At 71.5% G+C, this 57,164-nt stretch carries 49 protein-coding genes and 1 pseudogene; 29 read left to right on the top strand and 21 right to left on the bottom strand.

Translation table 11 applies throughout. The annotated features are described in order from the left end of the window. Positions 1–433 precede the first annotated feature (433 nt). Genes AB0E94_RS37630 through AB0E94_RS37615 form a run of 4 tightly spaced genes read left to right on the top strand, consistent with a single transcriptional unit; the run spans position 434 to position 4,188 of the window. Positions 434–1,381, top strand: coding sequence for an ROK family glucokinase (locus tag AB0E94_RS37630; RefSeq protein ID WP_360336407.1), 948 nt, complete (start codon positions 434–436; stop codon positions 1,379–1,381). Positions 1,382–1,392: 11 nt separating this feature from the next. Further along, positions 1,393–2,070 carry an endonuclease/exonuclease/phosphatase family protein gene (locus AB0E94_RS37625; protein ID WP_360336405.1) on the top strand — a complete coding sequence of 226 codons (678 nt, stop codon included), beginning with the start codon at positions 1,393–1,395 and terminating at the stop codon, positions 2,068–2,070. Between the two features lie 25 nt (positions 2,071–2,095). Then, entirely contained in the window at positions 2,096–3,415 is a 1,320-nt protein-coding gene (locus tag AB0E94_RS37620) for an NAD(P)-binding domain-containing protein (protein WP_360336403.1), read from the top strand. After that, entirely contained in the window at positions 3,412–4,188 is a 777-nt protein-coding gene (locus AB0E94_RS37615) for an alpha/beta fold hydrolase (RefSeq protein ID WP_360336401.1), read from the top strand. Before AB0E94_RS37620 ends, AB0E94_RS37615 begins: the two co-directional genes overlap by 4 nt. Here AB0E94_RS37615 and AB0E94_RS37610 read toward each other — a convergent pair. Next, positions 4,185–5,612, bottom strand: coding sequence for a trehalose-6-phosphate synthase (locus AB0E94_RS37610; protein ID WP_360336399.1), 1,428 nt, complete (start codon positions 5,610–5,612; stop codon positions 4,185–4,187). The two genes, AB0E94_RS37615 and AB0E94_RS37610, sit on opposite strands and share 4 nt — an antisense overlap. Before the next feature lie 34 nt (positions 5,613–5,646). Then, positions 5,647–6,444, bottom strand: a complete 798-nt coding sequence (locus AB0E94_RS37605) for a DUF308 domain-containing protein (protein WP_360336397.1) — start codon at positions 6,442–6,444, stop codon at positions 5,647–5,649. Positions 6,445–6,586: 142 nt separating this feature from the next. Here AB0E94_RS37605 and AB0E94_RS37600 point away from each other — a divergent pair, with 142 nt between their 5' ends. Then, positions 6,587–7,261 carry a lysophospholipid acyltransferase family protein gene (locus tag AB0E94_RS37600; protein WP_360336395.1) on the top strand — a complete coding sequence of 225 codons (675 nt, stop codon included), beginning with the start codon at positions 6,587–6,589 and terminating at the stop codon, positions 7,259–7,261. Here the strand turns inward: AB0E94_RS37600 and AB0E94_RS37595 are convergent. Next, on the bottom strand, positions 7,258–7,947 hold the full coding sequence (locus tag AB0E94_RS37595) for a Crp/Fnr family transcriptional regulator (RefSeq protein WP_093610735.1): 690 nt from the start codon (positions 7,945–7,947) through the stop codon (positions 7,258–7,260). The genes AB0E94_RS37600 and AB0E94_RS37595 overlap by 4 nt on opposite strands. 236 nt (positions 7,948–8,183) lie before the next feature. Between AB0E94_RS37595 and AB0E94_RS37590 the strand changes: the two genes are divergently transcribed. Both AB0E94_RS37590 and AB0E94_RS37585 read left to right on the top strand, forming a co-directional pair. Continuing rightward, on the top strand, positions 8,184–9,038 hold the full coding sequence (locus tag AB0E94_RS37590) for a phosphotransferase (protein ID WP_360336393.1): 855 nt from the start codon (positions 8,184–8,186) through the stop codon (positions 9,036–9,038). A 21-nt stretch (positions 9,039–9,059) separates the two neighbouring features. After that, entirely contained in the window at positions 9,060–9,578 is a 519-nt protein-coding gene (locus AB0E94_RS37585; RefSeq protein WP_360336391.1) for a polyadenylate-specific 3'-exoribonuclease AS, read from the top strand. On the opposite strand, the gene AB0E94_RS37580 is transcribed toward AB0E94_RS37585, so the two are convergent. Further along, positions 9,535–10,176, bottom strand: a complete 642-nt coding sequence (locus AB0E94_RS37580; protein ID WP_360336389.1) for a TetR/AcrR family transcriptional regulator — start codon at positions 10,174–10,176, stop codon at positions 9,535–9,537. The genes AB0E94_RS37585 and AB0E94_RS37580 overlap by 44 nt on opposite strands. Before the next feature lie 103 nt (positions 10,177–10,279). Here AB0E94_RS37580 and AB0E94_RS37575 point away from each other — a divergent pair, with 103 nt between their 5' ends. Next, on the top strand, positions 10,280–11,752 hold the full coding sequence (locus AB0E94_RS37575) for a DHA2 family efflux MFS transporter permease subunit (RefSeq protein WP_360336387.1): 1,473 nt from the start codon (positions 10,280–10,282) through the stop codon (positions 11,750–11,752). Between the two features lie 1,045 nt (positions 11,753–12,797). Here AB0E94_RS37575 and AB0E94_RS37570 read toward each other — a convergent pair. After that, the gene (locus tag AB0E94_RS37570; RefSeq protein WP_360336385.1) at positions 12,798–14,732 is read right to left on the bottom strand and encodes a glycoside hydrolase family 3 N-terminal domain-containing protein; all 1,935 of its coding nucleotides are present in this window, start codon (positions 14,730–14,732) and stop codon (positions 12,798–12,800) included. A gap of 85 nt (positions 14,733–14,817) precedes the next feature. After that, positions 14,818–16,086, bottom strand: a complete 1,269-nt coding sequence (locus AB0E94_RS37565; protein WP_360336383.1) for an MFS transporter — start codon at positions 16,084–16,086, stop codon at positions 14,818–14,820. Positions 16,087–16,323: 237 nt separating this feature from the next. On the opposite strand from AB0E94_RS37565, the gene AB0E94_RS37560 reads away from it, so the two are divergent. From AB0E94_RS37560 to AB0E94_RS37545, 4 genes are all read left to right on the top strand, one after another. Then, positions 16,324–18,576 (top strand): ROK family protein, encoded by a 2,253-nt coding sequence (locus AB0E94_RS37560; RefSeq protein ID WP_360336381.1) that lies wholly within the window; start codon positions 16,324–16,326, stop codon positions 18,574–18,576. Between the two features lie 193 nt (positions 18,577–18,769). Then, a complete protein-coding gene (locus AB0E94_RS37555) occupies positions 18,770–19,798 on the top strand; it encodes a 6-phosphofructokinase (RefSeq protein ID WP_360336379.1) in 1,029 nt (342 codons plus the stop codon). Between the two features lie 86 nt (positions 19,799–19,884). After that, positions 19,885–20,697, top strand: coding sequence for a pyrroline-5-carboxylate reductase (gene proC / locus AB0E94_RS37550; protein ID WP_360336377.1), 813 nt, complete (start codon positions 19,885–19,887; stop codon positions 20,695–20,697). A 55-nt stretch (positions 20,698–20,752) separates the two neighbouring features. After that, positions 20,753–21,532 carry a GNAT family N-acetyltransferase gene (locus AB0E94_RS37545; protein WP_360336375.1) on the top strand — a complete coding sequence of 260 codons (780 nt, stop codon included), beginning with the start codon at positions 20,753–20,755 and terminating at the stop codon, positions 21,530–21,532. Here AB0E94_RS37545 and AB0E94_RS37540 read toward each other — a convergent pair. Further along, entirely contained in the window at positions 21,495–22,475 is a 981-nt protein-coding gene (locus AB0E94_RS37540; protein WP_360336373.1) for an FAD-dependent oxidoreductase, read from the bottom strand. The genes AB0E94_RS37545 and AB0E94_RS37540 overlap by 38 nt on opposite strands. A 153-nt stretch (positions 22,476–22,628) precedes the next feature. On the opposite strand from AB0E94_RS37540, the gene AB0E94_RS37535 reads away from it, so the two are divergent. Both AB0E94_RS37535 and AB0E94_RS37530 read left to right on the top strand, forming a co-directional pair. Beyond that, positions 22,629–23,558 (top strand): SCO2521 family protein, encoded by a 930-nt coding sequence (locus AB0E94_RS37535; RefSeq protein ID WP_360336442.1) that lies wholly within the window; start codon positions 22,629–22,631, stop codon positions 23,556–23,558. Continuing rightward, the gene (locus tag AB0E94_RS37530; protein ID WP_360336371.1) at positions 23,555–24,502 is read left to right on the top strand and encodes a DUF6879 family protein; all 948 of its coding nucleotides are present in this window, start codon (positions 23,555–23,557) and stop codon (positions 24,500–24,502) included. The genes AB0E94_RS37535 and AB0E94_RS37530 overlap by 4 nt, the downstream gene beginning before the upstream one ends. A 58-nt stretch (positions 24,503–24,560) precedes the next feature. Here AB0E94_RS37530 and AB0E94_RS37525 read toward each other — a convergent pair whose 3' ends face one another. The 4 genes from AB0E94_RS37525 to AB0E94_RS37510 all read right to left on the bottom strand — a co-directional run bounded on the left by AB0E94_RS37525 (position 24,561) and on the right by AB0E94_RS37510 (position 29,076). Next, positions 24,561–25,541: an SCO2522 family protein gene (locus AB0E94_RS37525; RefSeq protein ID WP_360336369.1), complete on the bottom strand. Its 981-nt coding sequence runs from the start codon at positions 25,539–25,541 to the stop codon at positions 24,561–24,563. Beyond that, complete coding sequence (locus AB0E94_RS37520) at positions 25,538–26,440, bottom strand: SCO2523 family variant P-loop protein (protein WP_360336367.1); 903 nt, start codon at positions 26,438–26,440, stop codon at positions 25,538–25,540. Before AB0E94_RS37520 ends, AB0E94_RS37525 begins: the two co-directional genes overlap by 4 nt. Positions 26,441–26,442: 2 nt before the next feature. Next, positions 26,443–28,296: an SCO2524 family protein gene (locus tag AB0E94_RS37515; protein WP_360336365.1), complete on the bottom strand. Its 1,854-nt coding sequence runs from the start codon at positions 28,294–28,296 to the stop codon at positions 26,443–26,445. 102 nt (positions 28,297–28,398) lie between these two features. Continuing rightward, positions 28,399–29,076: a DUF429 domain-containing protein gene (locus AB0E94_RS37510; protein ID WP_360336363.1), complete on the bottom strand. Its 678-nt coding sequence runs from the start codon at positions 29,074–29,076 to the stop codon at positions 28,399–28,401. A gap of 278 nt (positions 29,077–29,354) precedes the next feature. Here AB0E94_RS37510 and AB0E94_RS37505 point away from each other — a divergent pair, with 278 nt between their 5' ends. From AB0E94_RS37505 to AB0E94_RS37485, 5 genes are all read left to right on the top strand, one after another. Further along, positions 29,355–30,830 (top strand): glycosyl hydrolase family 18 protein, encoded by a 1,476-nt coding sequence (locus AB0E94_RS37505; RefSeq protein WP_360336361.1) that lies wholly within the window; start codon positions 29,355–29,357, stop codon positions 30,828–30,830. 60 nt (positions 30,831–30,890) lie between these two features. Continuing rightward, positions 30,891–32,297, top strand: a complete 1,407-nt coding sequence (locus tag AB0E94_RS37500; RefSeq protein WP_360336359.1) for a class II 3-deoxy-7-phosphoheptulonate synthase — start codon at positions 30,891–30,893, stop codon at positions 32,295–32,297. After that, a complete protein-coding gene (locus tag AB0E94_RS37495; protein ID WP_360336357.1) occupies positions 32,290–33,309 on the top strand; it encodes a GntG family PLP-dependent aldolase in 1,020 nt (339 codons plus the stop codon). Before AB0E94_RS37500 ends, AB0E94_RS37495 begins: the two co-directional genes overlap by 8 nt. 176 nt (positions 33,310–33,485) lie before the next feature. Beyond that, positions 33,486–34,886 (top strand): IPT/TIG domain-containing protein, encoded by a 1,401-nt coding sequence (locus AB0E94_RS37490; RefSeq protein ID WP_360336355.1) that lies wholly within the window; start codon positions 33,486–33,488, stop codon positions 34,884–34,886. Positions 34,887–34,905: 19 nt separating this feature from the next. Then, the gene (locus AB0E94_RS37485; protein WP_360336353.1) at positions 34,906–36,141 is read left to right on the top strand and encodes an IPT/TIG domain-containing protein; all 1,236 of its coding nucleotides are present in this window, start codon (positions 34,906–34,908) and stop codon (positions 36,139–36,141) included. Here the strand turns inward: AB0E94_RS37485 and AB0E94_RS37480 are convergent. Beyond that, positions 36,126–36,839: a hypothetical protein gene (locus tag AB0E94_RS37480; protein ID WP_360336351.1), complete on the bottom strand. Its 714-nt coding sequence runs from the start codon at positions 36,837–36,839 to the stop codon at positions 36,126–36,128. The genes AB0E94_RS37485 and AB0E94_RS37480 overlap by 16 nt on opposite strands. Before the next feature lie 71 nt (positions 36,840–36,910). Here AB0E94_RS37480 and AB0E94_RS37475 point away from each other — a divergent pair, with 71 nt between their 5' ends. Beyond that, complete coding sequence (locus AB0E94_RS37475; RefSeq protein ID WP_360336349.1) at positions 36,911–37,852, top strand: LysR family transcriptional regulator; 942 nt, start codon at positions 36,911–36,913, stop codon at positions 37,850–37,852. On the opposite strand, the gene AB0E94_RS37470 is transcribed toward AB0E94_RS37475, so the two are convergent. The 3 genes from AB0E94_RS37470 to AB0E94_RS37460 form a co-directional block, all read right to left on the bottom strand. Beyond that, positions 37,821–38,690 (bottom strand): deoxyribonuclease IV, encoded by an 870-nt coding sequence (locus AB0E94_RS37470; protein ID WP_360336347.1) that lies wholly within the window; start codon positions 38,688–38,690, stop codon positions 37,821–37,823. The genes AB0E94_RS37475 and AB0E94_RS37470 overlap by 32 nt on opposite strands. After that, on the bottom strand, positions 38,687–40,687 hold the full coding sequence (gene pknB, locus AB0E94_RS37465) for a Stk1 family PASTA domain-containing Ser/Thr kinase (protein ID WP_360336345.1): 2,001 nt from the start codon (positions 40,685–40,687) through the stop codon (positions 38,687–38,689). The genes AB0E94_RS37470 and pknB overlap by 4 nt, the downstream gene beginning before the upstream one ends. Before the next feature lie 135 nt (positions 40,688–40,822). Next, a complete protein-coding gene (locus tag AB0E94_RS37460; protein WP_360336343.1) occupies positions 40,823–41,554 on the bottom strand; it encodes a hypothetical protein in 732 nt (243 codons plus the stop codon). A gap of 9 nt (positions 41,555–41,563) precedes the next feature. Here AB0E94_RS37460 and AB0E94_RS37455 point away from each other — a divergent pair, with 9 nt between their 5' ends. Beyond that, entirely contained in the window at positions 41,564–41,914 is a 351-nt protein-coding gene (locus tag AB0E94_RS37455) for an Rv2175c family DNA-binding protein (protein ID WP_360336341.1), read from the top strand. Between the two features lie 43 nt (positions 41,915–41,957). Here AB0E94_RS37455 and AB0E94_RS37450 read toward each other — a convergent pair whose 3' ends face one another. Continuing rightward, positions 41,958–43,028 (bottom strand): polyprenyl synthetase family protein, encoded by a 1,071-nt coding sequence (locus AB0E94_RS37450; protein ID WP_360336339.1) that lies wholly within the window; start codon positions 43,026–43,028, stop codon positions 41,958–41,960. Between the two features lie 70 nt (positions 43,029–43,098). Here AB0E94_RS37450 and metF point away from each other — a divergent pair, with 70 nt between their 5' ends. The 4 genes from metF (at position 43,099) to AB0E94_RS37430 (ending at position 45,847) form a co-directional block, all read left to right on the top strand. Then, on the top strand, positions 43,099–44,025 hold the full coding sequence (gene metF / locus AB0E94_RS37445; RefSeq protein WP_360336337.1) for a methylenetetrahydrofolate reductase [NAD(P)H]: 927 nt from the start codon (positions 43,099–43,101) through the stop codon (positions 44,023–44,025). Between the two features lie 25 nt (positions 44,026–44,050). Continuing rightward, complete coding sequence (locus AB0E94_RS37440; protein WP_360336440.1) at positions 44,051–44,695, top strand: CDP-alcohol phosphatidyltransferase family protein; 645 nt, start codon at positions 44,051–44,053, stop codon at positions 44,693–44,695. 127 nt (positions 44,696–44,822) lie between these two features. Next, positions 44,823–45,260, top strand: a complete 438-nt coding sequence (locus AB0E94_RS37435) for an HNH endonuclease (protein ID WP_360336335.1) — start codon at positions 44,823–44,825, stop codon at positions 45,258–45,260. A gap of 95 nt (positions 45,261–45,355) precedes the next feature. Further along, positions 45,356–45,847 carry a hypothetical protein gene (locus AB0E94_RS37430; RefSeq protein WP_360336333.1) on the top strand — a complete coding sequence of 164 codons (492 nt, stop codon included), beginning with the start codon at positions 45,356–45,358 and terminating at the stop codon, positions 45,845–45,847. Here the strand turns inward: AB0E94_RS37430 and AB0E94_RS37425 are convergent. Continuing rightward, positions 45,823–47,205, bottom strand: coding sequence for an FAD-dependent monooxygenase (locus AB0E94_RS37425; RefSeq protein ID WP_360336331.1), 1,383 nt, complete (start codon positions 47,203–47,205; stop codon positions 45,823–45,825). The two genes, AB0E94_RS37430 and AB0E94_RS37425, sit on opposite strands and share 25 nt — an antisense overlap. 41 nt (positions 47,206–47,246) lie before the next feature. On the opposite strand from AB0E94_RS37425, the gene AB0E94_RS37420 reads away from it, so the two are divergent. Continuing rightward, the gene (locus tag AB0E94_RS37420) at positions 47,247–47,834 is read left to right on the top strand and encodes a TetR/AcrR family transcriptional regulator (protein ID WP_360336438.1); all 588 of its coding nucleotides are present in this window, start codon (positions 47,247–47,249) and stop codon (positions 47,832–47,834) included. A gap of 1,362 nt (positions 47,835–49,196) precedes the next feature. On the opposite strand, the gene AB0E94_RS37415 is transcribed toward AB0E94_RS37420, so the two are convergent. From AB0E94_RS37415 to AB0E94_RS37405, 3 genes are read right to left on the bottom strand one after another with little or no spacing between them, the layout of a single operon-like run. Next, positions 49,197–49,940, bottom strand: coding sequence for a succinate dehydrogenase/fumarate reductase iron-sulfur subunit (locus AB0E94_RS37415; RefSeq protein WP_360336329.1), 744 nt, complete (start codon positions 49,938–49,940; stop codon positions 49,197–49,199). Continuing rightward, positions 49,940–51,889, bottom strand: a complete 1,950-nt coding sequence (locus AB0E94_RS37410) for a fumarate reductase/succinate dehydrogenase flavoprotein subunit (RefSeq protein WP_360336327.1) — start codon at positions 51,887–51,889, stop codon at positions 49,940–49,942. Before AB0E94_RS37410 ends, AB0E94_RS37415 begins: the two co-directional genes overlap by 1 nt. A 2-nt stretch (positions 51,890–51,891) precedes the next feature. Next, positions 51,892–52,632: a succinate dehydrogenase cytochrome b subunit gene (locus AB0E94_RS37405; RefSeq protein WP_360336325.1), complete on the bottom strand. Its 741-nt coding sequence runs from the start codon at positions 52,630–52,632 to the stop codon at positions 51,892–51,894. 71 nt (positions 52,633–52,703) lie between these two features. Between AB0E94_RS37405 and AB0E94_RS37400 the strand changes: the two genes are divergently transcribed. From AB0E94_RS37400 to AB0E94_RS37390, 3 genes are all read left to right on the top strand, one after another. Continuing rightward, positions 52,704–53,612, top strand: coding sequence for a LysR substrate-binding domain-containing protein (locus AB0E94_RS37400; RefSeq protein ID WP_360336436.1), 909 nt, complete (start codon positions 52,704–52,706; stop codon positions 53,610–53,612). A 32-nt stretch (positions 53,613–53,644) separates the two neighbouring features. After that, complete coding sequence (locus tag AB0E94_RS37395; protein ID WP_360336323.1) at positions 53,645–54,403, top strand: class I SAM-dependent methyltransferase; 759 nt, start codon at positions 53,645–53,647, stop codon at positions 54,401–54,403. 95 nt (positions 54,404–54,498) lie between these two features. After that, positions 54,499–56,211, top strand: coding sequence for a substrate-binding domain-containing protein (locus AB0E94_RS37390; protein WP_360336321.1), 1,713 nt, complete (start codon positions 54,499–54,501; stop codon positions 56,209–56,211). 6 nt (positions 56,212–56,217) lie between these two features. Here the strand turns inward: AB0E94_RS37390 and AB0E94_RS37385 are convergent. Beyond that, a pseudogene (locus AB0E94_RS37385) lies at positions 56,218–57,060 on the bottom strand (FAD-dependent oxidoreductase); the annotation flags it as partial. Positions 57,061–57,164: the final 104 nt, after the last annotated feature.

Genomic DNA, 57,164 nt, shown 5'->3' with positions numbered 1-57,164 from the left:
ACGGCGGACGCCGCGACCCGGGCGGCGGGCCCGGCGGAGGAGGTGGCCGGCGAGGCGCCCACGCCCGGCGTGGAGACCGACCCGTGGGCCGCCGCCAGCGCCGCCGACGCCCGGGAGGCGGCCGCCGCGGCCCGGGCCCGTGCCGCCGCGGCCGAGGAGGCGGTGGCACGCGCCGTCGAGCAGGCGAGAAGGGCCCGCGCCGCCGGGACCCCGGACCGTGGAGCCGCGGCCCCGGTTGCCGGAGGATCACGGACGGGCGGCGACGTGTGGGCCATGGCCACGGCTGTGGAGGTGGCCGCAGACGACGCGGCCGAGCCCCGTAGCGTGGATCATGAGCTGGGCGCTTCGGCGCCCGAGGACCGTGAGCCGGGCCAGGGCGACGACGCCCGTCCCGGCGCTGCGGTGTGAACTGTTTGCAGAGGGGACGGGCAGCGTGACGCTGACCATCGGAATCGACGTCGGCGGCACCAAGGTCGCCGGTGGTGTCGTCGACGAGCTGGGCAACGTGCTCGCGTCCAACCGGCGGCCGACGCCGGCGGACGACCCGGCCGGCACCCGCGACACGATCGTCGAGGTGGCCGCCGAGCTGGTGGAGCAGTACCCGCAGGCGACCGCGATCGGGATCGGCGCCGCCGCGTGGATCGACGCCACCGGCTCGACGGTGCTGTTCGCGCCGAACCTGGCCTGGCGGGACGAGCCGCTGCGCGATTACGTGGGCAAGGCGACCGGCCTGCCCGTGGTGCTCGACAACGACGCCAACGTCGCCGCCTGGGCGGAGTTCCGGTTCGGGGTCGGCAAGCACGCCGAGTCGATGGTGATGATCACGGTGGGCACCGGCATCGGCGGCGCGATCGTGGTCAACGGCAACCTGTGGCGCGGCGCCAACGGCATCGCCGCCGAGCTGGGGCACATCCAGTCGGTTCCGGACGGGCACCCGTGCGGCTGCGGCCGGCTCGGCTGCCTGGAGCAGTACGCGAGCGGCAACGCCCTGGTCCGGTTCGGCCGGGCCGGCGCGCGACAGGAGCCGGAGCGGGCTGCCAAGCTGCTCGAACTGGCCGGTGGCGACGCCCTGGCGATCACCGGCCGGCAGATCACCGAGGCGGCCCGCTCCGGCGACGGGGTCGCGATGGACGCCTTCGCCCAGGTCGGTTACTGGCTCGGGGTGGCGCTGGCCGACCTCGCGCAGAGCCTGGACCCGCAGATCATGGTGATCGGCGGCGGCGTGATCGACGCGGGGCCGCTGCTCATGGGGCCGCTCGAACGCACGTACCGGGAGCAGCTCGCCAACCGTGACCGCTTCCCGGTCGCCGAGATCCACGCGGCCCGGATGGGCAACGCCGCCGGTGTGGTCGGCGCGGCCGACCTGGCCCGGCGCGGCTGAGGACGACGGGGATGTCCGGGGTCCCGCTGCGGGTGGTCAGCTACAACGTCCACGGGCTGCGGGACGACCGGGCCGCGCTGACCGGCCTGGTCCGTGACCTGGCCCCGGACGTCCTCGTCGTGCAGGAGGCGCCGCGCCGGTTCCGGTGGCGGCAGAAATGCGCCCTGCTCGCCTCCGAGACCGGCCTGGTGGTGGCGGCCGGCGGCCTGCCGTCGCTGGGCAACCTGCTGCTGGTCAGCCTGCGGGTGGCGATCCGCCGGACCTGGTGCATGCGTTACCCGCTCACCCCGGGCCGGCACCTGCGGGGCGCCGTCTTCGCCGAGGGCGCGGTGCGTGGCGCCACCTTCACCGTCTCCGGGTCGCACCTGGCCACCGACGCGAACGAGCGGCCGTCGCAGGCGCAGCACTGGAAGACCGAGCTGGACAAGCTCGACGGCCCGGTGATCGTCGCCGCAGATCTCAACGAGGGCCCCGGCGGCGGCGCCTGGCGGATGGTCGAGGACGGGCTGCTCGGCTCGACGGCCGACGTGCCCACCTTCCCGTCCGTGGCGCCCAGCCGGCGCATCGACGGGCTCTTCGTCAGCCCCGGCGTGACCATCGAACGTTACGAGATCATCTCGACCGAGCAGGCACGCGTCGCGAGTGATCATTTACCGATCGTCGCGGACCTTTTGCTCCCTTCCTCCTAGGCTCGCCGTCTGCGAGGATCGCCGGGTGCAAGACTCCCCGGACCTCGGAGACCGTGGCGGCGCCGTCTGCGTCGTCGGCGCCGGCGCCAGCGGCCTGACCGCCATCAAGAACCTGCGTGAGCTGGGCTTCGCGGTCGACTGTTATGAGCGTGAGACCTCGGTCGGCGGCGCCTGGAACTGGCGGCACGACCGCAGCCCGGTCTATGCCGGCGCCCATCTGATCTCGTCCCGGCCGCTCACCGAGTTCCCCGACTTCCCGATGCCGGACACCTGGCCCGACTACCCGCACCACAGTCAGGTCCTCGAATACCTGGAGCGCTACGCGAAGCACTTCGGGCTGGGCGAGCACATCTGGTACGGCATGGAGGTCAAGTCGATCGTCCCGGTCGGCGACGGCCGCTGGGACGTGACCATCCAGTCGACCGGCGGCGGCACGTCCCGGGTGCAGCGGTACGCCGCCGTGGTGATCGCCAACGGGCACAACTGGGCGCCTGTCGCCCCGGAGATCCCCGGTGCCTTCAACGGCCAGGTGATCCACGCCGGCGCCTACAAGGAGCCGTCCCGCCTGCGTGGCCGCCGGGTGCTGGTGATCGGCGGCGGCAACACCGGCTGCGACATCGCGGTCGAGGCGGCCCAGCACGCCACCCGGGTGTGGCACTCGACCCGGCGTGGCTACTGGTACTTCCCGAAGTACCTCGGCAACCGCCCGGCCGACCAGGTCTACCACCGCCGGATGTCCACGTGGCTGCGGGACCGCCGGTTCCGGAGGTCGGCCGCCGACCTGACCCGCTGGGGCGTCCCCGCGCCCGACCACGCCCCGCTGGAGAGCCACCCGATCGTCAACGGCCTGCTGCCGCACTACCTGGGCCACGGGCGGATCGAGGCGGTGCCCGACGTGACCCGCTACGACGGCGCGTCGGTCGAGCTGTCCGACGGCCGGCGGATCGAGCCGGAGCTGGTGATCACCGCGACCGGCTACCGTCCGCGGTTCGACTTCCTCGCCCCGGAGCTGCTCGACATCGACGAGGACGGCCGCCCCGACCTGCACCTGCACGCGTTCGCCCGCAAGCACCCGACGCTCGCCGTGGTCGGGCTGGTCCAGCCGTCGGCCGGGCTGTTCCCGCTGGCGCACTGGCAGAGCGTCGCGGTGGCCCGCTGGCTGCGGTTGCGCGACACCGACCCGGAGAAGGCCGGGCTGGTGCAGCGGGAGGAGTCGCAGCGCCCGCTGGCGTCCTGGTCCCGCCGGAAGGTGGTGCCGACGCAGAGGCACTGGTTCGAGGTCGACCACGTCGACTACCTGAAGGCCGTGGAGAGCCTGTTGACCCGAATGGAATCGGCGAAGTGAGCGCGCTGCTGCGATTCGAGGACTGGTCCGACCCGGTCCCGGCGGCCGAGCGGGAGGTCGTCTCCCAGTTGCCCGACGAGGACCAGGGCCGTCCGCCGCTGCTGTTCGTGCCGGGCCTCGGCCACGGCGCCTGGGCGTTCGCCGAGCACTGGATCGGGCACGCCGCGAGCCGCGGGTTCCCGGCCCACGCGGTCAATCCGCGTCCGGACGGCGATCTGCGGGCCCAGGCGCACGACGTGGTCCAGGTGGCGGCCTCGCTGCCGCGCCAGACCGTGCTGATCGGCCACGGCACCGGCAGCCGTGTGGTGGCCCGGGCGCTGGGCCGTTACCCGGCCCGTGCGGCGGTCCTGATCGCGCCGGTGCTGGACGGCTGGGCGGCTCTGGGGGCGGCGCTGCGCAGCAACCCGGCCGGGACCGTGCCGGCCCTGTTCGGCGGCCGGCTGAAGTTCTCCGGACGGCAGCTGTTCGGGCCGGACCTGCCGCCCGAGGAGGCGGCCGCGCACCTGGAGCGGATCGGCGCCCGCCCGCGGGCCGAGCTGTTCGCCCGGGACGGCCTGCCCGAGCCGGTCGGCGGGCCGCCCGTGCTGGTGGTGGGCAGCCCGGACGACCGGGTGGTGCCGCGACCCGCCCTGGACCGGGCAGCGGTCCGTTACGGCGGCGCTCCGCTGCTCTTCCCGGGCATGGGCCACTACCTGATGCTCGAGACGAAATGGGCCGAGCCGATCGACGCGATCCTGGACTGGCTGGACAAGGAGATACCGCAAGCGGGCTAGCGCCGGCGGGCCAGCGGCGGCAGCCGTTCCGCGAGCCGGCCGGTGTGGTCCAGCGCGGTCAGGTAGTCGCGCGCCCACGCCATGATGTCGTGGCCGGCCAGGTGCCGCCGCATGGCCGTCATCCGGGCGGTCAGGTCGGCGCTGTCCGCCTCCATCGCCCGCAGCAGGGTCTGCTTGAGCCCGTCCACGTCGTGCGGGTTCACCAGGAACGCCTGCTCCAGCTCGGCGGCCGCCCCGGCGAACTCGCTGAGCACCAGGGCGCCGGTGCCGTCCTCCCGGGCCGCCACGAACTCCTTGGCGACCAGGTTCATCCCGTCCCGCAGCGGGGTCACCACCATGACGTCGGCGGTCTGGTAGAGGGCGGCCAGCTGGGCCCGGGCGAACGGCTGGTTCAGGTAGTGGATGGCCGGCTCGCCGACCCGGCCGAACTCGCCGTTGATCCGGCCGACCTCACCCTCGATCCGGTCCCGCAGGCCGCGGTAGCTCTCCACCCGTTCCCGGCTGGGCACCGCCACCTGGACCATCACCGTGTCCCGCACCTTCACGAAACCGTCCCGCAGCAACTCGCTGTACGCCGTGAGCCGGTGCTCGATGCCCTTGGTCCAGTCCAGCCGGTCGACGCTGAGCAGCACCCGTTTCGGCTGCCCCAGGTCGTGCCGCAGCTGCCGGGAGTGGGTGACCACGTCCGGCCGGGTGGCCAGCGCCCGCATCTCGGCCACGTCGATGGAGACCGGGAACGCCCCGGTGCGCACGGTCCGCCCGTCGATGGTGATGGCGCGGTCGGTGGCCTCCACCTGGAGCAGCTTCTTGGCCAGCTGGGCGACGTTGTGGGCGGCCTGCTCCCGCTGGAAGCCGACCAGGTCGGCGCCGAGCATCCCGCGCAGCAGCTCGACCCGGCGGGGGAGCTGCATGTACAGCTCGGGCGGCGGGAACGGCACGTGCAGGAAGAACCCGATCAGCAGGTCCGGCCGCAGCTCCCGGAGCATCGCCGGAACCAGCTGGAGGTGGTAGTCCTGCACCCAGACGGCGGCGCCGGGCTCGGCCACCTCGGCGGCGGCCTCGGCGAACCGCCGGTTCACCGTCCGGTACGTCTCCCACCAGCCCCGATCGAACACCGGCTGCTGCACCGCGTCGTGGTAGAGCGGCCACAGGGTCGAGTTGGCGAACCCCTCGTAGTAGCCGCGCAGCTCCTCCTCGGTCAGTGCCACGGGCCGTAACCGCAGGCTGCCGAGGTCGGGCAGGGCCGGGGCCGGACCGACCCCGCCGGCCCAGCCGACCCAGGTGGCGGGGGTCTGCTCGAGGATCGCGTGCAGGGCGCTGGCCAGGCCACCTGGGCTGCGGCGCCACTCGCAGGCGCCGTCCGGGGCGGCGCTGTCATCCAGGGGCAGTCGGTTGGCGATGACGACGAGCGAACTCTGACGCATCACCGTAGGTTACTGCTCGAACACCTACGTCTGTCTATACGACGGCGCCGTCGTCGAATTCGTCGTCGTCATCGCCGGAGCGCAGCCGCCAGACCAGCGTGGCCGCCCCGCCGATGATCGCGGCGAATCCGAGAACCTGGACCAGGTTGGAGTCGACCGGGAGCAGCCGGGGGAACAGGAACAGCACGAAGCCGATCGTGATGCCCAGCAGAGCCGCCACCGCGTATTTCGAGATGCGCGGCAGGGGTGGGGGAGGGGGCGGGACATATCGCTCGTCCTCGTCGTCCTCAGCGGGCAGGCCGGCGCCGAACGTGTCGAGTCCGTAGAGGATCGACGGCTCGTCTTTCGGATCGGTGCGACGCCGGTTGTGCGGCGTGCCCTCCTCGGTGATCGAGCGGATCGGCGGGGGCGGCGGGCCGGGGTCGTCCTCGGCGGCCGGCCACGGTGTCGTCTCGGCGTCGACGGTGGTGTGGAACCCCGCGATGATCTTGGCCCACTCCTCGTCCACCTCGGCCTGCGGCTTCGGGGTGGGCGCCGGCGGCGCGGGCGGGGTGGGCGGTGCTCCGCCGGTCACCTTCTGCAGGTGCTCCTTGGCGGTCTCCAGATGAGCGCGATCCACGAACAGCCGGTCGACCGGCCGCGCAGGCAGGGTCGTCGCCCGCAGGACCGGATTGAGATCGGCCGTCGGCTGAAGGTACGCCGCTATGCCGCCGGCTGCGAGAACGTCGAGCAGATGCTCGCCGATACGTGGATCGACATCTCCCGCCGCCGCGAAGTCGGCGGCGTCGAGCCCGTTGTCGCGCCGCCCGCGACGGGCGCCACCCGCTGTCACCGATGCACACCCCCTTGCCGACCGTGCCTTGAATGGTGACACGGCAGGCACCCGTTGCGGGAGTGCGTTGTGGCGCGCCGCTCCCGCTTCGTACGCTTCCTGTCGCCCCAAACGCACGGTGGCATCCGTCGAAAGGACGTCAGTGTTCTACTGGCTGCTGAAGTTGGTGGTCCTCGGGCCGGTCCTGAAGCTCGTCTTCCGCCCCAAGGTGGAGGGCCTGCAGAACGTGCCCCGATCCGGTCCGGTCATTCTCGCCTGCAACCACCTCTCGTTCTCTGACTCGATCTTCACCCCGCTGATCATGCGGCGGAAAGTGACCTTCGTCGCCAAGGCCGAATACTTCACCGGCAAGGGGATCAAGGGCTGGTTCTCGCGGATGTTCTTCACCGGCGCGGGGACGATCCCGGTGGACCGTTCGGGTGGGGAGGCCGCCCAGGCGGCTCTGGACACGCTGCTGCGCGTCCTGAAGGAGGGCAACATCGCGGGCATCTACCCGGAGGGCACCCGCTCGCCCGACGGGCGGCTCTACCGCGGCAAGACCGGGGTGGCCCGGCTGGCCCTGGAGAGCGGCGCTGTGGTCGTCCCGGTGGCCCTGCTGAACACCGACGAGATCCAGCCCACCGGCACGCTGATCCCGGCGGTGAAGCGGGTCCGGATCCGGATCGGCAAGCCGCTCGACTTCTCCCGCTACGCCGACCAGCGCGGCGACCGGTTCGTGGAGCGGGCGATCACCGACGAGATCATGTACGAGCTGATGGCCCTCTCCGGCCGCGAGTACGTCGACGTCTACGCGTCCACGCTGAAGACGGCCGCCTAGCCGGTCATCCCGGCCCGGCGGCGGAGGGCCTGCACATCGGTGACGACGATGCGCCGGCCCTCGGTGCGCAGCCAGCCCCGGCTCGCGAAGGAGCCGATCGCCTGGTTGACGCTCTGCCGGGAGCCGCCGGCCATCTCGGCGAGCTGGCTCTGGTTGAGCTCGATGGTGATCATCGGCGCCTGGCTCTCGCCGGAGAGCCGGACCAGGGTCTTGGCCACCCGGCCGGGCAGGTCGAGGAAGACGTGATCGGCGTTCTGCTCGGTGAGCCGCCGGATCAGGCCGCCGACCGAGCGCATCACCGCGTCCAGGATGCGCGGGTTGGAGTGCACCAGCTCCATGAAGGCGACCCGGGACAGCGACAGCGCCTGCGAGTCCTCGATGGCCTCGGCGGAGGCGCTGCGGGTGGAGGCGTCCAGCAGGGACACCTCGCCGAGCACGTCGGGTGGTCGGACCACGGTGAGGACGGCGCGCTCGCCGGTCGGGGCGGTCCGGAAGACGGCGACGGCGCCCCGCTTCATGATGATCAGCGAGTCGCCGGGGTCGTGCTCGACGAAGAGGATCTGCCCCTTGCGGTAGTGGCGTGGCACTGCCGCGGCGATGACGCGCTGGCGCACCTCCGGCTCCAGACCGGCGAACATGTCCACACCGGTGAGCGCGTCGCCGGGATCCGGCATGCGATGGTCCACGGCGCTATCCCCTCCCCCGGTGAGGACACGCCGACGGCCGACGGCGCCGGCCCCACGACGCGAACGATCACTCTTAGCACGAAGCGTGCTCCGAACGCCATTTTCAAAACGGACATTGAAGCTTGCCTCGTACGATCATGTCCCTTCGGTTGCGTTCTGTAAACCGTCAATCTCTCTGAGTTACTGTCGCCCTGTCTGTCCGTCGTATTGGCGGCAAGTGTCGAGATAATCCCGCGGTGCCGGATGACGACTTTCTTCGATCGACGCTGCGTGACCAGTGGCACCTGTATCCGTCAGCGGCGGCCGAGCTTCCGCTGACCCTCCTGTCGCGTGGATGGGAGTTCGTCGCGGGCGGCGAGCCCTACGTGGCGCGACTGGTCGACATCGGCGCCCGGCACCGGATGGAGGCCGGCCTGGCGGTCGCCATGTACCTGCGCGCGCACCGGATCGACGCGGGGGAGCCGGTCCGCACCCTCGGCGGCGCGCTGACCGTGGCCACCCCGTACGGCGCGCTCGCCGTCCTGCGCCGCATCCCGGGCCGGCGTCTCGACGGACGGGACCCGATCGACCAGCAGTGGTGGGGTGAGCGCTTGGGCGCCGTACACCATGTCCTGCGGGGTTTTCGGCATCCGGGCCTGCGGCCGTGGCAGCCTCTCGACCCGGACGGATCGCATCTCGATGCGGAGCCCTGGCTCCGCGGGACGGTGACCGCCGCGCTCACCGCCGCGACCCGGCTCACGGTGACCGACCACCTCACGTCCGGGGTGCTGCACGGCGACCCGGCGCCGGAGATGTTCCTGCTCGATCCGGCGACCGGCCGGTCCGGCCTGCTGTACTGCGGGGCCGGCGGCACCGGGCCGCTGGTCCACGACGTGGCCGCCGCGGTCGCCTACGCGGGTGGCGTGGACCAGGCCGGCGAGTTCCTGGACGGCTACCTCGCGGCCGGGCCGGTCGGCGCCGACGAACTGGAGGCCGCCCTGCCGGTGCTGCTGCGGCTGCGCTGGGCGCTACAGGCCGACCTGTCCGCCCGCCGGGACTGCCCGCACGGCCTCGGCAAGGCCAGGGCGGCCCTGGAGTCCATGCCCGGATGACGATGGGCGAGGATGGGCGGGATGCCATACCGCTATTTCTATGACTGTGAATTCATCGAGGACGGCCGGATCGTCGATCTGGTCTCGATCGGTGTCGTCGACGAGTTCGGCCGTGAGTTCTACGCGGTCAGCACCGAGTTCGACGACTCCCGCGCCGTGCCCTGGGTGCGCCGCAACGTCCTGGACAAGCTCCCCTCGCCGTCCGACAAGGCGTGGCGCAGCCGCGAGCGGATCCGCGAGGATCTCTACGAGTTCCTGACCGAGCCGATCCGTGGCCGGGGCGAGCAGATGGAGCTCTGGGCGTGGTATGCGGCGTATGACCACGTGGCGCTCGCCCAGCTGTGGGGCGCGATGCCGGCCCTGCCCCGGGAGATCCCCCGGTTCACCAAGGACCTGCGCCAGCGCTGGGACGATCTGGGCCGCCCGCACCTGCCGGAGATGGCCGGCCGGCACGACGCCCTGGTCGACGCCAAGCACAACCTGGCCCGGTGGAACGCTATGACCGCGACGAGCGCATCGGGGGGACACAGCCCCGCATGACGGCCTGGACGTCGGTGTCGGTCGGCTCGGCGCCGAGCACCCCGTTGTCCGGCCGGGCCCGCAGGCCGTCGATCACCAGCTCCAGATAGCGCTCGTAAAGGCCCGGCCGGCACCCCTCGCTGTGCTGGGCCATTTCGGTCACCATGGCCATGATGATCGGGAAGTCGTGAAACCCGGCGTCCAGTCGTAGCGTGCCCTCGGCGTGGGCCCGCTCCATCAGTTGCTCCAGCAGCGGCACGATCTGCTCGCCGGCCTGCTTGAAATGCTGCTCGCCCATGCTCAGGGCGGCGTCACGCAGCCCGCGGTCGGCGGCGTGCCAGCGTGCCGAGGTGCGCAGGAAGCCGGTCAGCCCGGCCCAGGCGGAAGGTGCCGTGAGGGCCTCCTCGGCCAGCGTGACCAGGGCTTCCAGGCGGTCGGTGAAGACCGCGTCGATCAGCTCCTCCTTTGTCGGGAAGCGCCGGTAGACGGTGCCCACGCCGACCCCCGCGTGATGGGCCACATCGTCCAGCGTGGCGGCGAATCCCCTGGTCGCGAAGACCTCACCGGCGGCTTCGACGATCCGTTCCCGGTTGCGCTGCGCGTCGCGGCGAAGTGGCATGTGGCCAAGCCTACAACTAAGTGGAGGTAACTCCTCAACTTCTCCTGCTAGCCTGCCGAAGTGGAGGACGGACCTCAACTTAGCTTCGGAAGGCACCGCGCATATGAGCAGCACCGTTATTGATCGGCCACAGCCCGTACAACGTGAGACCGGGCGGTGGTGGGCTCTCGTGGTGCTGGCCCTGGCCCAGCTGATGGTGGTGCTGGACGCCACGATCGTGAACATCGCGCTGCCCACCGCCCAGGCCGACATCGGCTTCTCGGACGCCGACCGGCAGTGGGTCGTCACCGGCTACGCGCTCGCCTTCGGCAGTCTCCTGCTGCTCGGCGGCCGGCTGTCCGACTTCTTCGGCCGCAAGCGGATGTTCCTCATCGGCCTGGTCGGTTTCGCCCTCGCCTCGGCGCTCGGCGGCGCCGCCGGCAGCCTGGAGATGCTGATCGTGGCCCGTGCGCTGCAGGGCGCGTTCGGTGCGGCGCTGGCCCCGGCCGCGCTCTCGCTGCTCTCCACCACGTTCACCGAGCCCGCCGAGCGCGGCAAGGCGTTCGGCATCTTCGGCGCCATCTCCGGCGCCGGCGGCGGCATCGGCCTGCTGCTCGGCGGCGTCCTCACCGAGTACGCCTCGTGGCGCTGGTGCCTCTACGTCAACCTGGTGATCGCCGCCATCGCGGTGGCCGGCGCCATGATCAAGCTCAAGGACGAGCCGGTCGCGGCCCACGGCAAGATCGACATCCCGGGCACGATCGCCGCCGTCGTCGGCCTGGTCGGCCTGGTCTACGGCCTCGGCAAGGCGGAGACCGACGGCTGGACCGCCGGCTGGACCCTCGGCCCGATCGCCGTCGGCGTGGTCGCGCTGATCGCGTTCGTGCTGATCGAGCGCCGGGTGGACAACCCGCTGCTCCCGCTGCGCGTCGTCCTGGACCGCAACCGCGGCGGCTCGTACGCCTCGATCGCGATCGCCGGCGCCGGCATGTTCGGCATCTTCCTGTTCCTCACCTACTTCCTGACCACGGTGCTCCAGTTCACCCCGGTCAAGACCGGTCTCGCGTTCCTGCCGATGCTCGGTTCGGTCATGCTCACCGCCACCACGGCCGGCTCGTTCCTGGCCCCGAAGGTCGGCCCGCGCCCGCTCGTCCCGGTCGGCGCCCTGGTCGCGGCGGGCGGCATGCTCTTCCTGACCCGCCTCGACCTCGACTCCACCTACGCCTCAGGCGTCCTCCCCGGCCTGATCATCATCGGTCTCGGCCTCGGCCTGGTCTTCGCGCCCACCCAGAACGCCGCCACCTCAGGCGTCGAACACCGCGACGCCGGCGTCGCCTCCGCGATGATCAACACGGTCCAGCAGATCGGCGGCTCGATCGGCACCGCGCTGCTCAGCTCCTTCTACGCCACCGCGATCACCGACTACATGGCCGGCAAGCCCGCCGAGGCCATGCCGATGGCCCTGATCAGCGGATACCACACGGTCTTCTGGTGGTCGGCCGGCTTCTTCGTGCTCGCCGCCGTGGTCGCCGCGTTCCTCTTCCGCACCGGCCCCCTCGACGTCGACCCCGACGCGCCGCCCGCGATGGCCCACTGAAAAACCCGCCCGCCCGGCACCGTTTCCTTCGGTGCCGGGCCTTTTTCTGGTACGGCCAGACACCCGTCAACCGCAACCACGCCTGCCACACCTACGACGCGAGGCAGGCGACGCTCCCGGCCGAACCGCGACCGCCGGGCCGGATGCGCCACTCACCGCTACCCCGGACCCGCGTGCCGAGGCCCTGCCCGGCCGGCGATCGTGAAGCGGCCGGCCGTGACCGTTGTCTCGCGCACTCCGAGAGAGCGGTCAGGCCCAGCCGGGTGCTGCGGTCAGGGCTTAGTTGATCTTGCGCGATTCCCCGGCCGGCCGAGATCTTGCACGATTGTTCCGGCCCGCCGTGATCTTGCGCGCTTCTGCTGGCCCCCCCGTGATCTTGCACGCTTCTCCTGGCCCGCCGTGATCTTGCACGCTTCTCCTGGTCGGCCATGATCTTGCATGCTTCTTCCGGTCCTGGCGTGCATCCACGTGCAAGAACCACTTCGCGGCCTGGATCTTGCAAGTAATGCCCTGCCCGAACGCGGAATAGCCTGCAAGATCGGCCCGAGGGTGCACTTTCGTGCAAGATCCACCGCTGACCGAAAGGTCCGCGTGGTGATGTGTGGCGCGGTTTCGGACCACAGGTCGCCACGCGGTGGTCGTGCCGGTCTGACGTGTGACGCGGTCCAGACCGCGGGTCGGCACGCGGCCGGTGGGTCCGGTTCGTGTGGTGATTTGAGGTGTGGATCGGGCCGCAGGTCGGCACGCGGTGGGTGGGTCCGGTTTGTGTGGTGATCTGGGGTGTGGGTCGGACCGCGGGTCGGCACGCGGCGGGTGGGTCCGGGTTCGTGTGGTGATTCGAGGTGTGGATTGGACCGCAGGTCGGCACACGGCGGGTGGGTCTGCGGGGCTGGCTGGGGTGGAGACGTGGAGGCGGCCGGCGGGGGGGGGGGGCCGCGCCCCGGGGAGTAGGCCCCGGGGGGGGGGGGGGGGGGGGGGGGGGGGGGGGGGGGGGGGGGGGGTGGGGGGGGGCGGGGGGGGGGGCCCCCCGCCTCTCCGCTGACTGTCAGCCCAGATGCAGGCCGTGGCTGTCGGGGAACAGTGGGTTGGCGGTGTCGTTCGGGACGTCCTCGCGGGAGGCCTCCACCTCGGCCATCGAGGACGGGAGTTCGAACGGGAGCGTCCCGGTGGCGGGGCAGCGGCCGAACAGCACGTCCAGCAGGGCCTCGTCCGAGGAGCCGAAGCTGCCGGTCAGGGCCGCCGCCGTCGAGGCCAGCGGGGTGAGGACGGCCGGGCGGTCGAGCCAGACGTCGACGACCGTGGGCAGGGTGGCGGTCAGTTCCAGGACGGGGGCCAGTTCGTCGGGGGTCCACTCTAGGCGTCCGGCGTGGAAGAACGTCTCGAACCCGCCGCCGCGCGGTTCGAAGGGCGCCGCCCGCCGGACGATCGCGACGTCGGCGGCCGCCGGGTCGTCGACGACCTTCGCGTATCCGGCGGCCACCACCGGGTCGACGCCGTCCAGGTACACCGCGATCCCCTCGGCCAGCGGAAGCGTCGCCGAGAAGGAAGCGGAGCCAGCGGGAACGGAGATGGGCGCGGTGGATGGGGGAGGAGCGGAGGCTGTTGCGGTGGCGGTGGGAGAAGCAGCGGGTGAGGGAGGAGCGGCGGCGGTGAGGGGAGTGGAGGTGGGCGCGGTGGGAGTGGCGGGAACGGAGGCGGGGGAGGAGGTGGAGGGCGGGGAAGGGTGGTTGGTCAGGAGGACTATCGAGCGGCGCTGGGCGGCCAGGCCGGCGGCCCGGAAACGGGGCCGGCCGGCGATCCGGGCCGCGGCCGCCGGGTCCACGTAGCGGCGGTCGTCGAACAGGCCGAGCCGGAACTTGTCGCGGAGGATCCGGCGGACCGAGACGTCGATCCGGGACTCCGGAAGGCGGCCATCGGCGACCAGGTCGATGATCAGTTCCGGACAGTGTTCGCCGCCGAGCTGGTCGGCGCCGGCCTCCAGGATGCGCAGCACCCGGCTGTGCCGGTCCAGGTGTTCGACGCCCCAGGCACGGGCCGGCATGTCGGTTCCCATGATCATCGCGTCGGTGACCAGGCCCCAGTCGGTGCAGATCACGCCGTCGAAGCCGTACCGTCCGCGGAGCAGCCCCTCCAGGATGTCCCGGTTGAAACCGAAGCCGACCTCCTCGTAGGACGTGTCGACGGGCATGCCGTAGTAGGGCATGACCTGTGCGACCCCGGTTTCGAAGGCGCCCTCGAACGGCTTCAGGTGGTAGTCCCACATCCCGCCGGGGTAGACCTGCTCCCGCCCGTAGGCGAAGTGCGCGTCCTCACCGTCCTTCTGCGGCCCGGCGCCGGGGAAGTGCTTGACCATCGCCGCCACCGAGGACGTGCCGAGGGCGGGCCCCTGCAGGCCGAGGACGTACTCCCGGATCATCGACGACACCAGTTCGGCGTCCGAGCCGAGCGTGCCGTTGGTGCGCGCCCAGCGGGGCTCGGTGGCGAGGTCGGCCATCGGGTGCAGCGCGACACGGATGCCGGTGGCCAGGTACTCCTGCCGGACGATGTCGGCGAATTCCCGTACCAGAGAAGGGTCTTTGGTCGCGCCGAGCCCGATGGGCTCGGGCCACGCGGAGAAACCGCCGGACGCCGCGGACGCCGCGGGGTTGTCGATGACGCCGTGCCGGGGATCGGTGGAGACGGTGACCGGGATGCCGTGGCCGACGCCGGCGGCGATCTCCTGGATCCGGTTGTGCCATTCGGCGAGCCGTTCCGGTGGGACCGGCGCGAAGGTCAGGATGTTGACGTGATTGATCAACTTGTCCTGGAGCAGGGCGGACGCCGACGGGATCATCTCGTTGCCGTCGGCGATCGTGCCGTCCGGGTGGACCGCGATCATCGTGTGGAACATCAGGCCGGCCTTCTCCGCCAGGGTGAGGCGGGCGAGCAGGTCACTGACCCGATCTTCGATCGGAAGGCCGGGATTCTGGTACGGGTGCATCAGTTCTCCAAGAGAAGGTGAGCCAAGAGCAGGTGAGCGAAGGCCGGCGGATGCCCAGCGGAGGCCAGTGGGGGACCGGCGGGGGTCAGCGGGCGCCGCGGACCATGCGGACCAGCAGCGATCCGGCGACGGAGACGACCGCGCCGCACAGAAAGAGCAGGCTGTAGTTGGAGCCGGCGCCGCTGCCGACGGCGAGGATCGGCGCGGCCAGGATCGGCACGAGCGACTGGGGCAGCGCGTTGGCGATGTTGAGGACGCCCATGTCCTTGGCGGCGTCGTCCGGGTCGGGCAGCACGTCGGTGGCGAGGGCCAGATCGACGGCGAGGTAGGCGCCCTGGCCGAGCCCGAAGAGCAGGGATGCGGCGAGGAAGACGGCGAAACTGCCGGCGAACGCGATGATCACGAGCGCGGCGGAGACCACGACGCCGGCGCCGAGCACGAACGGCTTGCGCCGGCCGAGCCTGTCCGAGAGCGTGCCGCCGACCGTGGAGCCGACGACCAGGCCGCCGGTGCTGATCAGGGTGGACAGCAGGATGCCGGTCGCCACGTTGTCGGTGGTGTACCCGAACCTGTCGATCAGCAGGTAGGCCTGGTAGGTGGTGACCGACGCCAGGCCCATCCAGATCAGGAAGCGGCTGATGATGTTCCAGAAGAAGTCGGCGTGCCGGCGCGGGCTGACGTAGAAGGTGCGCAGGAACTCCTTGAACCGGTAGGGCGCGAAGTGCCCCTTCTCGGCCGGGCGGTCCTTGAGGACGACGACGAGCAGCGCCACGGTGGCGACGCCGATCGCGGACGGGACCGCGAACATCAGCAGGGCGCTGCCGGCCAGGGCGGCGGCGAGCGCGCTGCCGGCCAGGATGGCGACCGAGGTCATCAGGCCGAGGATGCCGCTGACCTTGCCCCGCTGCTGGGCCGGGATCTGGTCGGGCAGCAGCGCGGTCAGGGTGGAGAGGGTGGCGTTGACGCCGAGCTGGGCGAGCGCCCATCCGGCGGTCAGCACCGGGATGCTGCCGCCGAGCGCGACGACCAGCAGGCCGGCGAACCCGACGAGCATGCCGCCGAGCAGCCACGGGCGGCGGCGGCCGAAGCGGGACGTGGTCCGGTCGGACATGGCGCCGAAGAACGGGTTGCCGACCAGCGCGAGGACGGCGCCGACCGAGAGCACGGTGCCGAGCGCGGCGGCCTTGTCGCCGGGGGCGATCTGCGCGACCCGGATCGACATCGTCACGATGACCGGGGTGAGGATCGTCAGGTAGGCGCCGAGCTGGGCGAGCGCCATCGCGACGATGAGTTTCGCCGGCGCGTCGGGAACGCTCGGAGTAGTGGCCGGCGGGCGGGGCTGGACAGTGGTCATCGCACACCTCGGAACGAAAAAGGGGGGAGATTGCACCGGGCCGGCTCCGGTGTTGTGTTAACGCCTTGTTCGCTGAACGTATCGAGTTGATTAGCGCCGAACCAGAGCCGAAAAGGCCTGCTCAACGCTGTGATTTGCCGGTGTCTCGCGTTACTGCCGCCCGGTTTGCCCGCTCCTGGGTGTGACCGGTGTCGCAGTCAGCCGGTAATTAGGTCCAGATCCAGCAAAACTGGGTTCATGTCGGGCCGCCGGGTGCATCAGGTCCGCCGGGATCTGCTCCTGGCCGCGGTCCGCGACGCCGGCCGCAGCACCCGCTCCGACCTGGCCCGCCGCACCGGCATGGCCCGGATGACGGTCGACGGCCTGGTCGCCGAGCTGCTCACGGCGGGCCTGCTGGCCGAGGAGGCCGCGGTCCCCGACGGGACCCGCGCCGGGCGTCCCGCCCGGTCGATCACCCTCGGTCCGGCTGCGGGTGGGGTGGTGGGCGCGATCGTCACCACCCATGGCGTACGGGCTGCGAGCGCCGACCTCACCGGACGTATCCTCGCCGAACACCACCTGCCCGGCAACGACCTGGACAGCCTCGCCCTGCTGATCGCCGAGTGCGAGACCACGGTCGAAGGCCCGGCCTGGGCGATCGTGCTCGGCCTCGGCGCCGGCCAGGACCCCACTCTCGCCGCCGGCCTGCGACAGCGCCTGGGCCGCCGGGTCGTCGTCCGCACCGCCGCCGAGCTGCGCCTGCTCGGTGAGGTCGGCTACGGGTGCGCGGCCGGCCAGACCGACGTCTGCTACCTGCGGCTCGGTTCGGTGATCACCTGCGGGCTGCTGCTCGGCGGGATCCTGCACCACGGGGCGCACGGCGTGGCCGGGCAGATCGGGCACGTGCAGATGGACGAGATCGGCCCGCTCTGCCGCTGCGGCAACCGCGGCTGCCTGGACACCATCGCCTCGGCCCCGGCCATCCTCGCCGCCCTCGGCGCTCCGCTCGGCGAACCGGTCACCGCCGGGCGCGCGGTCGAGCTGTCCCGCACCGACGCGGCCACCGAGCGGATCCTCGCCGACGCCGGCCGGATGATCGGCCGGGTCGTCGCCGGCCTGGCCAACACGGTGAACCCGGCCCTGATCATCCTGGACGGGCCGCTGATCGAGGCGGGCGGGCCGATCGTCACCGCGGTCGGCGAGTCGGTCCAGCGTTATGCCCAGCCCGAGGTGGCGGCCGGCACCACGGTCCGGGCCGGGACTCTCGGCGACCGGGCCGGGCTGCTCGGCGCGCTGTGGGCGGGGCTGCGGGCGACTCCGGCGGCGCGCGGTAGCCGTACCCTCGCCCGGGTCTTACCTGCCGTGCCGGCCGAGCCGGACCGGAACGTCTCGCCGGGGGAGCGGGAGCGGGCCGTCCGCCGCGGGATCATCGTCGAAGCGATCCGGGCGACCGGTCAGGCGACCCGCAGTGAGCTCGTGAAACACACGCGTCTGCCGCGGGCCGCGGTGGCCGCGCTGCTGGACCGGATGCTCCGGGACGGCGTCGTCGAGCGCTGCGCCGCCGCCGGGCCGCGCGCCGGGCGGCCGTCACCGTGCTTCCGCCTGGTCACGCCGGGTGAGCTGCTGGTCGGCGTGGCGATCGGCGGCGACGGCGTCCGGGTGATCGCCACCGGCGGGACCGGCGAGATCAGGTGGACGGGGTACCGGGACATGCCGCCGTCGATGGACGGCCGGGCGATCATGCGGGACACCGCCGGGTTCGTGCGGGATCTGCTCGGCGCCCACGGCGAGCGGCCGGGGCCGGGGACCCGGTTCGCGGTGAGCATGCCGGCCCCGGTGCACCCGGTCACCGGGCATCTGAGCGCACGCAGCGTGCTGACCATGTTCGCCGGGTTCTCGCCGGCCGAGGAGATCGCCGCGGTCCTCGGCGGCCCGGTGCTGGTCACCAACAACGCCCAGCTCTCGGCGCTGGCGGAGAGCCGCCGAGGAGCCGCCCGGGGCGCCCGGGACGTGCTCTACCTGAGCTGCGACCAGTACACCGGGGCCGGTCTGGTGGCCGGCGGGCGGCCGCACGCCGGGGCGATCGGGTACGCCGGTGAGGTCGGGCACCTCAACGTCCGCGAGGTCGGCCCGCTCTGCCTGTGCGGCAAACGGGGGTGCCTCAGCGCGTTCCTGTCGCCCGGCTACTTCGCGGCGATCTCCGGCGACGGGCCGCCGGACGAGGGGCGGCTGCTGGCCCGGGCCGCCGCCGGGGACCGTCCGGCCCAGCGCGCTCTGCTCGACGCGGGCCGCCTGATCGGGCGTACCGTGTCGCCGCTCGTGTCGGTTTTCGATCCGGCCGTCGTGGTGGTCGGCGGGCGGTTCACCGAGCCCGGCGGTTTCGTCGTCGACGGGGTCCGGGAGGCGCTCCAGCGACACTGCGCCCCGGCCACGGCCGCCGCGCTCACCGTGGTTCCCGCAGCTCTCGGGCGGGATGTCGAGGCGCTGGGGGCGATCGAGTCGCTGTTGTGAGGTTGCCGTTCCGTCGCGGCCCCGTGACCGCATCGAAACTGTCCGGCTTTAGTGGGCCGCCGTCGGGTGGCTCAGGTGCGGCGACTACAGTTCGGGTGCGGCCCGCCCCGGGCCGGCAACGCTGCCGACGAAATCGTCCCTGGGGCCTCGACGGGCTATCCGCATCTCGCTACCCGATCCAGGGGGAAGAAAAATGCGTATCGGCGTGCTCACCGGTGGCGGCGACTGCCCCGGTCTCAACGCGGTCATCCGGGCCGTCGTCCGTAAGGGCGTCACCGCTTACGGCCACGAGTTCGTCGGGTTCCGCGACGGCTGGAAGGGCCCGCTCGAGGGTCTGACGAAGCCGCTGGGCATCGCGGAGGTGCGTGGCATCCTGCCGCGCGGCGGCACGATCCTGGGCTCGTCCCGCACCAACCCGTTCAAGATCGAGAACGGTGTCGAGCGGATCAAGGCGAACCTGGCCGAGCAGGGTGTCGACGCGCTCGTCGCGATCGGCGGCGAGGACACCCTCGGTGTCGCCACCAAGCTCTCCGAGCTGGGTGTGAACGTCGTCGGCGTGCCGAAGACGATCGACAACGACCTGAACGGCACCGACTACACCTTCGGCTTCGACACCGCGGTCAACATCGCGATGGAGGCCATCGACCGGCTGCACACCACCGCCGAGTCGCACCACCGCACCCTCGTCGTCGAGGTCATGGGCCGCCACGCCGGCTGGATCGCGCTGCACGCCGGCCTCGCCGGTGGCGCCAACGTCATCCTGCTGCCGGAGCGCCAGTTCGACGTCGAGCAGGTCGCGACCTACGTGACCAAGCGCTTCCAGGTGGAGTACGCGCCGATCGTCGTCGTCGCCGAGGGCGCCCAGCCGCTCGACGGCCAGATGGTGCTGCACAACCAGGAGCTCGACAGCTTCGGCCACGTCCGCCTCGGCGGCATCGGCCAGTGGCTGGCCGAGCAGCTGGAGGAGAAGACCGGCAAGGAGGCCCGCACGGTCGTCCTCGGTCACATCCAGCGCGGTGGCACCCCGACCGCGTTCGACCGGGTCCTGTCGACCCGGTTCGGCCTCCAGGCGATCGACGCCGTCCACGAGGGCGACTTCGGCAAGATGGTGGCGCTCCAGGGCACCGACGTCGTCCGGATCCCGCTGATCGAGGGCACCGGCGAGCTGAAGACCGTTCCGATCGAGCGGTACGAAGAGGCCGAGGTCTTCTTCGGCAGCTGATCCACCCGTCGTGATGCCGGGGGCCCGCTGCCCCCGGCATTCGGCGTTTCTCCGGCGGTTTTCGGTCGTCTTCTGAGGAGCCCGCTTTGCCCAAGCACACCGTCGCGGTCCTCGGGGCCGGCAAGATCGGTGAACTCGTCGTCGCCGGTCTGCTCCGCTCCGGTTGGCCGGCCGAGAACCTGCTGGTCACCGCCCGGCGGCCGGAGCGCGCCGCCGAGCTGACCGAGCGGTACGGCGTGCCGGTGGTCGACAACACCACCGCCGCCGAGCGGGCGGGTGTGCTGGCGATCGCGGTCAAACCACAGGACGCCGCAGCGCTCCTCGACCAGATCGGCGACCGGATCTCCGCCGACACCCTGGTGGTGTCGCTCTGTGCCGGGCTGCCGACCGCCTTCTTCGCCACCCGGCTGGCCGAGGGCACCCCGGTGATCCGGGTGATGACCAACACCCCGGCCACCGTCGACCAGGGGATGACCGCGATCTCGGCCGGCCCGCACGCCACCGACGACCACCTGGGCATCGCCGAGGACATGTTCAAGCCGCTCGGCTCGACGGTCCGGGTCCCCGAGTACCAGCAGGACGCCGTCACCGCCCTGTCCGGGTCGGGGCCGGCGTACTTCTACCTGATGGTCGAGGCCCTGATCGACGCGGGCGTCCAGCTGGGACTGCCGCGCACGGTCGCCCGCGAGCTGGTCGTGCAGACCGCGGTCGGCTCGGCCGTCATGCTCCGCGACTCCGGTGAGCACCCGGTCAAGCTTCGTGAGGCGGTCACCTCCCCGGCCGGCACGACCGCCGCCGCCCTGCGTGAGCTGGAGCGGCACGGCGTACGGTCGGCGCTGCTCACCGCGGCCGAAGCGGCTCGCGACCGGGCCCGTCAGATCGCCGAAGCGGCCCGTTGACCGCGTAGGTTGACAGTAGAAACCACCGTGCGTCTGAGTGACTGGGTGATCCGTCATGGCTTCTGAGCAGGCAGTGGAGTTCCGTGAACTCACGACCATCGACGAGCTCGAGCGACTGGTCGACGTGTTCTGCCAGATCTGGAACGCCGACACCCACCTCGACCTGATCAACCCGTCCACGCTGCGGGCCATGGTGGACGCCAGATGTTACGTGGTCGGGATGTACCTGGAGGGTGTGCTGGTCGGCGGCGCCGTCGCGTTGCGCGGGCCGCACGGCGGGCACCTGCACTCGCACATCGCCGGCGTGCACCCCAAGAGCCAGGGGCTCGGGCTCGGCTACCAGCTGAAACGGCACCAGGCCGAGTGGGCGGCGAAGGAGGGCTTCGCCCGGATCCGGTGGACCTACGACCCGCTGGTACGCCGCAACGCGCACTTCAACCTGGCCAAACTGGGCGGCCGGGTGCTGGGGTACGAGAAGAGCTACTACGGCGAGCTCAACGACGGCCTCAACGACAACGACGAGACCGACCGGCTGGTGGTCGACTGGGACGTCCACGCCGTGCCCGGCGCTGTCGGCCCGGCGCCGGTCACCGTTCCGGTGGTCGCCGACAAGTGGGATTTCGCCGAGCGGCCGGCCGCGGTGCTCGACTGCGGCGACGGGCTCCACCGGCTCGTGCCGACCCCGGTGGACGTCGAGCGTCTCCGGCTGGACGACCCGGCCCGGGCACATGCCTGGCGGCTCGGCGTCCGTGCCGGTTTCGCCGAGGCCGATGCCGCCGGGTTCGTGGTGACCGGCTTCAACAACGACGGGTGGTACGTGCTGCGGCGCCCGTGAGCGCCAGCACCTCGTCGGCGCACCCCCAGGAGAGGGTCACGCCGGCGCCGCCGTGCCCGTAGTTGTGGATGACGTGTGGATGGCGGCCGTCCGCCTCGACCCGCAACGTCTTCCGCGCCGGGCGCAGACCGACCCGGTGGTCCAGCAGCCGCGCCCCGGCCAGCAGCGGCTCGGCCTCCACACAGCGCCGGAGGATCTGCCCGGCCCGCTCCGGATCGGGCTGCCGTGACCAGTCGCCGTCGGCCCGGCTGCCGCCCAGCATCACCCGGTCGCCCTGCGGCAGCACATAGGTGGTCAGCCCGTCGCGGTCGTCGTCGTGCTCCACGAAGAACCTGTCGATCCCCGGGTTGCCGACCACCAGCAGATCACCGCGGACCGGGCGCACCGGATCGCCGGGCACCAGGGCACCGGCGTCCACACCGGTGCAGTTGACCACGGTCGCGCCGAGCCCTGGCAACTGCTCCGGGGTGACCCGGTCGCCGACCTGCACCCGCACCCCGCAGTCGTCGAGCCGGGCGGTCAGATAGGCCAGGTAGACGGCCATGTCGATCAGCGGGACCCGATACCACCAGCCGTTGGTGAACCCGGGCGGCAGCGTCGCCGTGCTCTCCACCGGCTGCACGTCCTCGGCGCCCGGCCCCGGATGCTCGGCTTTCAGATCACCCCGGCTCGCCACCACGCCCGAGGCCATCCGGACCCCGGTGACGGCCGGATCGCGGGCCAGATCACGGAAGATCTCCAGCGAGCGCAGCGACCAGTCCACCCCGCGGTCGTGCGTCACGAGATAGCAGCCCCAGATGGCGCCGGCCGCATAGGACGTGATGCCGGCCGGCGGATCGGCACTGTGCACAGTGACCCGGCAGCCCGCCTCGGCGAGGCGGATCGCGCAGGTGAGCCCGGAGACGCCGGCGCCCAGAACGACCACGTCCGCGTTGACGATCATGCATACATTTTAGGCGAACCGGACCACCCCATCGACTCTCGTTAACTTGCTGTGAACACGTATCGTGACAGCCCTGGGACGTTGCGTTATTCAAAACGGTGCGGTCCAATCGAGCCTTGGAACGATTCGCCGGACAGGAGCGGGCACGGGGTGATGCTGGTTCTGGGTGAGGTGCTCACGTCCCTCCTGCCTACCTCCGCAGCGGTGCCCGGCGATGCCGCGCAGCGCATGCTCGGCCTCACCGCCGGGGCGCCGGTGATCCGCTCCGACCGTCCGATCTCCTACGTCGTCTCGCCCGAGCGACTGGAGGGTGTGGACTGTCAGGTCCCGGCCGCCCCCGACCGCGGCGTGCGGGGGATCGGCACGGTTGCCACCCGGGCCGTGCTCACCGGGGGTCACGCGCTCCAGGCGTCGGCGCGCACGGTGGCCGAGCGGAGCCGGCACTCGCGCCGGGTGCCCTGGTCCCACTACCTGGCCCGCCCGGGGACGCTCCAGATCATCGGCCGGTATCAGGAAGAGGCGATGGCCGCGGCCTTCCTGGCCGGCAACCCGAAGTCGTCCGGCCTCGATCTCACCCCGATCGCCGAGCGCACCGCCATCCGGGCCCGGTCCGGCACGCGGCTCGCCAGGGAGGTCCCGGTCACGAGCGACCGGATCACTCTGCGCTGGACCGCCCTGCTCGGCGCCGGCGAGGAGGAGCTGCACCTCCGCGTCGACTCCCCGCTGCACCGGACCGTGCGTATCGCCACGAGCGCCTGCGGCCTCGCCGACGTGGTGGCCCTCTGCGAAAGCCTGGCGCTGCACGACTGGCTGCTCACCACACTGGACGCGATCCTGAGCCGGGCCCCGCTGACCGGGCCGTCGGAGGGCGTCGTGGTGGACCGGATCCAGCCCGCCGTCGACCACCTGCTGCACCTGTGGACGCCCGGTTTCCGCCTGAGCCGGGGCGCCCGGGACCTCTGGGACCGGATCGACCGGCTCGCCGGCTTCGACCACCAGTGGCACACCTCGGTGAACCGGATCCGCGACCACATGGCCGTCAGTACTCTGCGCGAGCTGGACAGACTAGGGGTGCCCCGATGAGCGGGCTGACCGTGCCGACCGACGAGTCGGTGCGCCGGCTGTCCAAAGTGCTGCGCAAGGTGGTCATCGCGCTGATCACCGGCGGGGTGGCCTTCGTCCTGACGAACCTGGCCGACAAGGACCCGCTGCTCTCGATCACGCTCTCCGTGCTGGTCGGCGGCTCGGCCCTGGTGGTGCAGTTCCTGGTCTCGTTCGAGGGCCGGCTGCGCGAGGTCCAGCTCAGCCAGGAGGAGCAGTCCCGGCAGATAAGGGCCTGTGTCGACGAGCGGTTCCGGGCGATCAGCGAGGCCACCGAGCTGTTCCATCTGATCGAGGAATGCGCCGTGGAGACCGAGTCGCTGGCCCGGCTGGTCCGGCACTCCACGAAGATCACCTCGCACCTGCCGGAGCTCGTGCACCGGCTGGCCCAGCGGGAGCTCGACCGGATGTCGGAGTTCCTCAAAGGGCTCGGTGACGGGGTCGAGACGATCTACGAGGGCGAGGACCGGGACTGGCTGCTCAGCCTCACCCACTCCGCCGAGAAGTCGATCGACGCGACCAGCCTGACCACGGTGGACGGTGGCGGCCTGTGGAACACCGACCTGGGCCAGCGCTACCTCGACGCCCAGCGGTACGCGGTGCAGCGCGGCGTGCGGATCCGCCGGATCTTCATCGAGGACCAGCCCGGCCCCGGCAGTGAGAGCGCGCTGGAGAAGATCTGCCGGCGGCACGCCGACATCGGCGTCGAGGTCCGGGTGCTGCACGGCGCCGCGGCCGCCGAGCTTCGCCGTACCTCATTGTTCGACTTCATCCTCTTCGACGACGTGATCAGTTACGAGCTGATGGCCCGGCCGGGCAACATCCCGCCGATCGTCGTCAACACCAGACTGCTGCTGCGCACCAACAGCGTCACCGACCACAGTGAACGTTTCCGGGAGTTGTGGGAGGCGGCGCAGCCCCGCTGATCTCCGGGCACCCGGTTGCTGTCGCCGCTTCTCCGGGCGCCTGGTTGTTGTCGCCACCTCAGGGCACGCGGTTGCTGTCGCCATCGAAGACGTACGAGATCCGTTGCACCAGGCTCTCGGGCAGCACGACGCCCTCCTCCTCGGCCCGGATCCGGACCTGCTGGCGGACCTCCTCTTCGATGGCGACCTGGCCCAGCACCACCCCGACCGCCGCCTCGATGTTCTGGAACTGCCGGGCCAGCACCGACAGCGTCCGGTACGCGCTGAACGGCTGGGCGTCCGGGTTGAGCCGCAGGACCGCCGGCATCGACTCCCACGTGGACGGCAGTCGCTCGCCGGCCGGCTGCGGGGCCGCCACCGGCCGTCCGTCGTCCCGCAGCATGCCGAGTCGCAGCAGCTGCCAGACCGCGGCGAGGAACGGGCACGACCACTGCCGCCCGTCCGGCTTCCGCGAGAAGATCTCCACCGCCAGGTAGATCGAATGCAGGCTCTTGGCGTTCTCGGCCGGGGGCTGCCAGGCCGGGCGGCGGGCCATCGCCGGCTGCGCGGACGAGCCGGGCGGCCGGTCGCCGTTGGTGACCCAGCCGCTCGCCTTCGCCGGCGGCTTGACACCGTCGGTGCCCGGCGCCGGCTCGTTGACCAGCCGGTCGAGCACCAGCTCGGCGGGCCGGACCGGGCCGGCCTCGGCGCAGCCGGCCTCCCGGGCCACGTAGTCGATGGTGAGCCCGCTGTCGCCGGCCGCCTCGACCAGCCGGCCGATCACCTCGTCCGGAGTGCTGAACACGCTGAAGTAGTCGTCGATCAGGAAACACGTGCTGACCCGTGGGCGTTTCCCGGGCGCGGCCAGCGCGGCGGCCCGGTCGCGGGCGGCGGCGACCCACGGCTTGATCTCCCGGAAGTGCCGGCGCAACAGGTCGATGCCGCCGGCGAAGTCCTCCCGGTAGAGGTGCCCCAGCTCGATCGAGACGTGCGACAGGGGCACCCGCTCGATACGTGGCTGGGCCGACCACTCCTGGAACGTCGTGTGCGGCCCGGTCACCGCACCTCCCACGCCTTGTCGTTGTGCAGCAGCCGGGCCAGCTGCTGGAACGCCTCGGCGGTCCGCTCGTTGGCGATGCCGATAGTCGTCACGTCGTGGGCGGTGATCAGCTGCTCGCGCCACTGGAGGACCGGGTCGAGCGGCACGGTGTGCAGCATCCAGGGCGGTCCGGCGTTCGCGCTCTCGGCGATGGCCTGGAGGCGGCTGTCCCATTCGGCGATCCAGACGGACTGCTGCGAGGTCAGGCCGGGCCGGGCCGGGTCGACCAGGGCGGTCCGCACGAAGCGCAGCGACGCCAGCAGCTCGTCACGGTTGTAGCCGAGGTCCTCGCCGGCCTCCAGGATGCCGTGCCGGCCGTGCACCAGCGAGGCGGCCGCGATGACGTGCTGCTTGGTCCACCGGTGATAGACCAGCCACCGGGTCCGCACGCCGGGCAGCCGGCGCGCGGCCTCCAGCGCCATCTGCAGGGCGTAGGACCGCCCGGCGCTGAGGTCGACGAAACACATGTGGAACTGGCTGACCAGCAACTCCAGTATCTCCGTGCAGCGGCTGACCACGCCGTCGCTGCTCGGGAACTCGCCGATGCCGAGGTCGCCGGGGAGCAGGAACAACTTGCCCGCGTGGCGGTCGCGGACCTTGACGCTCTCCCGCTCGGTCTCGGCGAAGACGTCGATCCGGCGCGGCTCGGTCACCTCGCCCAGCAGGTACGAGTGCAGCCCACCGTGCTGCACGCCGAGCCGCCCCGCGTCGATGTCGAAGACCGAACCGGCGGTCGGCGAGCCGAAGTCGAAGTCGAGATAGCAGACGTCGTAGCCGGCGAGCGCGCTCTGGTAGGCCACGTTGCTGGTGGTCACCGACCGCCCGGTGCCACCCTTGTCCGAGGTCGCGAAGACCAGCATGGTCAGGACTCGCTGTCGAGGTCGCTACGGGCCGCCGCGAACTGGTCCAGCGCCACCAGCACGAAATTGGCGAGGGCATAGGCCGTCCCCGGCTGTTTGTCGAGGACCGAGCGCCCGCGTTCGAGCTTGGCCGCCAGCGCCTGCATCTCCGCCTGCATCGCGTGGCCGCTGTTCGGGGAGCCCTGGAGCAGCTCCTGGTCGTACAGGTGCTCGGCCTCGCTGAGCAGGTCGTTGGCGAGGGCGGCGACCGGCTCGCTGCGCGGGGGTGGTTTGCGGATGACCTCGGCCGCGGTGATCAGGCAGTCGGTGATCCGCTTCGTGTGGTACCACGACGGATCCTCGAACGTGTCCGCGAAGTCCTCGAAGACCCGGCGAGGCTGGTCCCAGAGGCCGTGCCGGGTCTTCGTCAGCCGCCGGGCGTCCAGATGGTCCCAGATGTCGTCGGCGAGATCGATCATCTCGTTGCGCATCGTCGAGGCGCCGAGCAGCTCGGCCAGACTGATCGTCCGTTTGAGCAGCAACGGCGCGAAGTCCGACATCACCCAGGTGAGCCGGGCCTCGTCGAGATCGCCGCTGCCGCCCAGGTTGATCGGGAAGCCGGGGGCGTGCAGCCGGTAACTCTTGTCGCCGGCGTAGACCCGGCTGGTGATCCGGGCGCGGTCGGCCAGGTTCTGCAGCACCCGGCCGACCCGGTTGAGGTCGACGTTCCCGGCCCGTTTACGGACCAGGTCCTGCACCACGATCGAGGAGACGTGCAGGGAGAAGTACTCCGACTCCTTCTCGGTGGTGCGCTGCCAGGGGATGTCCTCCAGTGGCCACCGGAGTCCGCTGCCGGCCGGCACGGCGATGGCCGACCAGTACGACTGGGTCAGGTCCCAGCGCAGCCGGAGGCCCTGCGCGAGTCGTTGCTGCTCCTCGTTGAGCAGGCCGAGCCGCTGGGTGCGCGGGGCGGAGAGCGCCTCGATGGCGTCCAGGGCCACGGTCGTGAAGTAGATGTACGGCGCGGGCTCGGCCCGGCCGGACAGCTGCCGGCCGATCTGCTCACTGGTCTCGATCACCGGCGCGTCCCGGACGACGCCCCAGCTCCAGCCGCACTCGAACAGGCGATCCGGATGGTCGAGGTCGTCGGCCAGGTTGGCGCCGGAGCCGATCGTGATGGTGCGCAGACTGTTCCGCACGTCCTCCAGCGACTGCTGGATCATCGGGACGATGCGCCGGGTGGAGAGCCCGCGCTGGTTCACCGTCCGGATGAGGGCGCGGCCGTCCCGGGAGTCCACGTCGAAGATGTTGACGGTGAAACTGCGCAGCAGCCCCACCATGGCGGCCGAGAGACGCCTGCTCGCCATCTCCTCCAGGCGGTCGATGTCCGCTCGGGAGCTGCGCCGTTTCAGGTTCTTGCGGAACTCCCGGGCGAACCCGATGGTGGCCAGCGACAGCGCCATCGAGATGGCGAACGAGTCGACGACCGGCTGGGCCAGCTGCTCCGGGCTCAGCTCGGCCGGGTCCGCGCCGGCCGGGTTCCGGAAGTAGCTCTCCGCGGCGAAGATCGGGGTGTTGTTCTCGTCGGTGTAGGCCGTGAGGTAGGACTCCACCGCTTCGAGCAGGGCGAGCGGCCCGTCCATCACGCCGCCGAGGGGTTTCAGGACGTCCAGCAGGTCTTCGCTGATCCGGCCGGGGGAGTCCAGACCGAACGTGTCGATCGCGGTGGCCGGCCCGAGGATGCACAGCAACTGCTCCGCGTCACTGATCGAGTTGCGGCCGTCGCGACCGCCCCAATGCCACTCGCCGTCGCGGTACGAGTGCTCGATCACCGCCCGCCAGATCTCCAGAAGCTGTTGCCGGGGATCAACCTTCATGCGCGGTCACCTGCTACTCCCGTGGCGAAACCCGGCGTCAGTATACAAAGCAGACGCCGGGGACGATGTAGCGATGACGCTTATTATCCGTGCTTCTCGATGTCAGTAGTAGATCGCGATCCGGCTGCCGTTCTCCTCCTCGGGCGGGCTGGGATGGCTCAGGGCGGTGCCGGTGGCGACCCGGTGGGCGGTCCAGGCGACCGCGGCCGCGTCCAGGATGTCGTCGGGCGGGGCCTGCCCGGCCGGGCCGAGCTTGTCCGGCAGCACGATGCCGTTGCGGGCCAGCAGCTCACGGCGGCGGGCCTGCCCGCTCCACGTCTTCTTGGCGTGCGGCAGCGGCTCGCCGGCCATGGTCCGGAAGGACACCTCCGGGTGCGCCTCGAAGAGCAGGCCCGGGTGCCGTTCCCAGATCGCGTTCGCCTCCAGCAGCTTCGGCCGTAGCGCCCAGGACTGCCGGCTGAGCCCGGCGCCGGTCAGCTCCCGGCAGAGCCGGTTGGCCGAGGCGAAATCGGACTCCTGCCAGACCGCCCGCGGCGGCACCCGGAAGACGCTGCCACGGCGTGGCCCGAGCTGGTCGGCGGCCAGGGTGTCGGCGGCCCGCCAGCGGTCGGGGAGCATGCCGAGCGGGATGTCCACGCCGATCACCGCGGCGCCGGAGCTGCCGGCGACGATCTCGTAGAGGGTGGCGGCCAGGACGGCGCGCCCGAAGGCCCCGTCGCGCAGCTCGACGCCGACCCAGCCGAGCGCGTACGCGTCGACGCCGATCACGTGGATGCTCATCCGCATCGTGCGGCTACGTCGACCATCAGCACGATCTTGCCGCGGTAACGGTCCAATTCGGTCGGGCCACCGGTGCGGGCGCCGATCTTGACGTCGAAGATGGTCATGACGGAAGACTACCGGCCGTGTCCGCCTGATTGCACGCCGTCGTGACGCGAGCGGCTGTGTTAAAGAACCTTAAATGCTGTTCACCTGGCTTGACTGTTGTTAATCGATGTGACTACGGTCTCTTCATCCCTCTCTTTGGAAAGTTTCCTAACTGTTTGAGGAGACATCCCTTGCGTACAACCCCCCGCCGGGCGCTCATCACCGGCGCGATCGTGCTGGCGTCCAGCGTCGCCGTGCCGATGAGCCAGGCGTCCGCCGCTGCCGCCTGTGCCACCCCCTGGTCCGCCACCGCCGTCTACGTGAAGGACAACGTCGCCTCGCAGAACGGCCACAACTACACCGCCAAGTGGTGGACCCAGAACGAGTCCCCCGCCACCAACAGCACCCAGTGGGCGGTCTGGATCGACAACGGCGTCTGCGGTGGCACCACGCCCACCACTCCGCCGACCACCACCCCGCCCACCACCACGCCGCCGACGACCCCGCCGACGACGACCCCCACCACGCCGCCGACCACGACCCCGCCGGCCACCGGCAGCAAGTGGGTCGTCGGCTACTTCGCCGAGTGGGGCGTCTACGGCCGCGGCTACCACGTGAAGAACATCGACACGTCCGGCTCGGCGTCCAAGCTGACCCACATCCTGTACGCGTTCGCCAACACCACCGGCGGCCGCTGCACCATCGGTGACTCGTACGCCGACTACGAGAAGGCGTACACCGCCGCGGAGAGCGTCGACGGCGTCGCGGACACCTGGGACCAGCCGCTGCGTGGCTCGTTCAACCAGCTCCGCAAGCTCAAGAAGAAGTACCCGGGCCTCAAGGTGATCTACTCGGTCGGCGGCTGGACCTGGTCCGGCGGCTTCACCCAGGCGGCCGCCAACCCGACCGCCTTCGCCGACAGCTGCTACAGCCTGGTCGAGGACCCGCGCTGGGCGGACGTCTTCGACGGCATCGACATCGACTGGGAGTACCCGAACGCCTGCGGTCTCTCCTGCGACGCCAGCGGCCCGGCCGCCTACGCCAACGTGATCACCGCGCTGCGCAACAAGTTCGGCAGCAGCAACCTGATCACCTCGGCGATCTCGGCCGACGGCAGCAACGGCGGCAAGCTCGACGTGGCCGACTACGCGGCCGGCATCGCGAAGCTCGACAAGGTCTTCCCGATGACGTACGACTACTTCGGCGCCTTCAACGCGCAGGGCCCGACCGCCCCGCACTCGCCGCTGACCTCGTACACCGGCATCCCGCAGGCCGGCTTCAACTCGGACGCGGCGATCCAGAAGCTCAAGAGCAAGGGCGTCCCGGCCGCGAAGATCCTGCTCGGCATCGGCTTCTACGGCCGCGGCTGGACCGGCGTCACCCAGGCCGCCCCGGGCGGCACGGCGACCGGCGCCGCCCCCGGTACCTACGAGGCGGGCATCGAGGACTACAAGGTCCTCAAGACCAAGTGCCCGGCGACCGGCACCATCGGCGGCACGGCGTACGCCTTCTGCGGCGGCAACTGGTGGGGCTACGACACCCCGTCGACGATCGCCGGCAAGCTGACCTACGCCAAGAACCAGGGCCTCGGCGGCGCGTTCTTCTGGGAGCTCTCCGGCGACACCACCAACGGTGAGCTGATCACCGCGATCAAGAGCAACCTGTAACAGCGGTTTTCGAGGGGGGCACCGGGGAATCCCGGTGCCCCCCTTCCGTACGCTTCCGGTATGCGTCGTGAGTGGCATCAGCTCAGTCACCCCGGGGTGGGCAACCCGGCTCTACAGACGTCCCGGCCGTCCACCGACTCGGCCGAGGACGAGGCCCTGGGACTCGACCGATGGCGCGCTCTGCCGCGCGTGCAGATGCCGCCCTGGCCGGACATGGCCGAGGTCGCCGAGGTCTGCAAGGTCCTCGACAGCGTGCCGTCGATCGTCGCGCCCTACGAGGTCGACCAGCTGCGGCACCGGCTCGCCGAGGTCTGCGAGGGCCGCGCCTTCCTGCTCCAGGGCGGCGACTGCGCCGAGACCTTCGCCGACAACACCGAGAGTCACCTGCTGGCCAACGCGCGCACCCTGCTCCAGATGGCGGTCGTGCTCACCTATGGCGCGTCGATGCCGGTGGTCAAGGTGGCCCGGGTCGCCGGGCAGTACACCAAGCCCCGTTCCGCGCCGACCGACTCGCTCGGCCTGCCCGCCTACCGCGGCGACATGATCAACTCGCTGGAGGCGGACGAGGCGGCCCGGATCGCCGACCCGCAGCGCATGATCCGGGCGTATGCGAACTCGGCCGCCGCCATGAACATGCTCCGGGCGTATCTTTCGGGTGGTCTCGCCGACCTGCACGGCCTGCACGACTGGAACAAGGACTTCGTCCGCGCCTCCCCGGCCGGCGAGCGCTACGAGGCGATCGCCCGCGAGATCGACCGCGCCCTCGACTTCATCCGCGCCTGCGGCATGACCGACAGCGAGGCACTGCGGACCGTCAGCCTGTACTGCTCGCACGAGGCCCTGGCCCTGGAGTACGACCGGGCGCTCACCCGCGTCTCCGGCGGCCGCGCATACGGGCTGTCCGGCCACTTCCTGTGGATCGGCGAGCGCACCCGGCAGCTCGACCACGCGCACATCGACTTCATCAGCCGGATCGCCAACCCGATCGGTGTCAAGATCGGCCCCGGCACGTCGCCGGAGACCGCGATCGAGCTCTGCGAGAAACTGAACCCGGAGAACGAGCCGGGCCGGCTTACCCTGATCAGCCGGATGGGCAACGGCAAGGTCCGCGACGCCCTGTCCCCGATCGTGGAGAAGGTGCACGCGTCCGGCGCCAAGGTGGTCTGGCAGTGCGACCCGATGCACGGCAACACCCACGAGTCGTCGAACGGCTACAAGACCCGCCACTTCGACCGGGTCGTCGACGAGGTGCTCGGCTACTTCGAGGTGCACCGGGGCCTCGGCACCCACCCGGGCGGCATCCACGTCGAGCTCACCGGTGAGGACGTCACTGAGTGCCTCGGCGGCGCCCAGGGCATCGAGGACCTCGACCTGCCGGACCGCTACGAGACCGCCTGCGACCCCCGCCTCAACACCCAGCAGTCCCTGGAGCTGGCGTTCCTCGTCGCCGAGATGCTCCGTGGCTGACCTGCGCTCGGACACCGTCACCCGCCCCACCAAGGGGATGCGGACGGCGATGGCCCGCGCGGCCGTCGGCGACGACGTCTTCGGCGACGACCCGACCGTCAACGCGCTCGAGGCCCACGTGGCCGAGCTCTTCGGGCACGAGGCGGCGCTGTTCGCCCCGTCCGGCACGATGGCCAACCAGATCGCCCTGCAGCTCGTCGTCCCGCCCGGCGGCGAGCTGCTGGCCGGCGCCGACGCGCACGTCGTCACCTACGAGGTCGGGGCGGCCGCGCTGCTCGGCGGCATCTCCACCCGGACCTGGCCGTCCTACGGCGCCGCGCTGAACGCCGAGCGGATCACCGAGATGATCCGCCCGGCGGGCTTCCCGTCGGTGCCGACCGCGGCGATCGCCGTCGAGCAGACCCACAACCTCGGCGGCGGCGGGGTCATCCCGCTCAGCACCCTCCAGGACCTGCGGGTGGCCGCCGACAAGCACGACATCGCCCTGCACTGTGACGGCGCCCGGATCTGGCACGCCCACATCGCCGACGGGGTGACCCTCGCCGAGTACGGCGCGCTCTTCGACACCCTCTCGGTCTGCCTCTCCAAGGGCCTCGGCGCGCCGGTCGGCTCCCTGATCGTCGGCAGCCGCGACCGGATCGCCAAGGCCCGGGTGATCCGCAAACGGATGGGCGGCGGCATGCGCCAGGCCGGCATCCTCGCCGCCGCCGGCCGGTACGCCCTGGACCACCACATCCAGCGGCTCACCGAGGACCACGAGCGGGCCCGCCAGATCGCCGAGGCCCTGGCGCCGTACGGCGTGGTCGACCCGGAGAAGGTGCGCACCAACCTGGTGCCCCTGGACCTGTCGAAACACGATCTGAGCGCCCCGGCCCTGGCGTCGGCCGCGGCCGAGCGCGGTGTCCTGATCGCCGCGATGCTGCCGCACGTCGCCCGGCTGGTCACCCACCTCGACCTCGACGAGGCCGGCGTCGACCAGGCCATCGACGTGCTGAGCGATTTGCTGGCCTGACCTATCCGGGGCACCCGAAAAGCTACGGCCGGGGGCGGGCGCGACCGATATGAACCCGCGCTATGGCGAACACATCCCCCGCCCCCAGGGCAAGAAGATTCGCCGCCGCTGCCGTTGTTGCAGGCACCGTCGCGGCCACCGTCGTTCATCCGTCCGCCGCCTTCTCGGCGGACTCCGTGGGCGCCGGCCGAGTGTGGCCGGCCTCCGGGCCGGTCAGACCGCTTGCGGCGGTCCCCGTCATCGACCGTCTGAGCCCGTCGGCCGGCTCGGTCGACGGCGGCGCGGTCGTCACCGTGCTCGGGTCGGGCTTCAAGTCGGTGAACCGCGAGGACGCCACCGCGGTGAAGTTCGGCGACCTCCCGGCCGACCGCTTCGTGGTGGTAAGTGACACCAAGCTGGTGGCGGTCGCGCCACCGGGCGTCCCGGGCACGGTACGCATCACCGTCGCCAACGGTGACGGCGTCAGCGTGAGCCGGACGGCGACGTTCTCCTACCGGGCGCCGATCGGGGTGGAGTTCGAGAGCGTCACGGTGTCCGCCACCGGTGGCGCCGAGATCCTGGCCGACGTCAACGGCAGCTCGCTCGGCACCGCCAGCGAGTTCACCGCCCTGAAGGTCACCGCACGGGTCGGCGAGGTGGCCGCGAAGGTCGCCTACGTGAACGCCGACCGGGTGAAGATCACCGTGCCGGCGACCACCGAGCTGGGACCGGTCACGGTCAGACTGCTCCAGGGCGAGTTCGCCGGGCCGGCGTCCACGGCGACGGTCACCTACGTGCCGGGGGTCACCACGATCACCCCGGCCCGGGTCAGCGCCGAGGGCGGCGACACCGTCCGGATCGTCGGCGGCGGTTTCGGCACGGTCGACCCGGACGATCCCGGCGCGGTCACCTTCGGCGGCACCCCGGCGGCGTCGTTCGAGGTCGTCTCGGACACGGTGATCGAGGCCACCGCCCCCGGCGGAGACGGCGGGCCGGTCGCGGTGGTGGTGAAGACGCCGGCTGCGAGCAGCCCGGAGTCGGCCACGGCCCGGGTCACCTACGTGGACGTGCTCACTGTGGACACCTCGGGCGGCGCCTTCATCCGGGCCAGTGGCGGATCGCACACCCTGGCCATCGCCGGCGGGACGCTCGGCGCCGACGCCAAGAGCTTCGCCGCCTCGGGCATCAGCCTGCTGCTGGGCACCACCAAGGTCACCGCGACCTGGGTGGACCCGACCCACCTGAGCATCCTCCTGCCGCCGCAGAGCGGTGAGTCGGCGACCCTGACACTGAAGAACGGCGCCGTCACCGGCATCGCCACCCTCCCGGTCATCCCGGTGGTGACCAGCCTGTCGGTCAGCTCCGGCTCGGTCACCGGCGGAAAACTGATCACGGTCCAGGTGGCCGGAGCGACTGCCATCACCGACTTCCGGTTCGGCGACACCGTGGCCGAGTGCTCGCCCGTCAAGAGCGGGTACGCCTGTGTCGCGCCGCCCGCCGCCGAGGCCGGACCGGTCTGGGTGCGGTTCACCACGGACACCGGTGTCGCCAGCGGGTTCACCGCGGCCGCGACGTTCAGCTACACCGACCTCGACTGAGACACCGGAGATCACTTCCATGGCGATTTCACAGAAGTCCCGCCGGATCACCGGCCTCGCCGCGCTCGCCGTCGTCGCCGCGACCGCCCTGTCCACCGAGGCGGCCGCGGCCGGGCAACAGACCGGAGCGCTGGAGACCGGAGCGCTCGCCGACCCGGTGGCACTCGTCGCCGACTTCGAGGACATGATCGCGGCGAAGGCGGGCGGCGGCACCGTCATCCCGGTGACCGTCGAAGGCGGAACCGTGGGCGACTCGGCGAAAGCCTTCGCGGCGCTCCGGATCACCGCGAAGATCGGCGAGACCATCGCTCCGGTCGCCTGGGTGGACGCGACCCACCTCAAGGTGACCGCCCCGCCGACCACCAGGGCCACCGCCGCGCGGATGCGGCTGCTCAAGGCCGGAGTCGCGGGTCCCGAGTCGACCGACCAGGTCGGATACACCCCGGGCGTGGCCATCGTGGCGCCGGCCGTGCTCAACGCCGGCGGCGGCGCCACCGTGACGATCACCGGCACCGGATTCCTCGGTGTCGACGCCACGAACCCGGAGTCAGTCAAATTCGGTGAGGTGAACGCCACCTCCTTCACCGTCCTGTCGGCTGTCAAGATCACCGCGGTGGCGCCGGCCGGCTCGAACGGCGTCACCCCGGTGCGGGTCGTCTCGACCGGCGGGGCCAGCCCGGTCACCGCCACCAGCCGGGTCAATTACCGGGCGCCGCTCGGCCTCTCCGGAACACCTGTGGCCAAGGCGACAGGCGGACAGGTGGTGCTGACGGTCACCGGCGCTGAACTCGGCGCCGACGTCAAGTCATTCACCGCCGAGAAGATCGCGGTGGTCGTGGGCAGCCGCACACTCCAGCCCACCTACATCGACGAGAACCGGATGCGGATCAACGTGCCGGCCGCCAGCACCGACACCGTGCCGGTGAAGATCATCCACGACGGGATCGCCGGTGAACCGGCCACGATCACCATGGCCCCGGTCGTGGTCAGCGTGTCCACCCCGACCGGCTCGGTGGCGGGCGGTAAACGGGTCACCATCCGGGCGGCGGGCGCCAACCTGGCGGAGGCCACCGATTTCCGGTTCGGCGACAAGGCAGCCACCTGCGTCAAGCAGGGCACCAGCACGGCACTGTCCTTCCTCTGCACCGTCCCGCCGGCTGACGCGCCCGGCCCGGTCCAGATCGGATTCACCACCGGCAACGGCAAGACGAGCCGCTTCACCGCGGCCGCCACATTCAGTTACACGGTCAACTGACGACCGCCGGCGGTGACCACCGCCCGGACGAAGCCGCGGACGATCGGGTGCGGATCGGAACCGTCGCCGGCCAGCTCGGGCTGGAACAGAGTGGCGAGGAAGAACGGGTGGCCGGGCAGCTCGGCCACCCGCACCTCGCCGCTCTCGTCACGGCCGGTGAAACGCATCCCGTGGGCGGTCAGCAGGTCGAGGTGGGCGCCGGCCAGACCATACGAACAGTGGTAGCGCTCCACCGTGCGGGACGTGCCCAGCAACTGCTCGATCAGTGACCCCGGCGTCACCTCGACGGCTGCCTCGTGCCCGGCCAGCGAGCAGGACAGCTCGACGATGAGCGAGTCGGCGCTCTCCTCCTCGCCCTCCGCATACTCCGAGTGGCTCGCGTTGACGAACCCGCACTCGTGCCGCGCGAACTCGAGCATGGCGTGCTGGAAGCCCCCACACGTGCCCAGGAACGGGATGCCGTCGAGCCGGGCCACCCGGGCCGCGGTGACGCCGCCCTCGGGGCTGCGATACGGGCTGCCCGGCACCAGCCAGATCCCGTCGAACCCGCGCAGGGCCGCCGGGTCCTCGGCGTCGGGCGTCGGGATCCAGTAGACGTCGAGGTCCTCCTCGTCGCGCAGCACGTCGAGCAGGGTGGGGATCCGGTTGTGCGCGCGAACGGCCGGTGACCGATCGCCGACCAGGGCGATTCTCTTCATGCCTCCACTCTCGTCCGCCGGCGAGATCAGGTCCAACGATGTCTGCTGTTCTCGGCATTAGCATTCCTGATGTGGACCCGCACCTGCTGCGCACGTTCGTGGCGGTGGCCGAGACCGGCTCGTTCTCGGCCGCCGCCCAGCGTCTCAGTTACACCCAGTCGGCCGTCTCGCAGCAGATCGCGCTCCTCGAGGCCGACCTCGGCACCCCGCTGCTGACCCGCCGGCCGGTCGGCCTCACCCCGGCCGGGGAACGCCTGCGACGGCACGCCACGATCCTGCTGACCCGGCTCGCCGCGGCCCGCGCCGACGTGACCCGGGCGGTGGCGCCACCCGGCCGGCTGATCGTCGGGCTGACCCCGCTCGCGTGGTCCCCGCGGGTCGCCGGCGCGCTGGCCGCGATCCGCGCCGAGTCGGCCCGCCTCGACAGCCGGGTGCTGGTCGACAGCCGGGACCGGATCGTCGCCGCAGCCGCCGCCGGGGAGATCGACATCGCCCTGGTCGACGGGTTCACCGCGCCCAACGACCCGCTGCCGCTCCCGCTGGCCGGGGCGATCGGGGTGGCCGAGGACACCGCCGTGGTGGCGGTTCCCCGCGATCATCCGCTGACGGCCCGCCGGACCGTGGACCTCGCCGACCTGACGGAGGCGTACTGGATCGACGCTCCGATGGTCTCGCCCTTGACCAGCCTGCCGGTGGACGGCCTGCGTGCCGGGCTGCGCTACGAGGGCGCCGACGTGGCGGTCCTGCTCGGGCTGGTCGAGGCCGGCCACGGGCTCACGGTCCTGCCGGCGAGCCTGTGCCTGCCGGCGAGCGTGTGCCTGCCGGCGAGCGTGTCTCTGCCGGCGAGCGTGTGCCTGCCTGCGAGCGTGTCCCTGTCCGCGAGAGCATCCGTGAGTGTGGCCGGTGGCGTCCCGCTGCCGCGGATGGTGCACCGGGTGGAGCTGCTGACCACGCCGGGCGCCGGCGCACCGGCGGCCCGGCTCAGCGAGCTTCTGACGAACGCAGCCCCTTGAGCAGCGCGATGTCCGCGGCGTGCCCCTCGTGCTCGACCGTCGGCGTCTCCACGATGACCGGGATGCCCTCGGTCGCCGGGTGGGCGAAGAGCTCGGCGAACGGCTCCGTGCCGATCCGGCCCTTGCCGATCGTCTCGTGCCGGTCCCGGGTCGAGCCGCACTCGTCCTTCGAGTCGTTCGCGTGGATCAGCTGGAGACGGCCCGGCCCGGCCGCCTCGACGAGCGCGTCGAGCGTCGACGTCATGCCGCCGGGGGTGGCCAGGTCGTGCCCGGCCGCCCAGGCGTGGCAGGTGTCGAAGCAGACGCCCAGCCACGGGTGCTGCTCCACGGCCGCCAGGTAGGCCGACAGGTCCTGCACCTTCGACGCCAGGCTCCGGCCGCCGCCCGCGCTCGGCTCGACCAGCAGTCTCGGCAGCTCCTCGGCAGCCGCCCGGTCGAGCAGCGGCAGCAGTTGCTCGTGCAGCTGGTGCATGGCCTTCTCGGCGTGCGCCTCGTCGACCGAGCTGCCGGCGTGGTAGACGACGGCCGTCGCGCCGATCGCCTTGCCGCGCAGCAGCGCGTGCTCCAGCGTGGCGATCGAGCGCTCCACCGTCAGCTCGGTCGGCGAACCCAGGTTCACCAGCAGCGACGCGTGGATGTAGGCGGGCAGCCCGCGCTCGCCGATCCCGTCCCGGAACAGCACGTCCTGCTTCGGGTCACCGGGCGGCAGGGCCCAGCCACGGGAGTTGGAGACGTACACCTGAAGGGTCTCCGAACCCGCGGCGTCGACGTAGGGGAGGGCCGCCTTGGCCAGCCCTCCCGACGTCTTGGTGTGTGATCCGATCCGGCGCAGCGTCACAGGAAGCACACCAGCTGGACGACGCTCTGCGGCGCGACCGGAGTGCCCGGGCCCGGGTTCATCTGCCGTGCCGTCTGGTTCGGGTCGCCGTTCAACTGGACCTGGACTCCCTGGGCCTGGAGCGCCTGAGCCGCCTGCTGGCATGGCTGGTTGGTCACGTCCTGCAGGATGATCTGCGCGGGGCCCTTGCTGATCGTGAGGGTGACCTGGGTGTTCTTTTCCACGCCGGTGCCCGGTTTGGGCGACTGGCTGAGCACCTCGTCGGCCGGCTTGTCGCTGTCCGCCGAGTTCTCCACGGCCTGGAGACCGCGCTCGTTGAGCAGCTGCCGGGCCTCGTTGATGTTCTTGCCCACCAGGTCGGGGATGGTGACCGGCGCCTTGCCCTTGCTCAGCACCAGGGTGACGGTCTCGCCGGGCTTGAGCTCGGTGCCCGCCTTGGGGTCGGTGGACAGCACGAAGCCTTCCGGCGCGGTGTCGCTGTACTGCCCCTTGCCCTGCTTGACCTTCAGCTTCAGGGCGTCCAGCTGGGCCTTGGCGGACGCCAGCTCCTGGCCCTCCAGCTCGGGCACCGGGTGCACCTCGGGGCCGAGCGACAGGATGACGGTGATGCTGTCACCTTGGACGATCTTGTCCTGCGGCCCGGGGTTCTGCTCCAGGACCGAGCCCTTCGCCACCGTCTCGCTGAATTTGCCGTCACCCAGGATGATCGTGAAACCCTCCTGCTTGGCGTACGCGGTGGCCTGGTCCTGGCTCATCGTCAGCAGCCGTGGCGTCTCGGTGTAGCGCCCGAGCGTCACCCACCAGGTGCTGCCCAGCACGACCAGCGCCATCACCGCGACCAGCGCGGTCAGCACGACCCGGCGCCGGTCCTCGAAGAAGCCGGACAGTCCACCGGCCGGCGCCGCGGCCCGGCGGTGCGGACCCGTGTTACGGCCGCCGCCCTGCTCCGGAAGCCGGGCCCAGGACGGGCGGTGCGACGCCTGATAGGCGGTGCCGGCCGGAACCGGGGGCACCATCGCGGTGGCGTCGGCCGACGGGATGGCCGGGACGATCCGGGTCGCGTCGGAGGTGCCGGGGGCGCCCGGGACCTGGCGCATCAGCGCGGTGTCGACGTGCTGCACGCCGAGACCGTCGCGGGTGGCCTGCACCTCGGACAGGAACGCGCCGGCGTCGGTCGGGCGTGAGCCGGCGTCGCGCCGGGTGGCCCGGGCGACGAGCCGGTCCAGCACCGGGGGCAGGCCGCGGATGATCGACGAGGGCGCCGGCACGTCGTTGTCGACGTGCTGCCAGGCCACCTCGATCGGCTCCTTGCCGTCGTACGGCACCCGGCCGGTCAGCATCTCGAAGAGCACGATGCCGGCCGAGTACACATCGGTACGCGCGTCGGCGTGCCCGTTCTGCACCAGTTCCGGAGCGACATACGCCACCGTGGCCATGAGCTGGCCGGAGTCGTCGACGGTGCTCGCCTCGATGGCCCGGGCCAGACCGAAGTCGGCCACCTTGACCACGGCGTCCACCAGGTCCGACGCGCCGCCGCTGGGCGCCTCGGCGACCAGCACGTTCTCTGGCTTGACGTCGCGGTGCACCAGGCCGGCGCGGTGTGCGGCGGCGATCGCGGCGAGCATCTGCTCGAGGATCGCGAGCGCCTCGACCGGGTTCAGCCGGGTGCGCTGGCTCAGCAGGTCACGCAGGGTGCGGCCCTGCACGAACTCCATCACCAGGTAGGGCAGGCCCTGGTGGCGCCCCTGGTCGTAGACCGCCACGACATTGGGGTGCGTCAGGCGGGCGATCGTCTTGGCCTCGTCGGTGAAACGGTCGACGAAGTGGACGTTGGTGGCCTGCGACGGGTGAATGATCTTCAGCGCGACGGTGCGCTCAAGCCGCTCGTCGGTGGCCCGGTAGACGGTCGCCATGCCACCACGGGCGACGCGACCGGTGATCCGGTAGCGCCCGTCAATCGTTGTGCCGATCAACGTATCGGCGACTGTGGTGTCCATCGGCGTGAAGTGTATGTGTCTTTCCAGTGGGGGTGGCCCAGGATGTCACAGCTGAGTCCAAACGGGTACCCAAACGCCGATGACCTGGGCTGATTGACGTGGAAGCCGTTCACATCAGGCGAAATTACGGATTTGTCACTCTGGGCTGCGGCGGTGATGGCTGTCACTGAGCCACGTCCAGACGCCACCGTCGAGGCTCGGCACGGCCGGGGAGCTCGGGCTCGGGCCGGCTGTGCCGCTGGGTGAGGCGGAGGCCGGCGCGGAGGGGTCCGGCGCGGTCGGCGTCGGCACCGGCGGCGTGTCGCAGTCGCAGTCCGGCGGGGTCGTGACAGGCGCCGCCGGCCGGGTGTTCTCCCTGCTCGGCGGGGGTGTCACGATGACCGTGGCGGTGGTCGTGGCGGGCTTCGGCGAGCTGGTGTGCGACCGGCGGGGAGTGCGGCCCATCCCGGCGTGACCGCCCTTCGCGGGCGGTGCGGCGGCCTCCGGCGCGGCCTCGAAGACGGGCGGCCTGGGTGGCGGCGGGGCGACCTCCGGCGCGGCTGCCGGCGGGTCGGTCATCCGCCCGGCGAAGGCGGTGGTCGCGACGAGGTAGGCCCCGGCCGCTCCGGCCAGCGCCAGCGCGCAGAAAGCAGCAACCGCGACAAATCGCCGTGGGGGCCGTTCCCCGGCCGCCACCGGCTCGGCGGGCATGTCGACGAGCGATCCCGGGAACGTGTTCATCCCGGTCGACGTGACGTCCGGCTCTGCCGCGCCGCGGCCCGCCGGGCGCCGGGCCAGGTCGTAGCGAAGGGACCGCCAGGCCCCGGCCATCTCCGCACGGATGTTGCGCCACAGGCTCATCAACAGTTCTCCGATCTGGTCTGGCACGCTGTACAGGTGACCGAACCCGTAACCCCCGGCCCCTCCGACTGGATCCCGCTGCCGGATGTGTCCGAAAAGCTCGGTGTGACGATCAGCAAGGTGCACCAGCTGATCCGCGAGGGATCGCTGCTCGCGGTCCGCCGGGACGGCATCCGGGTGGTGCCCGCCGAGCTGGTGGCGAACGCCACGGTGCTGAAGCACCTGCCCGGTGTCCTGACCCTGCTCCATGACGCCGGGTACAACGACGAAGAGGCCCTCGGGTGGCTGTACGAGCCGGACGAGAGCCTCGGCGGCAACGCGGCGGTGGCGCTCGGCGGCGACCGGGCCCGCGAGGCGAAACGGCGCGCGCAGGCGCTGGGCTTCTGACCAGCGCCTCTATGTGATCTATGCCACTAGGTCGGGAGGCGCGTCAGACCGAGCGCCGGGTCGCCGCGTCGGCCAGCGCCAGCAGCACCTCGCGCGCCTCCTGCTCGATCGGCGCCGCGTCCAGCGCCGTCAGCGCCTCCCGGCTCAGCGCGTCGATCCGGGCCTCGGTGGCGTCCAGCGCGCCCGACTCCCGGATGATTGCCCGCAGCCGTTCCACGCCCGCGTCGTCGAGCGCCGGATCACCCAGCGCCGCGTCCAGCTCGGCGCGACCGGCCGTGCCGAGCGCCGCCAGCGCCGACGCCACCAGGTAGGTGCGCTTGCCCTCGCGCAGGTCGTCACCGGCCGGCTTGCCGGTCTGCGCCGGATCGCCGAACACCCCGAGCACGTCGTCACGCATCTGGAACGCCTCACCCAGCGGCAGGCCGAACGCCGTGTACGACGCGGAGACCGCCGGGCCCGCCCCGGCCAGCGCCGCGCCCAGCAGCAGCGGCCGCTCCACCGTGTATTTCGCCGACTTGAACCGGGCCACCTTGCCGGCCCGCTCCAGCGACGTGTCGGCGGTCGCCTGGGTGAGCACGTCCAGGTACTGCCCGACGGTCACCTCGGTCCGCATCAGGTCGAAGACCGGCCGCGCCCGGGCCAGCTCGGCCAGGCCCATCCCGGACGTGTGCAGCAGATCGTCCGACCAGACCAGCGCCAGGTCGCCGAGGAGCACCGCCGCCGAGTCACCGAACCCGGCCGCGTCGCTGCGCCAGCCCTCCCGCCGGTGCAGCAGCTCGAACCGCCGGTGCACCGAGGGCTCGCCGCGCCGGGTGTCCGACCGGTCCATCAGGTCGTCGTGGATCAGCGCGCTCGCCTGGACCAGCTCCAGCGCCGAGACGGCCGCCACCACCTCGTCCGAGTCGATGCCACCGGCGCCCCGGAACCCCCAGTAGGCGAACGCCGGCCGCAGCCGCTTGCCGCCGCCCAGCACGAACGCCGACACCGCATCGGCCACCTCGGCCAGCGCCGGGTCGATCTCCAGCAGGTGCGCCCGCTGGGTCGCGAGGAAACCGGAGAGGGCCTTGTCGACGCGGGGCCGCAGACCGGCCCGCTCGAGCGGAGAGTTCGTCACCCTTCCAGACGCTATCTAATGCCCTCCGGCCCTGTTCAGCCGGGGAAAACCCGACGGTAGAGTTCCGGTCATGGCTCTCGGACTTCCCTCCCGGCTGCCCGGCACGCCGTCCGTCGGTGATCTGGTCCGCGGCTCGGCGCCGACGTTCTCGTTCGAGTTCTTCCCACCGAAGACACCGGTCGGCGAGGAGCGCCTCTGGCAGGCGATCCGGGAGCTGGAGTCGCTGCGGCCCAGCTTCGTGTCGATCACCTACGGGTCCGGCGGCACCACCCGGGACACCACGGTCGCGGTCACCGAGCGGGTCGCCACCGAGACCACCCTGCTGCCGATGGCGCACCTCACCGCGGTCGACCACTCGGTCGCCGAGCTGCGCAACGTGATCGGCCGGCTGGCCGGGGCCGGCATCAGCAACATCCTGGCCGTCCGGGGCGACCCGCCCGGCGACCCCACCGGCGAGTGGATCCGGCATCCGCAGGGTGTGCTCTACGCCGAGGAGCTGGTCCGGCTGATCCGCGAGTCGGGAGACTTCAGCGTCGGGGTGGCCGCCTTCCCCTACAAACATCCGCGCTCGGCCGACGTGGAGAGCGACACCCGGGCCTTCGTCCGCAAGTGCCGGGCCGGCGCCGATTTCGCGATCACCCAGATGTTCTTCGACGCCGACGACTACCTGCGCCTGCGTGACCGGGTCGCTGCCGAGGGCTGCGACACCCCGATCCTGCCGGGGCTGATGCCGGTGACCCAGATGGCCACGATCGAGATGGCGACGAAATTCTCCGGCGCCCCGTTCCCGGCGGCGCTGCTGCCACGTTTCGAGCGTCTGGCCGGCGATCCGGAGGCGGTCCGGGCGCTGGGCATCGAGATGTGTGCCGAGATGTGCGCCAGGCTGCTGGACGAGGGCGTGCCGGGCATCCACTTCATCACCCTCAACCGCTCCACCGCGACCCGCGAGGTCTGGCAGCTCCTGGCCCCCTCCGAGGTCGCCGCAGCCGCCGCCTGACGTGCCCCCACCCGCCGGCGGTGTGATGGGCTGGGACGACTATGTGGCGGCGTGGTCACGGCTGCATGGTGGCTTCGATCCGCGAAGCGCCTCGCCTCCGGTCCGTGGGTGGGTGCTCTGCGCGTACCGGATCGGGTCCTTTCTAAGTCGTAAGCGGATCGCGCCGCTCACGGTGACCCTCGCCGGTCTGCTGCTGTGTCTCGCCGTGCCGGTGGTGATCGGCCTGGCCGGTCCGGCCGGCCTGGCCGCCGGCGCGCTGCTGGTGCTGCTGGCCGCCGTCGCCGACGGGCTGGACGGCGCGGTCGCGGTGGTGTCCGGGCGGGTGAGCAGGGCCGGGCACGTGTACGACTCGGTCGCCGATCGTCTCGGTGAGGCCGCCTGGCTGACCGCGTTCTGGCTGGCCGGAGTTCCCGCCTGGCTCGCGGTGGCGGCCGGCGCGGGCAGCTGGCTGCACGAATACCTGCGGGCCCGGGCCGCCACCGCCGGGATGACCGAGATCGGCGCGGTGACCGTGGGGGAGCGGCCGACCCGCGTCTCGGTGGCCGTGACGGGCCTGCTCCTGGCGCCGGTGACGACCCTCGTGCTGCCCGTCGCCGCGGCCGTCTGGCTGCTGCTACAGGTCGTCGGCCTGGCGCAGCTCATTGTCGCGGTCCATCGCGCGCTGCGCTGACCCGCGTTTATTGGGTTGTCGGTGATCGATGCCGGGCCTATTTTTTCTACAGCGGATCCGAGCGGGCTGGAACGGTCCTGAGCTGTGATTTCGCTAAAGCGCAAACGATTTTCCGGGGGGTGACGAAATGAGTGCGGTTCTGGTTCTGAACGCCGACTGCGGGCCGCTGCACCGGGTCAGCCTCCGGCATGCGATCCGGATGCTGTTCCGTCAGGTCGCCGTGGTTCACGAGGCGCAGCCGGACACCCGGATGGGTGTCTATCCGGTGCCGACCGTGGTGCGGCTGGTGTCCTATGTGGTGACGCGGTGGCGTCGTGGCCGTGGTCCGGGCTGGTCGCGGGCCGGTGTGCTGGTGCGTGACGGGCGGAGGTGCGCCTACTGCGGTGACGGCGCGTCGACCATCGACCACGTGCTGCCGCGTTCGCGGGGTGGCCGCAACGAATGGCTGAACACCGTCGCGGCGTGTGGGCGCTGCAACAACCGCAAGGGTGACCGCACCCCGGCCGAGGCCCGGATGCCGCTGCGCATCACGCCGTTCGCGCCGGTCTGGTCCGCCCATCTCTGAGCCTTCCTCTCGGGCGGCCGGCGAGTTGACACGGGGACTCGCCGGCCGCCCTCTTTCCGTCGGCGAGAATGCGACGGAGACAAAGGGGAGAGCGGGTGGCGGAACTGGACGGGCTGCGGGAGATCCGCGAGCGGCGGGCCCGGCTCGACGCCGAGGAACTGGAGCTGATCGATCGGGCCCGGCGTTCCGGCGTGACCTGGCCGGCCATCGCCGCCGCGCTCGGACTCGGCAGCCGCCAGGCCGCCGAGCAGCGCCGCCGCCACCTGGCCGAGGCCGCCGAACGCGATTCGCTGCCCCGCCGGCAGGAGCTCGATCAGGGCTACGGCGACAGCGCCTCCCGCCTGCGTGAACAGGCGGTCGACCTGTACCGGCGAATCGGCGCGGACCGCCGCTGGGACGCCCGGTTCACCCGTGCCGCCCTGGTCCGGGAAACCCTCTCGGCCGCTCCGGACGCCCCGGCCGGCGCCCTCTACGACCTGGTGACCGCCGCTCTCGGCGATCTGGAGAACCGGCTGCTGCCGCAGCCGCTGCGAGCCTCGGTGGAGCGTCTCCGGGCCGAGTCTCAGAACCCGAGCCGTCCCAGATAGGCGACCACGTCGGCCACGTCGTGGGTGGCGCAGCCGACGTAGTTGTCCGGCCGGACGAGGAGCAGTGTGGGCCCGTCGGTGCCGTAGACCGGCGCGGCCTCGGTGACGTGATGGACCGGAACGGACAGCTCGGGCAGCGGCGCCGCCCAGTCGAAGGCCAGCAGGGTGGCGTGCGGCCCGCGCAGCCGGTCGAAGATCCGCCCGCCGGTGTGGAGGGGCGCGTCCGGCGCCCGGTCACCGGCACGAACCCCGCCGGGCCGCGGCCGGTGCTCCGCGGCGAGGGTGGCGCCCCGATAGCCGAGCGACAGCTGTCGCAGCACCGGGTCGTCCCGGCGCATCGCGTCGTCGGCGCCCTCGACGTGCCGCCGGTGCAGGTGGGTGCTGATCCCGAGGACCGACGCGGCGACCGGCAGCCGCTCCTCCTCGTAGGTGTCCAGAACCGCCGAGCTGCCGGTGGCGATCTTCCAGCCCAGGTTGTACGCGTCCTGAATGCCGGTGTTGAGCCCCTGCCCACCGGCCGGTGAGTGCACGTGGGCGGCGTCCCCGGCGAGGAACACGTGCCCGGCCCGGAACCGGGACGCCATCCGCATGTTGGCCCGGAACTCGGACGTCCAGCCCACCTCGGTGACCGTGATCGACGGATCGACGGCGGCCACCAGCTCGGCCGGGGTGAGATCCGACGGCGGAGCGGTGAGCTGGAACCAGCCGTCCCCGGGCAGCGGGCACAGCCCGAGCCGGAACGCCCGCCCCTCGCCGGGCCACACGTGCCAGTGGTCGCGGTCGAGGCCGGTGAGCCGGACGTCGGCGATGAACATCCGCTCCTCCTCGTGGGTCTCGCCCTCGAAACCGATGCCGGCCAGCTTGCGGACGGTGCTGCGCCCGCCGTCCGCGCCGACCAGCCAGCGGGCGTCCACGGTCTCGCCGGTGTCCAGGGTGACCCGGATGCCGCCGTCGATCGGGGTGAAACCGGTGAGCCCGACGCCGAACTCCACGCCGATGCCGTCGGCGAGCAGCTCGGAGGTGTGCCACTGGGGGAGCATCAGCATGTTCGGCCAGGGGACCGAGGGGGTCGGCGCGTGCTGTTCGTCGAGGCGGAACCGGTGGGTCCCGCCGTCCGGCAGATGCGCCAGCAGCTCCGGGTAGTCGCCGCCGGCCGCCAGGAAGCGCTCGACCAGCCCGAGGTCGTCGAGGACTTCGAGGGTGCGGGGTTGCAGGCCCTTGCCGCGCGAGCCGTCGAACGGCTTCGCCGACTTCTCCACGATCCGGTACGGCACGCCGTGCCGGTCGAGCTGGCGGGCCAGGGTGAGCCCGGTCGGCCCGGCGCCTGCGATTACGGTGAATTCTGATTCAGTGAACACGGATTCACCGTACGGCCGCTGGTAACCTCCGTCAAGTGGTGATGGGCACGCGCGCACAGCAGGCTGCGCAGACCGAGCTGGAACTGAAGGCGGCCGCGATCCGGGTGTTCGAGCGGGTGGGCTACCTGAACGCCAAGATCACTGACATCACGGCCGAGGCCGGGCGGGCCACCGGCTCCTTCTACAAGCATTTCCCGAGCAAGGAGAAGCTGCTGGAGGCGCTGCTGGCCGGCCTGCTCGCCGAGGGCGACGCCAGCGCCGAGCTGGCCGGCCATCTGGACGACTTCCGCGACCGGGCGGCGGTGCGCTGGCACGTCGCCGTCTACTGGGCCTTCTACCGCGACCATCGCGCGGTCATGTCGGCGCTCCAGCAGGCCGCGACCGTCGACGAGGAGTTCGCGCGCCGCAGCCGCGAGATGCTCGAGCCCGACCTGCGCCACATCGCCGATCATCTGGCCGGGCTACGGCCGCCGGGCGGCCCGCTGGTCGGGGCGTCGTTCTTCACCGCGACGCTCTCGTCGGTCGCCGCCGCGTGGTTCGCCGACCCGGATCCGGCGGCCGGCGAGACCGAAACGATCGAGGCCCTGACCACGTTCCTGCACACCGGTCTCGGCGGGCAGAACCCATAGATTGTACGAATTGCGCAGAGCCCCGTGGCTACCACGCGAGGCAGGCGCCGCTCCCGGCCGATTCGCGGCCGCCGGGCTGAATGCGGCGGTCACCGAGCGGCGGCTACGCCGCCGAACCCCGGGCCGGCTCTCGCTGTTGGCCCTGTGTCAGCGCATTCGTGCGGTTCCTTGATCAGCCGCCGGGGTCACCGTTTTTCTTGGCGCGCGTGAGGCGCGGCGAGTGCCGGCTATGCGGGATCTGTGGGGGCTGGTATCGACCGGCGACTTCAGCGGTGCGCCAGATTTATCCAGTTATATAGCGTTCGGGGGTTCGGGTGGTTCCGTGCAGCTCCGGTGTTCCCTTCGCGGGCTTCGGGATCATGCACGTCTTTGCCCCCTCGCGGCGATCTTGCACGGTTCTTCACGTCTCGAGTTTCGCCATTTTGCGCAGCGACATCGCCGGTCAGGGTCGACGCTGGGGTGAATCTCGCCTTCGCCCTGGTCAGTGTCATCCTCAGCGAACCTTGCAAGATCATCGTGAGGTTTTATGACCTTGGGCGGCCGTCCGGAGGCGGTGCCGGGAGCGGGCCGCCGAGGGCGGGTCCGCCGGTCGCAGCGGTGGTCAGCGCACACGTTCGCCGATCGTGTGCGCCTGCTTCGCTCTGACGGGGACGGGCGCACACGTTGTGCCGTCCGCGTGCGCCTGCCGTCGTCCCGGCGAGGGTGAAGTCGCACGTTGCCGCATCGTGTGCGCTGGTCGTCGCGTGCTGGCGACCATGCCGGGCCGAACACTGGCGACCGCGTCTGGCCGAAGGGCCGGCGGTCGCGTCTGGCCGAAGGGCCGGCGGTCGCGTCCGGCCGAAGGACCGGCGGCCGCGTCCGGCGGAAGGCCCACCGGCAACACGGCCCGGGCGAAGAACCGGTGCGCCCTGCAGTGATGCCAGGCCGGCGCGACCGAAGCAAACGATCCCTAAATGACGAATCTCGAGTTCACGTCCTGGGGTGCGTAATCGTGCAAGGTCCACGTCCTGGCGTGGACCTTGCAGGCGTTTCCTCGCCGGGGCGTGTCTCGCCGGGGCGTGGAGAACCGTGCAAGATCGCCGCGAGCGAGCACAGACGTGCAAGATCGGCTCGAGGGCCGGGTGGTGCAGCAGTGGGAGCCAGCCGGAGCCACCGGTACGCCCCGGCGGTCGCGTTGCGGGCCGGGCTGCCGCGGGCGTCGCGTTGGAGCCACGGGCGGGGTGGCTGCGGGTGGGGGCGGCCCACGGCGTACCGCTGCGAAGGTCTTTAAAACCGGATGCCCGGCACGCCGTTGTGCCGGGCATCCGAAGAAGCCGGGTACCGGACACGCCGTTGTGGCCGGTACCTGGAGTCAGGGGGCGGTCAGTGCTTGCTGAGCGCCTTGCGGTAGTCGCTGTTCAGGCGGCCGATGAGGCTCAGCGGGATGCCCTTGGGGCAGACCGTGGTGCACTCGCCGGCGTTGGTGCAGCCGCCGAAACCGGCGTCGTCCTGCGCCTGGAGCATGTCGAGGACGCGGCTGTCGCGCTCCGGCTGGCCCTGCGGCATCAGGCCGAGGTGGGTGATCTTCGCGGCGGTGAACAGCATCGAGGAGCCGTTCGGGCAGGCCGCCACGCAGGCGCCGCAGCCGATGCAGGTGGCCGCCTCGAACGCCGCGTCGGCGTCCTTCTTGGGCACCGGCGTGGCGTGGGCGTCCGGCGCGGTGCCGGTCGGGACGGTGATGTAACCGCCGGCCTGGATGATCTTGTCGAAGGCGCTGCGGTCGACGACCAGGTCCTTGATCACCGGGAAGGCGGCGGCCCGCCACGGCTCGACGTCGATCACGTCGCCGTCGGAGAACTTGCGCATGTGCAGCTGGCAGGTGGTGGTGGCCTTCTCCGGGCCGTGCGCCACCCCGTTGATCACCATGCTGCACGCGCCGCAGATGCCCTCACGGCAGTCGTGGTCGAACGCGATCGGGTCGTCGCCGGAGAGGATCAGCGTCTCGTTGAGCACGTCGATCATCTCGAGGAACGACGCGTCGGGGGAGATCCCCTGCACGTCGTAGGTGACCATCTTGCCGCCGGCCGAGGGGCCGGATTGACGCCACACCCTGACCTTGATGTCCATTACTTGTAGCTCCGCGTGCTCGGGTGGACGTACTCGAAGTTGAGGTCTTCCTTGTGCAGGACCGGCTTGCCGTCCGCGCCGAAGTACTCCCAGGCCGCCGCGTAGCTGAACTGGTCGTCGTGGCGCAGCGCCTCACCGTCCGGGGTCTGCGACTCGGCCCGGAAGTGGCCGCCGCAGGACTCCCGCCGGTGCAGCGCGTCGATGCACATCAGCTCGCCGAGCTCGATGAAGTCGGCGACCCGGCCGGCCTTCTCCAGGTTCTGGTTGAGCTCCTCGCCCTTGCCCGGCACCTTCACCCGGGTCCAGAACTCCTCCTTGAGCGCCCGGATCAGGCCGATGGCCTTGGTCAGGCCCTCCTCGGTCCGCTCCATGCCGCAGTACTCCCACATGATCTGGCCGAGCTCGCGGTGGAACGAGTCCACGGTGCGGTCGCCGTCGATCGACAGGAACTTCTCGATCCGGTCCTCGACCTGCTTCCGGGCCTCGACCACCGGGGCGTCCGACTCGGTCACCGCGGGGAACGGGCCGGCCGCGAGGTAGTTGCTGATCGTGTTCGGGAGCACGAAGTAGCCGTCGGCCAGGCCCTGCATCAGCGCGGACGCGCCGAGCCGGTTGGCGCCGTGGTCGGAGAAGTTAGCCTCGCCCACCACGAACAGGCCGGGGATCGTCGACTGGAGGTCGTAGTCGACCCACAGGCCACCCATCGTGTAGTGCACGGCGGGGTAGATGCGCATCGGCGTCTCGTACGGGTCCTCGCCGGTGATCCGCTCGTACATCTCGAAGAGGTTGCCGTACTTCGCCTCGACCGCCTTGCGGCCCAGCCGCTTGATCGCGTCGGCGAAGTCCAGGTACACGCCGAGGCCGCCGGGGCCGACGCCGCGGCCCTCGTCGCAGACGTTCTTGGCGGCCCGCGACGCGATGTCCCGGGGCACCAGGTTGCCGAACGACGGGTAGATCCGCTCCAGGTAGTAGTCGCGGTCCTCCTCGGCGATCGCACCGGCCGGCTTCGGGCAGTCGGCGGCCTTCTTCGGCACCCAGACCCGGCCGTCGTTGCGCAGCGACTCCGACATCAGGGTCAGCTTCGACTGGTGCGAGCCGGACTCCGGGATGCAGGTCGGGTGGATCTGCGTGTAGCAGGGGTTCGCGAACAGCGCGCCCTTGCGGTGCGCCCGCCACGACGCGGTGACGTTGCAGCCCTTGGCGTTCGTGGACAGGAAGAAGACGTTGCCGTAGCCCCCGGAGGCCAGCACCACGGCGTCGGCGAATTCGGTGGTGATCTCGCCGGTGACCATGTCGCGGACCACGATGCCGCGGGCCTTGCCGTCCACGATGATCAGTTCCAGCATCTCGTGCCGGGCGTTCATCTCGACGTTGCCGAGGCCGATCTGGCGCTCCAGGGCCTGGTACGCGCCGAGCAGCAGCTGCTGGCCCGTCTGGCCCCGGGCGTAGAAGGTCCGGGACACCTGGGTGCCGCCGAACGAGCGGTTGTCGAGCAGGCCGCCGTACTCGCGGGCGAACGGGACGCCCTGGGCCACGCACTGGTCGATGATGTTCACCGACACCTGGGCCAGGCGGTAGACGTTCGACTCGCGGGCGCGGAAGTCGCCGCCCTTGACCGTGTCGTAGAACAGCCGGTAGACGGAGTCGCCGTCGTTGCGGTAGTTCTTCGCGGCGTTGATGCCACCCTGCGCGGCGATCGAGTGCGCGCGGCGCGGGCTGTCCTGGTAGCAGTAGGACTTGACCCGGTACCCGGCCTCGGCCAGGGTTGCCGCGGCCGAGCCGCCGGCCAGGCCGGTGCCGACCACGATGACCGTCAGCTTGCGGCGGTTCGCCGGGTTGACCAGCTTGGCGGAGAACTTGCGCCGCTCCCAGCGGGTCTCGACCGGCCCGTCCGGGGCGGCCTTGTCGAAGACCGGCTCGCCGTCGGCCCAGAAGTCGTTAGCCGTCATGATCAACCCACCAATCCGGTCAGGACCGCGATCGGCACCGAGAGGTACATCGCGACCAGGATCACCGAGAGCGTCAGGGCGATCGCCTTGGCCCGGCGCTCGCCCTTGATCGTCTGCTGGCCCATCGTGCGGGCCGCGCTCCAGATGCCGTGCCGCAGGTGGAAACCGACGGCCACGACCGCGAGGACGTAGAAGAGGGTCACGTACCAGCGGTCGGGAGCGAAGCCCTCGACCACCCGCTCGGACGGGGCGGAGTCGCCGCCGGCCGGGTTCACCTTGCCCAGGGTCAGGTCGAGGATGTGCCAGATCACGAACAGCACGATGATCACGCCGCCCCAGCGCATGGTGCGTGCGGCGTAGCTGCCCTGCACCTTCGGCCGGTGGGCGTACTTGACCGGCCGGGCCTTCTTGGCGCGGATGGTCAGCGCGGCCGCCGCCCAGATGTGCAGGCCGATCGCGGCCAGCAGGCCGAAGCGCTGGATCCAGAGGAACCAGGCGTGCGGCAGCAGGGGGGTGCCGAGCTCCCGCAGCCACTCCGCGTAGTGGTCGAAGTCCGACTCGCCCACGAAGATCTTGAGGTTGCCGGCCGCGTGCGCGAAGAGGAAGAAGACCAGCAGCGCGCCGCTGGCCGCCATGATCAATTTGAGTACGACCGACGAGGGCCGGACCGACTTCGGCGGCGTGGGGCGTGCCGTCGCACCCGCAGCCTTGGTCGTCTTGGGAATAGGAGTGTCTACCGCCACAACTTGGACGGTAGAAAGTCCCGATCGATTCGTCTAATGCATGCAGGTGCTGCTCTCCATAGCCGTAAGCTATTAAGGTGCAGCTGCAACAACTCAGGTACTTCGTAGCGGTGGCAGAGACGCGACATTTCACCCAAGCGGCGGATGAATTGGGCGTCTCCCAACCAACCCTGAGTAAGCAGATTCACACCCTTGAGATGTCACTCGGCGCGCCACTCTTCGAGCGCATCCGTGGGGGCGTGACCCTCACCGTAGCCGGAGAAACCCTGCTCCCGCTGGCACAGCGGATGATCGCGGACGCGGATGCGGCACGGGACGCGGTCGCCGACATAGTCGGGCTCCGGCGTGGCGAGATCCGCCTCGGCGCCACCCCCAGCCTCTGCTCCTCGCTGGTGCCGTCGGTGCTCCGGGCGTACCGCTCGCACCACCCCGGGATCCGGCTGCACGTGACCGAGGGCAGCTCGCAGGACATGATCGCGGACCTGCTCGCGCACACCCTCGACCTGGCCCTCATCGTGCAGCCCGAGCACGGCGTCGACCCGGCCCTGGAGACCGCCGAGCTGCTCCGGGAGAGCCTGGTGGTCGCGTCGGTCGCGAGTGGCCCGCCGCCCACCGTGGCCCGCCAGCTCGACCTGATCGAGCTGCGGCACACCCCGATGGTGATGTTCCGCGACGGCTACGACATCCGTGACGTCACCCTCCAGGCCTGCGAGCGGGCCGGCTTCACCCCCAAGTTCGCCGTCGAGGGCGGCGAGATGGACGCGGTGCTCGCCTTCGTCGAGGCCGGCCTCGGCGTCGCCCTGGTGCCGAGCATGGTGCTGACCAACCGTCCACTGTTGCGGGCCACCCCGCTCGCGCCACCCGGCATGCGCCGCACCATCGCCCTGGCCCAGCGCCGCGGCGCGATCATGTCGCATGCCGCCGCCGCGCTCCGCGAGGTCGTCATCGAGCACTGCGCGGCCACCGTCCACATCGGGTAGTCAAGCGGGTGCGGCGCGTTTAGGCTGCGGAGGTGTGGCATGGCGAGTACCGGGATCCCCGGCTGGTCGAGGTCTACGACGCCGAACACCCCTGGGGCTGGGAGGACGACTTCTTCATGCGGGTCCTCGCCGACCGCATGGCGCCCCGGGTCCTCGACCTCGGCTGCGGCACCGGCCGCCTGGCGATCGCGATGGCCGGAGCCGGGCACGAGGTGACCGCGGTCGACCCGGCCCGCGCCAGCCTCGACGCCGCCCGCCGCCGGCCCGGCGCCGCCGGGGTCCGCTGGATCGAGGGTTCCTTCGAGGCGCTGCCGCCGCGCGCGTTCGACGCCGCCTTCCTGACCGGTCACGTCGCCGAGCTGATGGTGACCGACGAGGAGTGGTCCGGCGCCCTGCATGCCCTGCGCGACTCGCTGCTCGTCGACGGGCGGCTGATCCTGGACAGCCGCGACCCGGCCGCCCGCCCGTGGCAGCGGTGGGACCGGGCCGGCACCGAGCGGCCCATCGTTCTCTCCGACGGCTCGTCGGTGATCGCGTGGACGGAGAGCGTCCCGGCCGCCGACGAGCGCACCGTATCGGTGGTCCATCACTATCTGTTTCCGGACGGATTGGAGCTGACCAGCACCGCGGTGCACCGATTCCGCGACGAAACCACGCTGCGTGACACTCTGCGCGCTGCCGGTTTCCGGGTCGACCAGCTCTACGGTGGATGGAGCCGGGAGCCCGCCGGCCTCAGCGAGGACGGCGAACTGATAGTGATCGCGATCGCTGAGCCTCGGATAGCGCCCTGATGTGCCGCGTTACTTACTGAACCATTGCAGGACATGAATACCGGACTACTATCCGGCAGGCATCGGTACCGACCTCAACGACGGGGCTAGGTGGCATGTCCGACAACGAGTGGCCAAGGCAGTTGCCTCCGCCGGACCACGGCGACTGGAGCGAGGCGCCGCACAGCCGCGGCCGGCTCCTGCTTGCCGCCGTCCTGGTGATCACGGTCCTGCTGGTCGCCGGCGGCGTCGCCTGGCGGCTGATGAGCAACGGGACGTCCACGCCCGCCGCGCAGCCCAGCGCCGCGCCCGTTCCGTCGGTCAGCTCGCCCACCGTCACCCCCTGCCCCGACCCCGAGCTCGTCGTGGCCGCCGCCCCGGAGATCGCGCCGGTGATCGAGAAGGTCGCGGCCGACCTCAAACCGGCCGGGCAGCGCTGCGCGCCGATCGTGGTCCGCGCCGAGGAGCCGGGCGTCACCGTCGACGCCAAGGAACAGCCCGACGTGTGGGTGCCGTCGTCGAGCGTCTGGCTGCGGATCGCCGCCGACCGCAAGCACAGCTTCCAGACCTCCGGCGCCACCCTCGCCTGGTCGCCGATCGTGCTGGCCGCCCCGCCCGCGCTCGCCGACCAGTACGCCAAGGACGGCAAGACCGCCTGGACCACGCTGATCAAGGCGGTCACCGAGGAACGGGTCCCGGTCGTCAACATGCCCGACCCGCTGATCACCACGACCGGCCTGCTCAGCGTCCACGGCGTGCACGCCGCCACGGCACTGACCACGAAGGACCCCGGCATCGCCCAGCTGCGCGCCCTGACCCTGCGCAGCCGGCTCACCAAGGCGAACGCCGACCCCACCGCCCTGATCACCCAGATGACCCGGGAGGAGGACGCCGGTTCGGCCGCGTTCGGCGTCGGCGTCTTCCCGGTGGTCGAGCAGCAGGTCGTCGCCTATCAGAAGGCCGGGCACAAGGTCTCGCTGACACCCGCGGTGCCGGTCGACGGCCAGGTCGAGGCGGACTACCCGTTCGCGGTCCGCAAGGGCGTCAAGACCGGCCTGGTCGAGCAGCTGCGCACGGCGATCAGCAGACCGGAGCTGGCCGAGGCCGGGTTCCGCACCGAGCCCACCGCGGGCACCGCACGCCTGCCGGAGTCGGCGGCGGCGATGCTCACCCCGGCCAAGCAGTGGGCCGGGTTCCAGACCGTGGCGTTCCAGGTGCTGCTGCTGATCGACAACTCCGGCTCGATGAACGAGAAGATCGGCGCCGGGCCGGAGACCAAGGCGTCGCTGCTGCGCCAGTCCGGGGTCAGCGCGGCCGAGCTGTTCAACGAGGAGACCACGATCGGGATGTGGTACTTCGGCGCGGCCGGGGCGGCCGACCCCGCGCACACCGAGGTGGTCCCGTTCGGGCCGATCACCGCGGCCGTCGACGGCAAACCCCGGCGGCAGGCGCTCGGCGAGGCGATCGGCTCGTACCGGCCGCGGACGGGCGCCGGCACACCGCTCTACCAGAGTGTTCTCGACGGTGTCGAAGCGATGCGCGCGCAGGCCCAGCCCGGCCGCCCGTCGGTGGTCGTGGTGCTCACCGACGGCGACGACGGCGGCACCCGGTTCGCGATGAGCCAGCAGGAGTTCCTGAAACGGCTCAACGCCGGGCGCGACCCGGCCCGGCCGGTGCAGATCTTCGCGGTCGGCTACGGACCGGGCGCCGACCTGAAGTCGCTGGGGGAGATGGCGAAGGCGACGGGCGGCCAGGCGATCGGGGCCCGCAATCCGGCCGACCTCGCCTCCGCGATGGCCAAGGCGTTCCTGGCGACCCGCTCGTCGTAGAACGGGTCAGGGCGGGCCGATCTCGTCGGCCACGATCTTGGCGGACAGCGTCACCATCGGCAGGCCGCCGCCCGGGTGCACCGAACCGCCGACCAGGTACAGCCCGCCCACCGGCCCGCGGTTGCCAGGCCGCAGCAGGCCGCCCGCGGTACCGTAGATCGCCCCGCCCGGCGCCCCCGCCGACTCGGCCAGATCCGCCGGGGTACGCGTCTCCACGAACTCCAGCCGATCCCGCACGTCCACCCCGCGCCGGGCCAGCACGTCCAGGACATGACCGGCGTACGCGTCCGCCAGCCCCGGCCGCCGCCAGTCCACAGCGGACCCGCCGGTTCCGTGCCGGGGCGTGTTGACCAGCACGAACCACGCCTCCCGCCCGTCCGGCCGGACCGCCGGGTCGACGGCCCGGGTGACGAACACCGCCGGATCGTCGACCGGCCGGGCCCGCCGCCCCGGCCCCGGGAAGATCGCGTCGAACTCCGCGTCGTAGCGGCGCGGGAAGAAGACCGTGTGATGGGCCAGCTCCGGGGTGTCCCCGCGCACGCCCAGCAGCAGCACGAACCCGCCCAGGCTGCGGTCGGCGAGCCCGGTCAGCCGGGCCGGGCTCGGCAGCAGATCCCGGTACAGGGTGATCGCGTCCACATTCGACACCACCACGTCGGCGCGGACGAACCGGCCCGAACGCAGGGTCACTCCGCGTACCGCGGCGTCGGCCTCGATCGCGGCCACCTCGGAACCCAGCTCCAGGCGTACCCCCAGATCGTCGCATCGCGCGCGCAGCGCCGCGGCCAGCGTGCCCAGCCCGCCCGGCAGATACCAGCCGCCGTGCGTCAGTTCGGCGTAGGGGATCGCGGGGGGGGGCCCCCCCGCCCCCCCCCGCTCAGTTGACGGGTTCGTCGGGGTTGCGGGCACCCCCCAACGCCCCCGCCGGGGCCCCCCCAATGGCCCGGCCCCGG

The organism is Actinoplanes sp. NPDC026670 (assembly GCF_040638175.1).
GTDB lineage: Bacteria > Actinomycetota > Actinomycetes > Mycobacteriales > Micromonosporaceae > Actinoplanes.
Note: the sequence above shows the minus strand (reverse complement) of the source record. Positions and strands in the feature narration are given on the sequence as shown.

Bases quoted from the DNA above. Each gene is read 5' to 3' on its own strand.
- AB0E94_RS37625 (WP_360336405.1), top strand. From the start codon at position 1,393: ATGTCCGGGGTCCCGCTGCGGGTGGTCAGCTACAACGTCCACGGGCTG.
- AB0E94_RS37610 (WP_360336399.1), bottom strand. From the start codon at position 5,612: ATGCGTCAGAGTTCGCTCGTCGTCATCGCCAACCGACTGCCCCTGGAT.
- AB0E94_RS37585 (WP_360336391.1), top strand. From the start codon at position 9,060: ATGCCATACCGCTATTTCTATGACTGTGAATTCATCGAGGACGGCCGG.
- AB0E94_RS37580 (WP_360336389.1), bottom strand. From the start codon at position 10,176: ATGCCACTTCGCCGCGACGCGCAGCGCAACCGGGAACGGATCGTCGAA.
- AB0E94_RS37575 (WP_360336387.1), top strand. From the start codon at position 10,280: ATGAGCAGCACCGTTATTGATCGGCCACAGCCCGTACAACGTGAGACC.
- AB0E94_RS37570 (WP_360336385.1), bottom strand. From the start codon at position 14,732: ATGCACCCGTACCAGAATCCCGGCCTTCCGATCGAAGATCGGGTCAGT.
- AB0E94_RS37565 (WP_360336383.1), bottom strand. From the start codon at position 16,086: ATGACCACTGTCCAGCCCCGCCCGCCGGCCACTACTCCGAGCGTTCCC.
- AB0E94_RS37560 (WP_360336381.1), top strand. From the start codon at position 16,324: ATGTCGGGCCGCCGGGTGCATCAGGTCCGCCGGGATCTGCTCCTGGCC.
- AB0E94_RS37555 (WP_360336379.1), top strand. From the start codon at position 18,770: ATGCGTATCGGCGTGCTCACCGGTGGCGGCGACTGCCCCGGTCTCAAC.
- AB0E94_RS37545 (WP_360336375.1), top strand. From the start codon at position 20,753: ATGGCTTCTGAGCAGGCAGTGGAGTTCCGTGAACTCACGACCATCGAC.
- AB0E94_RS37540 (WP_360336373.1), bottom strand. From the start codon at position 22,475: ATGATCGTCAACGCGGACGTGGTCGTTCTGGGCGCCGGCGTCTCCGGG.
- AB0E94_RS37535 (WP_360336442.1), top strand. From the start codon at position 22,629: ATGCTGGTTCTGGGTGAGGTGCTCACGTCCCTCCTGCCTACCTCCGCA.
- AB0E94_RS37530 (WP_360336371.1), top strand. From the start codon at position 23,555: ATGAGCGGGCTGACCGTGCCGACCGACGAGTCGGTGCGCCGGCTGTCC.
- AB0E94_RS37520 (WP_360336367.1), bottom strand. From the start codon at position 26,440: ATGCTGGTCTTCGCGACCTCGGACAAGGGTGGCACCGGGCGGTCGGTG.
- AB0E94_RS37515 (WP_360336365.1), bottom strand. From the start codon at position 28,296: ATGAAGGTTGATCCCCGGCAACAGCTTCTGGAGATCTGGCGGGCGGTG.
- AB0E94_RS37510 (WP_360336363.1), bottom strand. From the start codon at position 29,076: ATGAGCATCCACGTGATCGGCGTCGACGCGTACGCGCTCGGCTGGGTC.
- AB0E94_RS37500 (WP_360336359.1), top strand. From the start codon at position 30,891: ATGCGTCGTGAGTGGCATCAGCTCAGTCACCCCGGGGTGGGCAACCCG.
- AB0E94_RS37485 (WP_360336353.1), top strand. From the start codon at position 34,906: ATGGCGATTTCACAGAAGTCCCGCCGGATCACCGGCCTCGCCGCGCTC.
- AB0E94_RS37480 (WP_360336351.1), bottom strand. From the start codon at position 36,839: ATGAAGAGAATCGCCCTGGTCGGCGATCGGTCACCGGCCGTTCGCGCG.
- pknB (WP_360336345.1), bottom strand. From the start codon at position 40,687: ATGGACACCACAGTCGCCGATACGTTGATCGGCACAACGATTGACGGG.
- metF (WP_360336337.1), top strand. From the start codon at position 43,099: ATGGCTCTCGGACTTCCCTCCCGGCTGCCCGGCACGCCGTCCGTCGGT.
- AB0E94_RS37440 (WP_360336440.1), top strand. From the start codon at position 44,051: ATGGGCTGGGACGACTATGTGGCGGCGTGGTCACGGCTGCATGGTGGC.
- AB0E94_RS37435 (WP_360336335.1), top strand. From the start codon at position 44,823: ATGAGTGCGGTTCTGGTTCTGAACGCCGACTGCGGGCCGCTGCACCGG.
- AB0E94_RS37420 (WP_360336438.1), top strand. From the start codon at position 47,247: ATGGGCACGCGCGCACAGCAGGCTGCGCAGACCGAGCTGGAACTGAAG.
- AB0E94_RS37415 (WP_360336329.1), bottom strand. From the start codon at position 49,940: ATGGACATCAAGGTCAGGGTGTGGCGTCAATCCGGCCCCTCGGCCGGC.
- AB0E94_RS37410 (WP_360336327.1), bottom strand. From the start codon at position 51,889: ATGACGGCTAACGACTTCTGGGCCGACGGCGAGCCGGTCTTCGACAAG.
- AB0E94_RS37390 (WP_360336321.1), top strand. From the start codon at position 54,499: ATGTCCGACAACGAGTGGCCAAGGCAGTTGCCTCCGCCGGACCACGGC.